General features: G+C 70.5%; 45 protein-coding genes (2 of these 45 cut by a window edge). 27 read left to right on the top strand and 18 right to left on the bottom strand.

The features are described from left to right. The 6 genes from BCL76_RS03765 to BCL76_RS38780 all read left to right on the top strand — a co-directional run. Positions 1-1,243: the 3' portion of an ABC transporter substrate-binding protein gene (locus BCL76_RS03765; RefSeq protein ID WP_109778062.1), read on the top strand. The gene continues 500 nt to the left of window position 1, outside the view; the window shows 1,243 of its 1,743 coding nt (coding positions 501-1,743); its start codon lies beyond the left edge, outside the window; the stop codon is at positions 1,241-1,243. Positions 1,244-1,266: 23 nt separating this feature from the next. Continuing rightward, a complete protein-coding gene (locus BCL76_RS03760) occupies positions 1,267-2,376 on the top strand; it encodes an ABC transporter permease (protein ID WP_258309276.1) in 1,110 nt (369 codons plus the stop codon). Next, the gene (locus BCL76_RS03755; protein ID WP_109778061.1) at positions 2,373-3,359 is read left to right on the top strand and encodes an ABC transporter permease; all 987 of its coding nucleotides are present in this window, start codon (positions 2,373-2,375) and stop codon (positions 3,357-3,359) included. The genes BCL76_RS03760 and BCL76_RS03755 overlap by 4 nt, the downstream gene beginning before the upstream one ends. Further along, positions 3,359-4,369, top strand: a complete 1,011-nt coding sequence (locus tag BCL76_RS03750) for an ABC transporter ATP-binding protein (RefSeq protein ID WP_109778060.1) — start codon at positions 3,359-3,361, stop codon at positions 4,367-4,369. The genes BCL76_RS03755 and BCL76_RS03750 overlap by 1 nt, the downstream gene beginning before the upstream one ends. Continuing rightward, positions 4,366-5,346, top strand: a complete 981-nt coding sequence (locus BCL76_RS03745) for an ABC transporter ATP-binding protein (protein WP_109778059.1) — start codon at positions 4,366-4,368, stop codon at positions 5,344-5,346. The genes BCL76_RS03750 and BCL76_RS03745 overlap by 4 nt, the downstream gene beginning before the upstream one ends. Positions 5,347-5,439: 93 nt before the next feature. Next, positions 5,440-5,589: a hypothetical protein gene (locus tag BCL76_RS38780; protein WP_181382419.1), complete on the top strand. Its 150-nt coding sequence runs from the start codon at positions 5,440-5,442 to the stop codon at positions 5,587-5,589. 39 nt (positions 5,590-5,628) lie between these two features. Here BCL76_RS38780 and BCL76_RS03740 read toward each other — a convergent pair whose 3' ends face one another. Next, on the bottom strand, positions 5,629-7,686 hold the full coding sequence (locus BCL76_RS03740; protein WP_109778058.1) for a S9 family peptidase: 2,058 nt from the start codon (positions 7,684-7,686) through the stop codon (positions 5,629-5,631). A gap of 83 nt (positions 7,687-7,769) precedes the next feature. Between BCL76_RS03740 and BCL76_RS03735 the strand changes: the two genes are divergently transcribed. Further along, the gene (locus BCL76_RS03735) at positions 7,770-9,323 is read left to right on the top strand and encodes an MFS transporter (RefSeq protein ID WP_109778057.1); all 1,554 of its coding nucleotides are present in this window, start codon (positions 7,770-7,772) and stop codon (positions 9,321-9,323) included. Positions 9,324-9,366: 43 nt separating this feature from the next. On the opposite strand, the gene BCL76_RS03730 is transcribed toward BCL76_RS03735, so the two are convergent. Together BCL76_RS03730 and BCL76_RS03725 are read right to left on the bottom strand one after the other, a co-directional pair. Further along, positions 9,367-9,876, bottom strand: coding sequence for an FBP domain-containing protein (locus tag BCL76_RS03730; protein ID WP_109778056.1), 510 nt, complete (start codon positions 9,874-9,876; stop codon positions 9,367-9,369). A gap of 64 nt (positions 9,877-9,940) precedes the next feature. Further along, on the bottom strand, positions 9,941-11,428 hold the full coding sequence (locus BCL76_RS03725) for a cytochrome P450 (protein ID WP_109778055.1): 1,488 nt from the start codon (positions 11,426-11,428) through the stop codon (positions 9,941-9,943). Positions 11,429-11,607: 179 nt separating this feature from the next. On the opposite strand from BCL76_RS03725, the gene BCL76_RS03720 reads away from it, so the two are divergent. After that, positions 11,608-12,444: a class II glutamine amidotransferase gene (locus tag BCL76_RS03720; protein WP_109778054.1), complete on the top strand. Its 837-nt coding sequence runs from the start codon at positions 11,608-11,610 to the stop codon at positions 12,442-12,444. 21 nt (positions 12,445-12,465) lie between these two features. Here the strand turns inward: BCL76_RS03720 and BCL76_RS03715 are convergent, their stop codons facing one another. Further along, positions 12,466-12,996 carry a hypothetical protein gene (locus BCL76_RS03715; protein ID WP_109778053.1) on the bottom strand — a complete coding sequence of 177 codons (531 nt, stop codon included), beginning with the start codon at positions 12,994-12,996 and terminating at the stop codon, positions 12,466-12,468. Positions 12,997-13,233: 237 nt separating this feature from the next. Between BCL76_RS03715 and hisS the strand changes: the two genes are divergently transcribed. Beyond that, positions 13,234-14,559: a histidine--tRNA ligase gene (gene hisS, locus BCL76_RS03710; protein WP_109778052.1), complete on the top strand. Its 1,326-nt coding sequence runs from the start codon at positions 13,234-13,236 to the stop codon at positions 14,557-14,559. A gap of 51 nt (positions 14,560-14,610) precedes the next feature. Here the strand turns inward: hisS and BCL76_RS03705 are convergent, their stop codons facing one another. Further along, complete coding sequence (locus BCL76_RS03705) at positions 14,611-14,907, bottom strand: DUF6087 family protein (RefSeq protein WP_109778051.1); 297 nt, start codon at positions 14,905-14,907, stop codon at positions 14,611-14,613. A 162-nt stretch (positions 14,908-15,069) separates the two neighbouring features. Here BCL76_RS03705 and BCL76_RS03700 point away from each other — a divergent pair, with 162 nt between their 5' ends. Further along, a complete protein-coding gene (locus BCL76_RS03700) occupies positions 15,070-15,279 on the top strand; it encodes a hypothetical protein (RefSeq protein ID WP_146228311.1) in 210 nt (69 codons plus the stop codon). A 464-nt stretch (positions 15,280-15,743) separates the two neighbouring features. Further along, positions 15,744-16,538: a hypothetical protein gene (locus BCL76_RS03695; RefSeq protein ID WP_146228310.1), complete on the top strand. Its 795-nt coding sequence runs from the start codon at positions 15,744-15,746 to the stop codon at positions 16,536-16,538. A 172-nt stretch (positions 16,539-16,710) separates the two neighbouring features. Here BCL76_RS03695 and BCL76_RS03690 read toward each other — a convergent pair whose 3' ends face one another. Together BCL76_RS03690 and BCL76_RS03685 are read right to left on the bottom strand one after the other, a co-directional pair. Then, a complete protein-coding gene (locus tag BCL76_RS03690; RefSeq protein WP_109778048.1) occupies positions 16,711-18,240 on the bottom strand; it encodes a helix-turn-helix domain-containing protein in 1,530 nt (509 codons plus the stop codon). Positions 18,241-18,310: 70 nt separating this feature from the next. Further along, a complete protein-coding gene (locus tag BCL76_RS03685; protein WP_109778047.1) occupies positions 18,311-18,796 on the bottom strand; it encodes a MarR family winged helix-turn-helix transcriptional regulator in 486 nt (161 codons plus the stop codon). A gap of 97 nt (positions 18,797-18,893) precedes the next feature. Here BCL76_RS03685 and BCL76_RS03680 point away from each other — a divergent pair, with 97 nt between their 5' ends. Then, entirely contained in the window at positions 18,894-19,790 is an 897-nt protein-coding gene (locus BCL76_RS03680) for a haloalkane dehalogenase (protein ID WP_109778046.1), read from the top strand. 300 nt (positions 19,791-20,090) lie between these two features. On the opposite strand, the gene BCL76_RS03675 is transcribed toward BCL76_RS03680, so the two are convergent. Beyond that, positions 20,091-22,022, bottom strand: a complete 1,932-nt coding sequence (locus BCL76_RS03675) for an amidohydrolase (RefSeq protein ID WP_258309274.1) — start codon at positions 22,020-22,022, stop codon at positions 20,091-20,093. Between the two features lie 92 nt (positions 22,023-22,114). On the opposite strand from BCL76_RS03675, the gene BCL76_RS03670 reads away from it, so the two are divergent. The 5 genes from BCL76_RS03670 to BCL76_RS03650 all read left to right on the top strand — a co-directional run bounded on the left by BCL76_RS03670 (position 22,115) and on the right by BCL76_RS03650 (position 29,713). Beyond that, entirely contained in the window at positions 22,115-23,203 is a 1,089-nt protein-coding gene (locus BCL76_RS03670; RefSeq protein ID WP_258309273.1) for a LacI family DNA-binding transcriptional regulator, read from the top strand. Positions 23,204-23,358: 155 nt separating this feature from the next. Next, the gene (gene acnA / locus BCL76_RS03665) at positions 23,359-26,073 is read left to right on the top strand and encodes an aconitate hydratase AcnA (RefSeq protein ID WP_109778045.1); all 2,715 of its coding nucleotides are present in this window, start codon (positions 23,359-23,361) and stop codon (positions 26,071-26,073) included. A 298-nt stretch (positions 26,074-26,371) separates the two neighbouring features. Next, positions 26,372-27,799, top strand: coding sequence for an N-acetylglucosamine/diacetylchitobiose ABC transporter substrate-binding protein (gene ngcE, locus BCL76_RS03660; protein WP_375137874.1), 1,428 nt, complete (start codon positions 26,372-26,374; stop codon positions 27,797-27,799). Between the two features lie 19 nt (positions 27,800-27,818). Beyond that, positions 27,819-28,763 carry a carbohydrate ABC transporter permease gene (locus BCL76_RS03655; RefSeq protein WP_109778043.1) on the top strand — a complete coding sequence of 315 codons (945 nt, stop codon included), beginning with the start codon at positions 27,819-27,821 and terminating at the stop codon, positions 28,761-28,763. 14 nt (positions 28,764-28,777) lie between these two features. After that, a complete protein-coding gene (locus BCL76_RS03650) occupies positions 28,778-29,713 on the top strand; it encodes a carbohydrate ABC transporter permease (protein ID WP_109778042.1) in 936 nt (311 codons plus the stop codon). On the opposite strand, the gene BCL76_RS03645 is transcribed toward BCL76_RS03650, so the two are convergent. Then, positions 29,700-30,557, bottom strand: coding sequence for a hypothetical protein (locus tag BCL76_RS03645; RefSeq protein WP_146228309.1), 858 nt, complete (start codon positions 30,555-30,557; stop codon positions 29,700-29,702). The two genes, BCL76_RS03650 and BCL76_RS03645, sit on opposite strands and share 14 nt — an antisense overlap. Before the next feature lie 134 nt (positions 30,558-30,691). Then, positions 30,692-33,412: a magnesium-translocating P-type ATPase gene (gene mgtA / locus BCL76_RS03640; RefSeq protein WP_109778040.1), complete on the bottom strand. Its 2,721-nt coding sequence runs from the start codon at positions 33,410-33,412 to the stop codon at positions 30,692-30,694. Positions 33,413-34,043: 631 nt separating this feature from the next. Here mgtA and BCL76_RS03635 point away from each other — a divergent pair. From BCL76_RS03635 to BCL76_RS03610, 6 genes are all read left to right on the top strand, one after another. Next, positions 34,044-35,258: an ROK family transcriptional regulator gene (locus BCL76_RS03635; RefSeq protein ID WP_030760717.1), complete on the top strand. Its 1,215-nt coding sequence runs from the start codon at positions 34,044-34,046 to the stop codon at positions 35,256-35,258. Positions 35,259-35,375: 117 nt separating this feature from the next. Then, entirely contained in the window at positions 35,376-36,485 is a 1,110-nt protein-coding gene (locus tag BCL76_RS03630; protein ID WP_181382417.1) for a sugar ABC transporter substrate-binding protein, read from the top strand. A gap of 162 nt (positions 36,486-36,647) precedes the next feature. Beyond that, a complete protein-coding gene (locus BCL76_RS03625) occupies positions 36,648-37,436 on the top strand; it encodes an ATP-binding cassette domain-containing protein (RefSeq protein ID WP_030760712.1) in 789 nt (262 codons plus the stop codon). A 26-nt stretch (positions 37,437-37,462) separates the two neighbouring features. Then, a complete protein-coding gene (locus tag BCL76_RS03620) occupies positions 37,463-38,752 on the top strand; it encodes a sugar ABC transporter permease (protein ID WP_109778330.1) in 1,290 nt (429 codons plus the stop codon). 263 nt (positions 38,753-39,015) lie between these two features. Next, positions 39,016-40,932, top strand: a complete 1,917-nt coding sequence (gene dxs / locus BCL76_RS03615) for a 1-deoxy-D-xylulose-5-phosphate synthase (protein WP_109778038.1) — start codon at positions 39,016-39,018, stop codon at positions 40,930-40,932. 124 nt (positions 40,933-41,056) lie between these two features. After that, positions 41,057-42,559 (top strand): amino acid permease, encoded by a 1,503-nt coding sequence (locus BCL76_RS03610; RefSeq protein ID WP_109778329.1) that lies wholly within the window; start codon positions 41,057-41,059, stop codon positions 42,557-42,559. Between the two features lie 109 nt (positions 42,560-42,668). On the opposite strand, the gene BCL76_RS03605 is transcribed toward BCL76_RS03610, so the two are convergent. The 6 genes from BCL76_RS03605 to BCL76_RS03580 form a co-directional block, all read right to left on the bottom strand. Beyond that, a complete protein-coding gene (locus BCL76_RS03605) occupies positions 42,669-43,706 on the bottom strand; it encodes an LCP family protein (RefSeq protein ID WP_109778037.1) in 1,038 nt (345 codons plus the stop codon). 91 nt (positions 43,707-43,797) lie between these two features. Further along, complete coding sequence (locus BCL76_RS03600; RefSeq protein ID WP_109778035.1) at positions 43,798-45,927, bottom strand: 3-hydroxyacyl-CoA dehydrogenase NAD-binding domain-containing protein; 2,130 nt, start codon at positions 45,925-45,927, stop codon at positions 43,798-43,800. Further along, positions 45,924-47,150, bottom strand: a complete 1,227-nt coding sequence (locus BCL76_RS03595; RefSeq protein ID WP_109778033.1) for a thiolase family protein — start codon at positions 47,148-47,150, stop codon at positions 45,924-45,926. Before BCL76_RS03595 ends, BCL76_RS03600 begins: the two co-directional genes overlap by 4 nt. Positions 47,151-47,543: 393 nt before the next feature. After that, positions 47,544-48,827: an HRDC domain-containing protein gene (locus BCL76_RS03590; protein ID WP_109778031.1), complete on the bottom strand. Its 1,284-nt coding sequence runs from the start codon at positions 48,825-48,827 to the stop codon at positions 47,544-47,546. Positions 48,828-48,988: 161 nt separating this feature from the next. Further along, positions 48,989-49,651 (bottom strand): helix-turn-helix transcriptional regulator, encoded by a 663-nt coding sequence (locus tag BCL76_RS03585; RefSeq protein ID WP_007267191.1) that lies wholly within the window; start codon positions 49,649-49,651, stop codon positions 48,989-48,991. A 273-nt stretch (positions 49,652-49,924) separates the two neighbouring features. Then, positions 49,925-50,581, bottom strand: coding sequence for a DUF3000 domain-containing protein (locus tag BCL76_RS03580; RefSeq protein WP_109778029.1), 657 nt, complete (start codon positions 50,579-50,581; stop codon positions 49,925-49,927). A gap of 91 nt (positions 50,582-50,672) precedes the next feature. Here BCL76_RS03580 and hemE point away from each other — a divergent pair, with 91 nt between their 5' ends. Together hemE and BCL76_RS03570 are read left to right on the top strand one after the other, a co-directional pair. Further along, positions 50,673-51,737 (top strand): uroporphyrinogen decarboxylase, encoded by a 1,065-nt coding sequence (gene hemE / locus BCL76_RS03575; protein WP_030719787.1) that lies wholly within the window; start codon positions 50,673-50,675, stop codon positions 51,735-51,737. 84 nt (positions 51,738-51,821) lie between these two features. Then, a complete protein-coding gene (locus BCL76_RS03570; protein WP_181382416.1) occupies positions 51,822-53,105 on the top strand; it encodes a GDSL-type esterase/lipase family protein in 1,284 nt (427 codons plus the stop codon). On the opposite strand, the gene BCL76_RS03565 is transcribed toward BCL76_RS03570, so the two are convergent. Further along, entirely contained in the window at positions 53,021-54,400 is a 1,380-nt protein-coding gene (locus tag BCL76_RS03565) for an FAD-dependent oxidoreductase (protein WP_109778023.1), read from the bottom strand. The genes BCL76_RS03570 and BCL76_RS03565 overlap by 85 nt on opposite strands. Before the next feature lie 59 nt (positions 54,401-54,459). Next, positions 54,460-55,455, bottom strand: a complete 996-nt coding sequence (locus tag BCL76_RS03560) for a DUF4349 domain-containing protein (RefSeq protein ID WP_109778021.1) — start codon at positions 55,453-55,455, stop codon at positions 54,460-54,462. A 139-nt stretch (positions 55,456-55,594) separates the two neighbouring features. On the opposite strand from BCL76_RS03560, the gene hemG reads away from it, so the two are divergent. Both hemG and hemQ read left to right on the top strand, forming a co-directional pair. Further along, positions 55,595-57,061 carry a protoporphyrinogen oxidase gene (gene hemG / locus BCL76_RS03555; RefSeq protein ID WP_109778019.1) on the top strand — a complete coding sequence of 489 codons (1,467 nt, stop codon included), beginning with the start codon at positions 55,595-55,597 and terminating at the stop codon, positions 57,059-57,061. A 4-nt stretch (positions 57,062-57,065) separates the two neighbouring features. Further along, positions 57,066-57,671: the 5' portion of a hydrogen peroxide-dependent heme synthase gene (gene hemQ / locus BCL76_RS03550; protein WP_030719802.1), read on the top strand. 108 nt of this gene lie beyond the right edge of the window; the window shows 606 of its 714 coding nt (coding positions 1-606); it begins with the start codon at positions 57,066-57,068; the stop codon falls past the right edge of the window.

Below are 57,671 nucleotides of genomic sequence, written 5' to 3'. Positions count from 1 at the left end.
GGCCGGGACCGAGGGCTACAAGGGCCCGCTCCAGGGGCAGCACCTGGACTCCGTCAAGACGCCCGACGACCGCACGATCGTCTTCGAACTGAAGCGCCCGGTCGCCGAGTTCTCCGCGACCGCCACCCTGCCGACCTTCGCCCCGGTGCCGCAGTCCCAGGAGAAGGGCACCCAGTACGACGCCCGCCCGTTCTCCTCCGGCCCGTACAAGATCGAGTCGTACGACCGCGACAAGAAGCTGGTCCTCGTCCGCAACGAGCACTGGGACCCGGGGACCGACACCGTCCGCAAGGCCTACCCGGACAAGTTCGTCGTCGTCATGGGCCTCAAGGGCGGCCAGATCGACGACCGGATCATCGCCGGCGAGGGGGCCGACGCCTCCACCGTCCAGTACGCCGACATGCGGCCCGAGAGCGCCCCCAAGGTGCTGCCCAAGCCGGAGGTCAAGGCCCGGCTGCTCGCCGAGTCCCAGGGCTGCACGGAGATGCTGCACCTGAACAACTCCCGCGCCCCCTTCGACGACCCGAAGGTCCGCGAGGCCATGCAGTACGCCGTCGACAAGGAGGCCGTCATCACCGCGGGCGGCGGCCCGGCCCTCAACGAGATCGCGACCGCCTACCTGCCCCCGGCCCTCTCCGGCGGCAAGCAGGCCGACGTCCTGAAGATCGCCCCGGCCGGGGACCCGGCCAAGGCCAAGGAACTCCTCAAGGCCGCCGGCAAGGAGACCCTCAAGGTGTCCCTCTCGGTCTCCACCGGCGACAAGGGCAAGGCGGAGGCCATCCAGCAGGGCCTGTCCCGCGCCGGCGTCGAGGTCGTCATCGACACCGTCGACCCGGGCGCCTACTACGACGTCATCGGCGACCTCTCCACCACCCCCGACATGACCCTCACCGGCTGGTGCCCCGATTACCCCTCCGGCTCCACCTGGATCCCGTTCGTCTTCGACGGACGCACCATCAAGGAGAAGGGCAACCAGGGCAACTACAGCCAGTTCCGCGACGAGGCGACCATGAAGCGGATCGACGAGATCAACGCCATGGCCGACGCCAAGGAGGCCAACCAGGCCTGGATCGACCTCGACGCCGCCCTGATGGCCAAGTCCCCGAACGTCCCGCTCCTCCTGGAGCGCAAGCCGCTCCTCGTCGGCACCAACATCGCCGGCGCCTTCGGCCACCCCGTGTGGACCGGCACCATCGACTACGGGACCGTCGGCCTCAAGGACCCCGCGAAGAGCCAGGGCTGAGGCCCCGAGGGATCACCACAGCCATGACCACCACCGCACCGGTCCCGGACGACCGGGCCCCCCTCGGCGACGCCGGCGCCCCGGACCCCGACACCGCACGGCCCCCGGACAGCGGCGCCCAGGCCCCGGGTTCGGCCCAGGCCCCGGGCGTGGCCCGAGCCCCCGGCTCGGTCCCGGCGCCCGGCTCGGCCCCGGACCCCGAAGCCGCCAAGAGGCGGTCGGCGGCGGCAGGGCCCGGCAGCAGTCCCTGGCAGCTCGCCCGGCGCGAGCTCCGCCGCCGCCCCGCCGTCCGCGTCAGTCTCGGCGTCGTCCTCCTCTTCGTCCTGATGGCCGTCACCGCCCCCTGGCTGGGCGCCCTCGGCGGCTGGTCCCCGAACGAGTTCGACAAGACCGCCATCGACCCCTACCTCGGCGGTCAACCGCTCGGCGCCCTCGGCGGGATCAGCCCCGAGCACTGGCTCGGGGTCGAACCCGTCACCGGCCGCGACCTGTTCGCCCGCGTCATCAACGGCGCGCAGGTCTCCCTCCTGATCGCCTTCGCCGCCACCGCCATCGTGGTGGTCGCCGGTACCGCCGCAGGGATCACCGCCGGCTACTTCGGCGGTCGCACCGACACGATCCTGTCCCGGCTCATGGACCTGACCATGTCCTTCCCCTCGCTGATCTTCATGATCGCGATGCTGTCCGTGGCCAAGGACGTCAACCGGATCGTCCTCATGACCACCGTCATCGGGGTCTTCGGCTGGCCCGGCGTCGCCCGCGTGGTCCGCGGCCAGACCCTCTCCCTCAAACACCGCGAGTACGTCGACGCCGCCCGCGTCGGCGGCTCCGGCCCCTGGCGGATCCTGACCCGCGACATCCTCCCGGGCGTCTCGGGCCCGGTCATCGCCTACACCACGCTGCTGATCCCCGGAATGATCAGCACCGAGGCCGCCCTCAGCTACCTCGGCGTCGGAGTCCGCCCGCCCACGCCCTCCTGGGGCCAGATGATCGCCGAGTCCGTGGCCTACTACGAGACCGACCCCATGTACTTCGTCATCCCCAGCGTCTTCCTCTTCCTCGCCGTGCTCGCCTTCACCCTGCTCGGCGACGCCCTGCGCGACATCCTCGACCCGAGGGGCGGCCGCAGTTGATCCTCTACTTCGCCCGCCGGCTGCTCGCCCTCGTCGGCGTGCTCCTCGCCATCGCCGCCGTCACCTTCCTCATCTTCTACGTGCTGCCCTCCGACCCGGCCGCGGCCGCCTGCGGCAAGACCTGCAGCGCCGAACGCCTGGCCGACGTACGCGCGTACCTCGGCCTCGACCAGCCCCTGTGGCGGCAGTTCACCGACTTCCTCACCGGCATCTTCACCGGCCGCACCCTGGGCACCGGCCAGTACGCCGTCGACTGCGACTTCCCGTGCCTGGGCTACAGCTACGAGAACTCGCTGCCCGTGTGGGACCTGCTGATGGACCGGCTCCCGGTCTCCGCCTCCCTCGCCGTCGGCGCCGCCGTGCTGTGGCTGCTCCTCGGCCTCGGAGCCGGGGTCACCGCCGCCCTGCGCAAGGACACCGCCACCGACAAGGCCCTGATGGTCGGCGCCGTCGCCGCCGCCTCCCTGCCCGTCTACTTCACCTCCGTGATGCTCATCTACGGCGTCATCCGCGTCGCCGGCCTCCTGCCCTACCCCACCTACCAGGCCTTCGGTGACAACCCGCTCGCCTGGGCCACCAACCTGACCCTGCCCTGGATCGCCCTCGCCCTGCTCTACGCCGCCATGTACGCGCGCCAGAGCCGCGGGTCGATGATCGAGGCGATGGCCGAGCCGTACATCCGTACCGCCCGCGCCAAGGGCATGCCCGAGCGCACGGTCGTCGTCAAACACGGGCTGCGTTCCGGGATGACCCCGATCCTCACCATCTTCGGCATGGACCTCGGCGGACTGCTCGCCGGAGCCGTCATCACCGAGTCCATCTTCGGACTCCCCGGTATCGGGCGGCTGTTCTACGGCGCCCTGGTCAACTCCGACCAGCCCGTGGTCCTCGGCGTCACCCTGCTCGCCGCCTTCTTCATCGTCGTCGCCAACCTCCTCGTCGACCTCCTGTACGCCGTCATCGACCCGAGAGTGAGGTACTGATGGCAGCCGACACCGCCGCTCCGCTCCTCGACGTACGCGATCTGCGCGTCACCTTCACCACCGAGCGCGGGACCGTACGGGCCGTCGACTCGATCGGCTTCACCGTCGAGGCCGGCCGCACCCTCGGCATCGTCGGCGAGTCCGGCTCGGGCAAGTCCGTCACCTCGCTCGCCGTCATGGGCCTGCACCGCGGCCCGGTCGAGGTCAGCGGCTCCGTCGCCCTCGCCGGACGGGAGCTGACCGGACTCCCGGAACGGGAACTGTCCAAGGTCCGCGGCCGCCGGATGGCCATGATCTTCCAGGACCCGCTCTCCAGCCTGCACCCCTACTACACGGTCGGCGAGCAGATCGCCGAGCACTTCCGGGTGCACTTCAAGGCCGGCCGGGCCGCAGCCCGCAAACGCGCCGTCGACATGCTCGGCGAGGTGGGCATCCCGGAACCGGCCCGCCGCGCCGGGGAGTACCCGCACCAGTTCTCCGGCGGCATGCGCCAGCGCGCCATGATCGCCATGGCCCTGGCCTGCGAACCCGACCTGCTGATCGCCGACGAGCCGACCACCGCCCTGGACGTCACCGTGCAGGCGCAGATCCTGGAACTGATCGCCCGGCTCCAGCAGGAGCGCGGCCTCGGCGTCGTGATGATCACCCACGACCTGGGCGTCGTCGCCCGGGTCGCCCACGAGGTGCTCGTCATGTACGGCGGGCGCGCCGCCGAACAGGCTCCGGCCGACGACCTGTTCGCCGACCCGGCCCACCCGTACACCCGGGGACTGCTCGACTCGCTGCCCCGCCTCGACACCGCCGACGACGTCCCCCTGCCCTTCATCCCCGGCTCGCCGCCCTCCCTGCTCGCGCCCGCCCCCGGCTGTGCCTTCGCCCCGCGCTGTCCGCGGGCCGCCGCGCGCTGCGTCGATGTACGGCCGGAGCCGGCGGCGTACGGGGACGGCCCCGCACGGACCGTGGCCTGCCACTTCGCCGGGGACCGCACCGCCCAGGAGGCCGCCCGATGACCGAGACCGCCCCGCCGCTGCTGTCCGTACAGGACCTCACCATGACCTTCCCCGGCCGGCGATCCGTGACCGGGCGCCGGGGGGCGCCCGTGCGCGCCGTCGACGGGGTCTCCTTCGACCTGGGCGCCGGGCAGACCCTGGGCCTGGTCGGGGAGTCGGGCTGCGGGAAGTCCACCACCGGCCGGATGCTGGTACGGCTGCTGGAGCCCACCGCGGGCCGGGTCGCCTTCGAGGGCAAGGACATCAGCCGCCTCTCGCCGTCCGCGATGCGTCCGCTGCGCAAGCACATCCAGATGGTCTTCCAGGACCCACACTCCTCCCTCAACCCGCGCCAGACCGTGGCCCGGATCATCTCCGACCCGCTGCTGGTGCAGGGTTGGAGCGCGGGGGACGCGCGCCGCCGGGCCGCCGAGCTGATGGAGCTCGTCGGACTGATCCCGGAACACATCGACCGCTACCCGCACGAGTTTTCCGGCGGTCAGGCCCAGCGCATCGGCATCGCGCGCTCGCTGTCCACCAGCCCCCGCCTGATCGTCGCCGACGAGCCGGTCTCCGCGCTGGACGTCTCCGTGCAGGCGCAGATCGTCAACCTGATGGAACGGCTACGGGCCGAACTCGGCCTCGCCTACGTGTTCATCGCCCACGACCTGTCGGTGGTCAAGCGGGTCAGCGACCGGGTCGCCGTCATGTACCTCGGCAGGATCGTCGAGATCGGGGACAAGAAGTCCCTCTACGAGAACCCGCAGCACCCGTACACCCGGGCGCTGCTGTCCGCCGTACCGCTGCCCGACCCGGCGGCGGAACGGCGGCGGGAGCGGATCGTGCTGCTCGGCGACCCGCCGAGCCCGGCCGCTCCACCCCCGGGCTGCACCTTCCATCCGCGCTGCCCCAAGGCACAGCAGCTCTGCCGCACGGAGCGCCCCGTCCTGCGCGAAGCCGCCGCCCGCGAGGTGGCCTGCCACTTCCCTGGTGACTGACGGGGATCCAAGGGAAGCGACGGTGCCCCGGGGACAAAGGCGTCCCCGGGGAACCGTCGTACCGTGTCGACCTCGCCGGCTATGGTCATGACCATGAACGCCGATCCGCAGTCCGCGCGCGCCGATCGGAGTCCGCTGCGCGCGTCGACGGTCGCAGCGACGGTCCTCCTGCCGGTGGTGCACGCCGTGGCGGCCCTGGTGGTCATCGCCCTGACGCGTATGGTCCTCGCCCCGCGGCCCTGACCGCCCCGCCGGTGGCCGGCCGGGCGGTCAGGGCGGCGCTCAGGCCAGTTCCCGGCGGAAGAACTCCAGCTCCAGTGCCATCAGCTTCTCCCGGGTGCCGCCCGGGGTCATGTGGGTGACTCCGGGGAGGGCCAGGAGCTGGTGCGGGCGGCCCGCGTCCGTCAGCGCCTGCGAGAGGCGCAGCGTGTGGGACGGGTGGACGTTGTCGTCGGCCAGGCCCGTGATCAGCAGCAGGGGCCGGGACAGCTTCGGGGCGTCGGGGATGAGGGAGTCCCGCTCGTACACCTCGGGGTGCTCCTGGGGGAGGCCCAGGTACCGCTCGGTGTACGCCGTGTCGTAGTGCCGGAAGTCGGTCGGCGCGGCCCCGGCGGCCGCCGCGTGGAAGACGTCCGGGCGGCGCAGCACGGCCATGGCCGAGAGGTAGCCGCCGTACGACCAGCCGCGCACCCCGACCCGGTCGAGGTCGAGGTCGGTGTGGCGGGCGGCGAGCGCGTGCAGCGCCGCGACCTGGTCGTCGAGGGTGACCTCGGAGAAGCCGCGGTACATGGCGTGCGTGTAGGCGGGGGAGACGTAGGGGGTCCCGCGGTTGTCGATGGTGACCACCGCGAAGCCCTGGTCGGCCCACCACTGGCGGTGCTGGCGGCGGCGCTGGTCGGCGGTGATGTCCTGCATGCCGGGGCCGCCGTAGCCGTCGACCAGGACGGGCAGCCGCCGGCCGGGGACGTGGTCGCGGGGCAGCACGAGGGCGGTGGGGATGCCGCGGTCGGTGACCCGTTCCAGGACCGCGTCCACCCGGTAGGGCAGCGGCTCGGACAGGTCGGCGGGGGTGAACTCCCGCCCGTCGGGGGTGCGTACGGTGCGCCGTACCCCGTCGGCGTCGGCGGTGGTCAGCAGCAGGGTGCCGGCCGACGCGGACACGGTGTGCACGCCGGGGCCGTCGGCCAGCGGGGTCAGCTCCCCGGTGTCCGGGTCCAGCAGCAGCACCTGCTGCTCGGACGGGTCGCGCAGGCCCGCCTCGATCAGCAGCCGGCCCTCGTGGATCCCGGCCACGCCGCGGACCTGGATCTCGTCCCCGGTGAGCGGTGCGCCGTCCACCGCGAGGGCGCGGGCGGCGCCGCCCGGGGTGTCGGCGCAGGTCAGCATCCGCCCGTCGGCGAGGCGGGCCGGGGTGCCGGGGACCAGCGGGTCCACCCACTGCGGGTGCGTGGTGCGGGACAGCTCCTCGGTGCGGCCGGTGGCCGGGTCGGCGCTGAGCAGCAGCACGTTCTGCTGGAGCCGGTCCTGGACGGTCAGCAGGATCTCGGTCTGCGACTCCCAGCCCGCGTCGGAGACGTACGGGTAGGTGTCGGCGTCCCAGTCGAGCCGTATCCGGGTCCCGCCCTCGCCGAGCACCCACAGCTGGACATCGGCGTTGGGCCCGCCCGCCTCGGGGTAGGCGAAGTCCTCGGCGGGCCGCTCCGGGTGGGCCGGGTCGGCGAACCAGCGTCGCTGGAGGGCGGATTCGTCGACCCGGGCGGCCAGCAGGGTGACGCCGTCGGGGGACCACCAGTGGCCCCGGGGGCGGCCCAGCTCCTCGGCGGCGGCGAATTCGGCCAGGCCCCAGCGGGCCCCGTCGGCGGGGCTGATCCGGCCGCCCGGGGCGACGTACAGGATGTCGTCGGCGACGTACGCGGTCCGCGAGCCGTCGGCGTTGGGCCGCGGGTCCAGCGCGGGTCCGGCGGCCGGGATCTCCTTGGGGGTGCCGGCGCCGCCCGCGGCGACCTCGAAGAGCCGCCCGTACAGCGCGAAGGCGGCGCGGCGGCCGTCGCCGGAGAGGGCGTACGAGCCGATCCCGGCGGCGACGAGCCGGGTCCGCTCGCGCAGCCGGCGCTCGGCCTCGGGGAGGGGGCCGGGCTCGGGACACAGTTCGCGAGGGTCGGCGAGCCGGGTCTCGGCGCCGGTGGTGGTGTCCAGTACCCACAGCGAGTCGAAGGCGTCGGTGGAGCCCGTCGACCGGAGGAACCAGAGCAGTCGGCCGTCGTCCCCGAAGGAGAAGGCGCGCGGGGCGCCGTGGGTGAAGCGGGCCGTGCTCGCGGAGAGCCTGAGGAAGTCATCCATGATCGTAGTGTGACATGTGAAATGTCACCATTACTAGGCTGTTCGAGTGGTGACCCCGCAGGCGCGGGCTTAGCGTCGAAAAGGTGGATCCGAACGCATCGCCGAGCAACAGCGGGACCGAAGGCAAGGTCCGGGGAAACGGCAGCGGACTCGCCCTGTTCGTCATCGCCTCCTGCCAACTCATGGTGGTTCTCGACATCACGATCGTGAACATCGCGCTGCCGCACATCCAGACCGCTCTCAACTTCTCGACCGAGAGCCTTTCCTGGGTCGTCAACGCCTACACCCTCGCCTTCGGCGGACTGCTGCTCCTCGGCGGCCGCACCGGCGACATCCTCGGCCGCAAACGCGTCTTCATCTTCGGCGTCCTGCTCTTCGGGCTCGCCTCGCTCCTCGGCGGACTCGCCCAGAACGAGGGCCAGCTGATGGCCGCACGCGCCCTCCAGGGCGTCGGCGGCGCCATCGCCTCGCCGACCGCCCTCGCCCTGATCACCACCACCTTCCGCGAAGGCCCGGCCCGCAACCGGGCGTTCGGCGTGTTCGCGGGAGTCTCGGCCGCAGGCGGCGCGATCGGCCTCCTCGCGGGCGGCATCCTCGTCGAGTGGCTCGACTGGCGATGGGTGCTGTTCGTCAACGTCCCCATCGCCATCGTGATCGCGGTGCTGGCCACCAAGGTCCTGCACGAGTCCGCACGCCACCCGGGGCACTTCGACTTCGCGGGCGCGCTGCTGTCCACCCTCGGCATGGTCTCGCTCGTCTACGGCTTCATCCGGGCGTCCCAGGAGGGCTGGCGCGACCCGATCACCCTCGGCTCCTTCGGCGCCGCCGTGGTCCTGCTGACCCTCTTCATCCTCAACGAACGGCGCTCGCCGCAACCGATCACCCCGCTGCACATGTTCGCCGACCGCAACCGGGCCGGGACCTACGGCATCATGCTCATGCTCGCCTGCGCGATCTTCGGCATGTTCTTCTTCCTGACCCTCTTCGTGCAGATCGTGCTGGGCTTCAGCCCGATCCAGGCCGGCCTCGCCTTCCTGCCGGTCAGTGCCGTGATCGCCGTGGCCGCCGCGATCACCGCGAAACTGCTGCCGAAGCTCGGCCCCAAACCCTTCATGGTCACCGGTGCGCTGTCCTCGGCGGCCGGCCTCGCCTGGCTGACGCAGATCGACGTCGACTCGACGTACCTCGGCAGCATCCTGGGGCCGATGCTGCTCTTCGCCCTCGGCATGGGCCTGCAGTTCGTCTCGCTGACGCTGATGGCCCTGTCCAACGTCACCGACCGGGAATCGGGCGCCGCGTCCGGCCTGCTGAACACGATGCAGCAGGTGGGCGGCTCGCTGGGCCTGTCGATCCTGGTGACCGTCTACGGCACGGCGAGCCGCAACGAGGCCAAGCAGCAGGTACCGGACTTCCTCAGCACCGCCGGCCCGGTGCAGAAGGCCTTGTTCCAGCGCACCGGGCAACTCCCCAAACCCTGGGGCGACCAGGTCCTCACCTCGGGCATCAGCACCGCCTTCGTCGTGGCGTCCATGTTCACCCTGGTCGGCGCGCTGATCGCACTGTTCGTCATCCAGGTCCGCCCCTCGGACCTCGCACGCCTGCAGGGCAACCACCAACCGACGGCGGACCGGACCTGAGGGCCGGGGCCCCGGGGCCGGGCCCGGCCCCGGGTGCGCCCCGCTACACCGCCGTGACGCGGGCCGCGAAGGCGTTCAGGTTGTCGGACATGCGGGAGAGCCGCTCGTCCAGCGTCAAGGACTCCTCGTACTGCCCGGCGCGCAGCTTCGCCTGGCGCTTGCCGCGTACGTACAGGGGACAGGCGAGGTCGGCGCAGATGTAGGTGCCGACCGTGTTGCCCTCACGCCCGCGGGCGCCCGCCAGCGGTGCGGCGAGCAGGGTGACCCCGGAGGAGGCGTGCCCCGTCAGGCAGATCTGGCACAGGCTGGACTTCACCACGCTGGTGCGGCCGACGGCCGGTACGCGCAGCGAGATCCCCAGCGGACCTGCGCCGTCCGCCCGGGGCAGCACGAGATGGGCCCGCAGCGGCGCTCCCGGGTCCACCCACCCCAGGAAGTCCAGGTCCTTCCAGGGCAGTTCGGCGAAGTCGAGTGGCAGGCGCAGCCGCGTCGCCTCGCCCTTGGTGCAGTTCACGAAGGACGAGCGGATCTGTTTCTCGGTGAGTGGTTCCACGGGAATCGACCCTATTACCTGCCCTGACCTGGCCGCATCCCGTATATCCGTGACACGGCGCGCCCTAGGGGGTGTCCGGGGTGTCCGGGGTGTCCGCACGACGGATCCGGCAGCGCGCCGGGCCGGTCGTCCGCAGGGTGATCCCGGCGCCGACCGGAACCTCGGTGTCCACGGCCTCGAACTCGTAGGCCCGCAGGATCATCGCCAGCGCGATCACCGACTCCAGCATGGAGAAGTGCTGCCCGATGCAGGCGCGCGGCCCCCCGCCGAACGGGAACCACGCGTAGCGCGGCCGCCCCGCCTCCGCCTCGGGCGTGAAGCGCTCGGGGTCGAAGCGGTCCGGGTCCGGCCAGTACGCGGGATGGCGGTGCGTCACCCAGGGCGCGATGATCACGTCCGCACCGGCGGGGACGGTGTGTTCCCCGATCCGGGTGGCGGCGACGGCCTTGCGCCCGATGACCGGCGCGGCCGGATACAACCGCATGGCCTCCTTGAGGACCTGGGTGAGGTACGGGAGCCGCTCCAGGTCGGCGGCCTCGGGCGTACGGTCGCCCAGCACGCGGGAGACCTCCGCGCGGGCCCGGTCCTGCTGCTCGGGGTGCAGGGACAGCAGGTGCAGGGCGAAACAGAGGGAGGTGGCGGTCGTCTCGTGCCCGGCGAGCAGGAAGATCAACACCTGGTCGCGCAGCTCGGAGGTGTCGAACTCCCCGTCGTCCGAGCTCTTGGCGGCGGCGAGCAGCGTCAGCAGGTCCTCGCCGGGAGCCCCGGCCCCGGCCTCGGACCCGGACCCCGCCCCGGCCTCGGACCCCGCCCCGGCCGCGGTCCCGGTGGGGCCGCGCCGGCGCTCGGCGATGATCCGATCGCACACCCCGTACAGCTCGTCCAACGCGGCGGCGGCCCGCCGGTTGCCGGGGGTGGGCCAGTGGCGCGGGATGGTGGCGGGGGAGTAGCCGCGGCGCAGCACGTAGTCGGTGATGACCGGAAAACATTCGGCCACGACATCGGCGGTGGCCTCGACATCGGTGCCGAAGAGGATGCGCGCGACGGCGCGCAGGGCGAGGTGCGCCATCTCGTCGGAGACGTCGACGACGCCGTCGAGGGCATCTCCCCAGGCCTCGATGACGGATCGGGTCTCGGCGGCGATCGCCTCGGCGTAACCGTCGACGCGCCGGCGGGTGAACAGCGGTTGCACGAGCCGGCGCTGGCGCAGGTAGTCCTCGTCCTGGCTGGTCAGCAGCCCGTTGCCGAAGGACTCCCGGACCTCCTGGTAGAAGCGGTTGTCCTTGCGGAAGCGCGCCGCGTCGGAGGCGAGCACCTGCTGCGCGCCCTCGGGGGAGAAGACGCAGTACAACTCGGCGCGCATCCCGGGCGGACCGGCCGTGATGCGCACCAGGTCGCCGTGCTGGTGCTGGGCGCGCAGATAGGTCCCGAGGGAGTCGGACCGCAGGTCGAGGAGCGAGCCGAGCAACGGCAGCCCCGCCGGCCCGGGGACCCCCGTACCCGCGCCCGTTTCCGTACCCGTGTCCCCGTTCGCGTTCGCTTCCACCGTCATGGCCCCCGCCCCTTCGTCCTACGGAAGCCCGATTCTGCCGCCCCCGTGCCCACCTGGCGAGGACAAGGGCCCATCAGGCCGCACAGTGGCCTGATCACGGCCCCGGCGTGGCGATCACCAGGAGGTGAAGCCACACTGGATAGGGCTACCGTGCGTGTTGTCCCCCGAGGTGATCGCTCATGTGCCGATGGCTCGCGTATTCGGGAACACCCCAGCTGCTCGAAACGATCCTCTACAAACCGGCCCACTCGCTCATCGACCAGAGCCTCCACTCCAGACTGGGTGTGGAGACGACGAACGGTGACGGCTTCGGTGTCGGCTGGTACACGGAGGAGAACACGGGTACCCCGGCGACCTTCCGGGACATCGGCCCCGCCTGGAACAACCGCAACCTGCGGGAACTCGCGGACCACGTCCGCTCCCCGCTGTTCTTCGCCCACATCCGGGCGTCGACCGGTACGGCGGTGCAGCAGACGAACTGTCACCCCTTCCGGCACGGACGCTGGATGTTCATGCACAACGGGTCCATCGCCGGATTCCACGAGATGCGGCGGGACCTCACCCTGCTCATCGACCCCGCGCTGTACCCCGATGTCGAGGGGACGACGGACTCCGAGGTGATGTTCCATCTGGCGCTCACCCTCGGTCTGGAAGGGGACCCGCCGGGAGCCGTGGCCAGGATGGCGGGCGTGGTGGAGCGCGTCGGCCATGAGCACGGGGTGGAGTACCCGCTCCAGATGACGCTCGCCATCAGCGACGGCGAACGCCTCTGGGCCTTCCGCTACTCCAGCCAGGGCGAGTCGAGGTCCCTCTTCTACAGCAGCCGGGTGGAGGCGCTGCGCAGGCTGCACCCCGACATGGAGTTCCTCCAGGAGGTCTCCGACGAGACCCGCCTGGTCGTGTCGGAACCCCTGGGTGACCTCCCCGGCGCCTGGAACAAGGTCCCGGAGAGCACCTTCGGCATCGTCGGCCCCGGCGGCGACGAACTCCACCCCTTCACCCCGCAGGCCGCGTAGGGCAGGGCGGCCGGTGGGAGGTCAGTAGCCCCAGCGCTGGCCCACGCTGTCGTCGTCACGGCAGTGGATGGCGCGCCCGTTGGCGTCCCGCCCGGTCGTGCCGACATCGGCCTTCCGGCATATCTGACCGGCCCTGTAGCAGTTGCCGGCGTTGGAGCGGGGATAGCAGTCGGTGCTCGCCTTGGTGGGCTCGGGCGCGGGTGCCTGCGTGCGGGTACGGGTGGGGGCCGGCGGGGCGGGGGCGGCCTTGGTGGGCGCCGGCGCCTTGCTGGTGGGCGGCGCGGCGACCGGGGCCGGAAGGGTAGGTGCCGCCGTGGTGGGGTCGGCGCTCGGGGTGGCACTGGCGCTCGGGCTCGGGTCGGCCGTCACCGCGGAAGGGCTGGGGCTCGGGCTCGGGCTCGCACTGACGGTGGCGGCGGCGCTGGTACCGGGGGTGGTGTCCGGCGTGGCCGGGTCGCACGCGGCGAGCGACAGAACGGCGGCGAGGACGACGAGGGCGCCTCTGTAACGCTTCTTCAGCACGTTCGTTCTGCGGCGGGACGGATTGTTCATCGGTAACTCCTGGGTCGTGAGTGCTCCTTGAGCGGCGCTCAAGATACCCAGAAGGTTGAATTCGATACCAGTGTTGACGAGGGGTGAGACGGAGGAGCGGTTTTAGGGGTGGGCGGCGGTGGCGCACATCAAGTCGGTTGATCAGGCACCGGCCTGTGCATGACGCTGATCACCGGCGTTCGAGCGGGTCCGCGACCGGACCGTCGAGCGGCTCACAGCGAAGAGAGAGTGCCACCGATGAACGAATCTCCACCGGTCCGACCTGTTCCCGTCAGCGGCTTTCCCGAGTGGCTCCCCGAAATCCGGATGGTCGAGCAGAGGTGGCTCGATCTCATTCGGTCGGGTTTCGAAAGATATGGGTTCTGCTCGATCGAGACGCCCTCGGTCGAGCCCCTTTCCGTACTCACCGCCAAGGGCGAAACCTCCAACGAGGTGTATGCGCTGCGCAGGCTCCAGGAAGACGCCGACGACACCGGTGACTCCCGGATCGGGCTCCACTTCGATCTGACGGTGCCGTTCGCGCGCTACACGGCCCAGCACTTCAACGAGCTCGTATTCCCGTTCAAGCGCTATCAGATGCAGCGAGTATGGCGGGGCGAGCGGGCGCAGGACGGGCGATTCCGAGAATTCACGCAGTGCGACATCGACGTGATCAATGTCGACCACCTGCCCCTGTCCTTCGACGCGGAGCTGCCGCGTGTGATCCACGAGATCCTGACCAGCCTGGATCTGCCCGCATGGACGATCGACATCAACAACCGCAAGGTCCTCCAGGGCTTTTACGAAGGGCTCGGCATCGACGATCCGTCGGCGGTCATCCGTGCCGTCGACAAGCTGGACAAGGTCGGCCCCGACGGCGTCGCGAAGATCCTGTCCGGTGAAATCGGCCTGCCCGCACGGACCGTGGATTCCTGCCTCGCGCTCGCCCGGACGCGGGGCACCGGCGCGGCCGTCGTGGAGGACGTCAAGAGCCTGGGCGTGACGTCCGAGCTCCTCACCGAAGGTCTCGGCGAGCTCAGCCACGTACTGGACTCCCTCGACGATCTGCCGGCCGGCAGTGTCGTCGCCGACCTCTCGATCGCCCGCGGGCTCGACTACTACACGGGGACGGTCTACGAAGGGAAGTTCGTCGACTGGCCGAACTACGGCAGCATCTGCTCCGGCGGACGCTACGAGAACCTGGCCGGATCCTTCATCCGGCGCGGTCTGCCGGGTGTGGGGATGTCGATCGGGCTGACGCGCATCTTCGCCAAACTCCTGGCGGAGGGGCTCCTGGACACCCCCGCGAAGTGCCCCAGCGACGTCCTCGTGGTCGTCCCGAGGGACGACCGCCGGTTCGAGGCCGAGGCCACGGCGGCGCGCCTGCGCCGGCGGGGGATGAATGTCGAGCTGTACCACCAGGCCGACAAGGTGGCCAAGCAGATCCGCTACGCGTCCCGCAAGGGCATCCCGTTCGTCTGGTTCCCGCCGTTCGAGGAGGGGGCGGCGCACGAGGTGAAGAACCTGGCGACGGGCGAGCAGTTGGCGTCCGACCCCACGACCTGGCTCCCGGCTCCGCGTTGACGGCGCACCGGTCGGCGCTGACGCCGGCCGGCTGCCGTCGCTCCGCGATCGTCAGGCCCGCGGTCTGCGGTGCCTGCCTCCCCGCTTCCGCGGCGCCGGCTGTTCCTGGGGCTGCGGTCGGGGCGCGGGGTTGAGCAGGCGGCAAGCCGCCGCGTAGTCGTCGACCACGGTCACCGCCACCCACTGGAACCCGTCCCACTCCAGGATCAGGCGCGGGGCCCCGGGGTCGAGGTGAGCGGCGCGTCGGGGGCCGGCGCCGAGGGTGAGGGCCTTGAGCTCGCCGGGCTTGCGCAGGCGCCCTTCGCGGCGGGCGGCCCAGCGGTCGAGCGGTTCGTCTTCGGGATTCATCAGCGTGCCTCCGTCGAGCGGTGCGGGCGCCCTACCGCTCTCCGGCAGGGCGGAGGATCCCGGCGGGGAAGCGGTCCGCAGGTCCGCCCACCCGCGGACGGCCCCGGGTGAATCAGCTCGTTCGGCGGCGAGGCCGTACCTACCTCCGCTTCAATGTCCGCCATGGAACTCCGCGAGAAGTACCTGTGGGCAGCCGCCCACCACGGCGTCAGCACGGCTTCCGCCCGGGGCGAGTGCACCTGGGGAGCTCCGTGCTCCCACCCCGCGGCGTGGAGCGTGCGGGTCGGCGACGCCGGCGGCGACAGCTGGTGGGCCGCCTGCCAGGAGCACGCCGCCGCATCCACGGTGCTTTCGCCCGGCACCACCGACTGAGCACCACCCGGAGCCCCGTCGAGGCTCACCACCGAGCCGGACCTCGGAGGCGTACGGCCACGGCCTGCGCGCAGCGAAGTACGAAGCGCACCGGAAGCCGGCCCGGCTTCCTTCGCCGAAGCGGTGGCTCGACGTCTGCACGGCTGAACGGTGACGATCGTCGGTATCGACGTCATCCACCCGATCCGGTACGGCCTAGAAAGGCCGCGGGCTTCAGGGACGACCTCACCCACCCCTACGAGCCCCACCTCCCGGCGGCCGCCATGCGAGTGGCTCAGGGGGTTCCGGACCGGGTCTTCACGCGCTTCTCGCCCTGCGGATCATCGGCGCCGTAGGCCGAACGGACGGGTCTGCTCCTCCGACATGCGGGTGGGCAGACGCACCTCTACCGTCGGGGCATGGCTGATTCGGCGGACTCCGGTGAGGGCCTGGCCGGCCGTGTACACGCGCTGACCCGACGCAACTTGGTCGTCGTGGTCGTCCTTTTCGTGTCCAGCGTCGTCACGGCCGTCAGCACACTCGTCACAGCCGTAGGTGTGGTGAGAAGGTCCACCATGGACTGGCGGCCGGCCGAGTACAGCAAGCTTCGGTCTCTCCGCGGCGGACATACCATCGAACGCTTCACCCAGGTCCTCGGCCATGCCTCGTACCGGGTTCCGATGCCCGAGTTCGTCTATATGCCCGACGAGGACAACTCCGGGCTGACGAAGCACGTGTTCCGACCGCACGAGGACTACCGCGTCGAGGTCATCACCGACCGTACCGGTGCGACGCTCGTATACGCGGTGACATCGTGCAGCCCCGCCTTCACACCGTCGTTCGAGGTGAACCGCAACAGCGAGAAGGGCCGGTTCACGATCACCCTGGGCTCACCTCTGGCCGACGTAGGCTCCGGTGCCACGACCGTGTACCAGTGGATGACGCGGACGGGTGCTCGTCAATCGGCCGTCTCCCAACGCGAGAGCACCGGAGACGAGGACGGCAAGCGCGAGTACGCCTGGGGCAGCACCGATGTCTGCCCCCTCACCTCCGAGGAGGCCAGGCGGGAGTCGGACAGCCTGTGGAGCGAGTGGGAAGCATGGCGCGCACCTCGGACGCCTGACGCCGACGACGTGTACACGGCTGAGCGCAGCGACCCACCGACGAGATCACTGATGGAGCGCTCGGCGGTGAATGTGTACGTCGAGACCGCACCGCAAGGTTCGATCCACCGGTACTACCCGGCCTTGCTCGGGGTCAACAGGAGCAATGCCGACTAGGACTCGCCCTCGACGGGCCCGACGTCCGCGACCCTCGATCCGGCGTGCGCACAGCGACAGTCCGGGTACGCGCGCGAAGGGCCGTCGGCGGGGTCTTCCGCGGGGGCGGAGACACCGACGACGGCCCAGAGGCGGCCCAGGAGGACAAAGGGCGTCCTGACCTGAGGCGAACTCAGATGTCGCGGAAGATCTCGATCTGGGCGCCCACGGAGTTGAGGCGCTCGGCCAGTTCCTCGTAGCCGCGGTTGATGACGTAGACGTTGCGCAGCACCGAGGTGCCCTCCGCCGCCATCATCGCCAGGAGGACGACCACCGCCGGGCGCAGGGCCGGCGGGCACATCATCTCCGCCGCGCGCCAGCGCGTGGGGCCCTCGACCAGGACGCGGTGGGGGTCGAGGAGTTGGAGGCGGCCGCCGAGGCGGTTCAGGTCCGTCAGGTAGATGGCCCGGTTGTCGTACACCCAGTCGTGGATCAGGGTCTGGCCCTGGGCCACGGCGGCGATGGCCGCGAAGAACGGGACGTTGTCGATGTTCAGCCCGGGGAACGGCATGGGGTGGATCTTGTCGATCGGGGCTTCGAGCTTCGAGGGGCGGACCGTGAGGTCGACCAGGCGGGTGCGGCCGTTGTCGGCCGTGTACTCCGCCGAGCGGTCGTGGTCCAGGCCCATCTCCTCCAGGACCGCGAGCTCGATCTCCATGAACTCGATCGGCACCCGGCGGATGGTCAGTTCGGACTCCGTGACGACCGCGGCGGCGAGCAGGCTCATCGCCTCGACCGGGTCCTCGGAGGGGGAGTAGTCCACGTCCACGTCGATGCTCGGGACGCCGTGGACGGTGAGCGTGGTGGTGCCGACGCCGTCGACCCGGACGCCCAGGGCCTCCAGGAAGAAGCACAGGTCCTGGACCATGTAGTTGGAGGAGGCGTTGCGGATGACGGTCACGCCGTCGTGCCGGGCCGCCGCCAGCAGCGCGTTCTCGGTGACCGTGTCCCCGCGCTCGGTCAACACGATCGGGCGGTCCGGGGAGATCCCGGGAACGACCTTCGCGTGGTAGATGCCCTCGGTCGCGGTGATGTCCAGGCCGAAGCGGCGCAGGGCGATCATGTGCGGCTCGATGGTGCGGGTGCCGAGGTCGCAGCCGCCCGCGTAGGGCAGGCGGAACGCATCCATCCGGTGCAGCAGCGGGCCCAGGAACATGATGATGCTCCGGGTCCTGCGGGCCGCGTCCGCGTCCATCGCCTCCATGTCGAGGCGGGCGGGCGGGATCAGCTCCAGGTCCACGCCGTCGTTGATCCAACGGGTGCGGACGCCGATGGAGTTGAGGACCTCCAGGAGGCGGTAGACCTCCTCGATGCGGGCCACCCGGCGCAGCACCGTACGCCCCTTGTTGAGCAACGCGGCGCAGAGCAGGGCGACACACGCGTTCTTGCTGGTCTTGACGTCGATGGCGCCGGACAGGCGGCGCCCGCCGACCACGCGCAGGTGCATCGGGCCGGCGTAGCCCAGGGAGACGATCTCGCTGTCGAGCGCTTCGCCGATTCGGGCGATCATCTCAAGGCTGATGTTCTGGTTGCCGCGCTCGATCCGGTTCACTGCGCTCTGGCTGGTGCCGAGGGCGTCGGCGAGCTGACTCTGTGTCCAGCCGCGATGTTGCCGCGCGTCACGGATGAGCTTGCCGATGCGTACGAGGTAGTCGTCTGCCATAGGGGCACGCTATCTCAGATATGAGATGACTCCCGCGTCGGGTGGGGCAAATGGGTGAATTGAGTGGTTGTTACCGACCATCGGATCCCATGGCGAGGTCCCCGTGCGCGTGATGGTCGACGATCCGGCCCAGCAGGTGGGTGAGCTGCTCCCGCTCCTGGGTGGACAGCGGGGCCAGTAGTTCCTCCTGGGCCGCGGTGAGGATCTGTTCCAGTTTGCGTAGTTGTCGCCGTCCGGGCGGGGTGAGGGTGACGACATTGCGCCGGCGGTCCTCGGGGTCGGGGGCCCGTTCCACCAGTTCGCGTGCGGCGAGTTCGTTGATGACGGCGACCAGGTCGCTGCGGTGGATCCCGGTGCGGGCGCTGAGGGTGGCCTGGCTCGCCGGGCCGGACTCCTCCAGGGCGACCAGGGCGGCGTAGTGCCACGTACGGGCATCCGCCCCGCTCAGTCCCTCGGTCACGAGTCGCTGCGCGTGGGTGTAGGCCTGCCCCAGCAGGCGGCTGGGCAGTTCACGCAGCCGTGCGGGGACGCGGGGGGCGTTCTCTTCCGTGGTCATGGGGTGATGCTACCGATTGCGTTGGTGACACTAACGATATAACTTCGTTCGTGTCACCAACGTTAGTCAGGCCAACGATTATCGGAAGGGGCCTTCCATGCCCACGATCGATGTACTCGACTCGACGATGTACTACGAGGACCGACCCGGCGACCACGGCGACGACCACGCGCGGTCCGGCGGTGTGCCCTTCGTGTTCCTGCACGGCAACCCGACCTCCTCCCACCTCTGGCGGGGCGTCCTGCCCCGGATCGAGGGCGGGGTCCGCGTCCTGGCCCCGGACCTGATCGGGATGGGCCGCTCCGGGAAGCCGGGCGGGGAGTACCGCTTCGAGGACCACGCCCGCCATCTGGACGCCTGGTTCGACGCCCTCGGGCTCGACGAGGTGGTGCTGGTCGGTCAGGACTGGGGCGGGGCGCTCGCCTTCGACCGGGCCGCCCGCCACCCCGGGCGGGTCCGGGGCATCGCCTTCATGGAGACGATCGTGCGGCCGCTGAGCTGGGCGCAGTACCCGTCCGCCGCGCGGGCCCGGTTCGAGGCGATCCGCACCCCGGGCGTGGGGGAGGAGATGGTCCTGGACCGGAACATCTTCATCGAGGACAGCATCCGGCAGACCGTGCTGAACCCGATGAGCGAGGCGGACCACGCCGTCTACGCCGCCCCCTACCCGACCCGCGAGAGCCGGCTGCCCCTGCTGCGGTGGGCACGCTCGCTGCCCATCGACGGAGATCCGGCCGATGTGCACGCCGTCGTCGAGCGGTACGACGCGTGGCTGGCGGACAGCCCGGAGGTGCCCAAGCTGCTGCTCACCTTCGACGGCTCGCCGGCCCTGATGGTCGGCCCCGAGACGGTCGCCTGGTGCGAGGAGAACGTCTCGGCGCTGGAGAGCGAATACTGCGGCCCGGCCGCCCACCTCTGCCCCGAGGACCGGCCCGAGGAGATCGCCGCCGCCCTCAACTCCTGGGCCGCCCGCCACGGCCTCACGACGACCTGAGCCCGGACCGCCGCCCGGCGTACCGGCCCCCGCCGCACCGGCCCGGCGTACCGGCCCCCGCGGCGCCGGCCCGGCGTACCGGCCCCTGCAGCGCCGGCCTGGCGTACCGGCTCCCGCCGCACCGGCCTGGCCTACCGGCCCGGCGCGTCGGCCCCGGCGTACCGACCCCCTCGGTGTCGGCCTGGCGTACCGACTCCCGCCGCACCGGCCCGGCCTACCGGCCCCCGCCGCACCGGCCCGGCGTACCGGCCCCCGCCGCACCGGCCCGGCGCATCGGCTCCGCCCGCCGGCGTGCCCCGCTCAGTGCTTGCAGGCGTGGTGTCGCCCTCCTGCGTGCACCGTCGCGTACGAGACCGGGCGCGGGCCCGAGGCCGCGCCCGCCACCCGCGCCGAGGCCGCCTTCCCCGACGCGGAATCCGCGTCGTGCACCACGCGGCCGCCGACCAGGGTCATGCGCACCCCCGTCCCGCTGATGTCGGCCACCGGGCAGCGCGTCACGTCCCGGTCCAGCACCACCAGGTCCGCCGCCCGTCCCGGCTCCACCGTGCCCGTCAGCTCCTCCTGGCGCAGCTGCCACGCCGTTCCGGAGGTGTGCATCCGCAGCACCGCCTCCCGGTCGAGGCCCTCCAGTTCGCGGTACAGCGGGCCCGCCCCGAAAGCGCCCTGGCGATCGATCGCGGTCCGCAGCTGGTTCCACACCTGAAGGGCGTCCACCGGCCAGTCGGAGCCGCCCGACAGCCGCGCACCCGCCTTCTCCAGGCTCCGCGCCGGGTACATCCACCGGTGCCGCTCCGGTCCGATGTAGGGCAGCAGCGCCTCCATCGTCCAGGTGTCCTTCGCCGCCCACTGGAGCTGCATGCACGCCGTGACACCCAGTTGGGCGAAACGTCGTAGGTCCGCCGGGTCCACGAGCTGCAGGTGCGCGACGGCGTTGCGGGCGTCCCGAAGGCCCGTCACCCGCTTGGCGTACGCGTATCCGTCCAAAGCGGTGCGTACCGCACGATCGCCGAGGCCGTGCGCGTGCATCTGCCAGCCCGCCCGGTTGAACGTGGCGGCGAGCCGCCCGTAGTCCGCCGCGGAGGTGTAGAGCTCGCCCCGGTTGTCGGTCGGCCCGCCGTTCCCGTCGAGGTAGGGCTTCAGCAGCGCGGCGGTCTGCGCCGGGTACTCGATGACCCCGTCCAGGAACACCTTGACCATCCCGAACCGCAGCCCCCGAACGCCAGCGAACTCCCGCCGCAGGCCGCGCGCGTACGCCAGCGAGCCCGCCGGATCCTTGGTCTGCTCCGCCTCCAGCCGGATCGCGGGCACGATCCGCTGCGGCAGCTTCCCGGCCGCCGACAGCGCCTGGTACAGCTCCAGTTCGTGCCGTCCCACCAGCGCGTCCATCATCGTCGTGACCCCGGAGGCGGCCGCCAGCCCCAGCACCTCGGCGCACGCCGCGACCAGGTCGGCCCGGGTGGGCTCCGGTATGTGCCGCCGGACCAGGCCCTGGGCGTCGTCCTTGAGGACGCCCGTCGGCCGGCCGTCCGCGCCCTTGACCACCTTGCCGCCGACCGGGTCGGGCGTGGTCGCCGTGATCCCGGCGATGTCCAGGGCCCGCCGGTTGGCCCACAGGTTGTGGCCGTCGCCGCCGACGAGGGCGATCGGCCGCCGCGTCGCAAGCGCGTCCAGCATCGTGTGGTGGGGGTTGGTTCCCACGGGGAGCAGCCCGACCGGGTTCCAGTCCTCGACCACCAGCCAGCGGTCCGGCTCCGCGCCCGCGCCGCCCGTGTCGGCGAGGAAGCCGGTCAGGATCTCCTGGAGCTCGGCCAGGGTGGTCTCCGCGCCCTCCAGGGAGGGGGACAGCGAGCGCTCGCCGGCGCCGAGCGGGTGGACATGGCCGTCGTGGATACCGCTCATGACCGTGTTGCCGCGGGCGTCGACGACCTCCGTGTCGCGGCCCATGTACCGGCGCAGCGCCGCGTTCGTGCCGGTGGCGCAGATCCTGCCGTCCCGGCCGACCGCGACGGCCTCGACGCGCGCCCGGCCGCCGGTCCCGGTGAACACCGAGGCGTTGTGGATCACCAGGGCCGCCGAACCGCGCCCGGTGGAAGAAGCGGCCGAGGCCGCGGGGGAGGTCGCGGGGGAGGCTGCGGCCGGGGCGGCACCCAGCAGGCCGGCCGCCCCGGCGACCCCGGTGATCCCGGCGGCCGCGAGGAGTCCTCGGCGGGAAAGGTGCGAAGAAGACGTCATGCCCACTCCAAAGGTTGGTGTGGCCAGGACACTGTTTGATTAACCGCTTAACCAGAAGCCGTCTCCACCGACGAAATCCGTACGATGGCCGCGTGCCAGAGCACCCACCCGCGCCGGGACCGACCCTCGCCGACATCGCGCGCGCCGCCGAGGTGTCCACCGCGACCGTCTCCCACGCGCTCAACGGCACCGGCCGCCTCGGTGCGTCCACCCGGCGCCGGGTCCGCGAGGTGGCGGGCGCGCTCGGCTACGGAGCCCGCCGCGGTCCGCGCACCCGCACCCTCGGCGTCGCGGTGACCACGTACGCGGGGGACGCCTGGGACTTCGTCGAGATCGCCTACTTCTCCCGCCTGCTCACCGCCGCGACCTCGGCGGCGCACGCGCACGGGTACGCCCTGACCACCCTGCCCGCCGACCGGGGCGCCGAGCCGCTGTGGCACACCCTCTCCGTGGACGGGATGCTGCTGCTCGACAGCCCGGCCGGCGATCCGGTGCTACGGGCCCTGCGGGCGCGGGGTCTGCCGGTGGTCTTCGACGGCCGGCCGCCCGACCCGTGGCCGGGGGACGTCTGGGTGGACAACGACCACACCGCGACCACCCGCGAGGTGCTCGACCACCTCGCGGCGTCCGGGGCCCGGCGGATCGCACTGCACTCGGGCTACGGCCGCGAGTTCTACACGGGGGCCGTCACCTCGGCCTACGAACAGTGGTGCGCCGAGCGAGGCCTGGCTCCGCTCCTGGTCCCCTTCGCCCCGGACGACACGGCGGGGCACGCCTTCGACTCCGCCTTCACCGGGCCGGACCGCCCCGACGCCGTGTACTGCGTGTACGACCCGGGGGGCCGCCAGGTACTGGCCGCCGCCGCGCGCCACGGTCTCCGCATACCCGGCAGTGCACCCGGCGTACCCGGCGTACCCGGCGTACCCGGCACGCCCGGCACGCCCGGTGGCTCCGGCCGGGACGGCGGGCTGCTGCTGGTCTGCGCGAGCGAGGATCCGGCGTACGCGGAGACCGAACCCGCCGTGACCACCGTCACCCTGGACCCGGAGCGGATCGCCGCTTCGGCGGTATCTGTCCTGGTCAACCTCATCGAATCCGGGCATGCGGAAACGCCTGGTCAGCGGACGGTCCCGGCAGGACTGCGGGTGCGCGCCTCGTCCCTCCCCCCGGACATGTACTAGAGTTATCTCGACATCGAGATATCTGCCGAAGGCGTACCGCAGCCGCCCCCGCTGGTAAGGGTTACCTAACTTAGCCCTACCTTAGCGGATTGGCCAAGGGGCGTGGCGGCAGGATTGCGGTAATACGCGCGAATTCATGCATGAAGGAGACTGTCGTGTCGGCGAACAGCTTCGACGCCCGCAGCACGCTGCAGGTGGGCGACGAGTCGTACGAGATCTTCAAGCTGGACAAGGTCGAGGGCTCCGCCCGCCTTCCCTACAGCCTGAAGGTCCTGCTGGAGAACCTGCTTCGCACCGAGGACGGCGCGAACATCACCGCCGACCACATCCGGTCGCTCGGTAACTGGGACTCGCAGGCCCAGCCCAGCGAGGAGATCCAGTTCACGCCGGCCCGCGTGATCATGCAGGACTTCACCGGCGTCCCCTGCGTGGTGGACCTCGCCACCATGCGTGAGGCCGTGAAGGCCCTCGGCGGCGACCCGGCGAAGATCAACCCGCTCTCGCCCGCCGAGATGGTCATCGACCACTCGGTCATCGCCGACAAGTTCGGCACGAAGGACGCCTTCGCGCAGAACGTCGAGCTGGAGTACGGCCGCAACAAGGAGCGCTACCAGTTCCTGCGCTGGGGCCAGACCGCCTTCGACGACTTCAAGGTCGTCCCCCCGGGCACCGGCATCGTCCACCAGGTCAACATCGAGCACCTGGCCCGCACGGTCATGGTCCGCAACGGCCAGGCGTACCCCGACACCCTCGTCGGCACCGACTCGCACACCACCATGGTCAACGGCCTGGGCGTGCTGGGCTGGGGCGTCGGCGGCATCGAGGCCGAGGCCGCGATGCTCGGCCAGCCGGTCTCCATGCTGATCCCGCGCGTCGTGGGCTTCAAGCTGACCGGCGAGCTGCCGACCGGCACCACCGCCACCGACCTGGTGCTGACGATCACCGAGATGCTGCGCAAGCACGGCGTCGTCGGGAAGTTCGTCGAGTTCTACGGTGAGGGCGTCGCCGCCACCTCGCTGGCGAACCGCGCCACCATCGGCAACATGTCGCCGGAGTTCGGCTCCACCGCCGCGATCTTCCCGATCGACGGCGAGACCCTGAAGTACCTGCGCCTGACCGGCCGCGACGCCCAGCAGGTCGCGCTCGTCGAGGCGTACGCCAAGGAGCAGGGCCTGTGGCTGGACCCGGCCGCCGAGCCGGACTTCTCCGAGAAGCTGGAGCTCGACCTCTCCACGGTCGTCCCCTCGATCGCCGGCCCGAAGCGCCCGCAGGACCGCATCGTCCTCGCGAACGCCGCCGAGCAGTTCGCCGTCGACGTACGCAACTACGTCTCCGACGACGAGGAGGCCGGCAAGGAGTCCTTCCCGGCGTCCGACGCCCCGGCGTCCTCCAACGGTGTGCCCACCAAGCCCACCCTGGTGACCCTGGCCGACGGCACCTCCTTCGAGATCGACCACGGCGCCGTCACCGTCGCCGCGATCACCTCCTGCACCAACACCTCGAACCCCTACGTCATGGTCGCCGCGGCGCTCGTGGCCAAGAAGGCGTCCGAGAAGGGCCTGACCCGCAAGCCCTGGGTCAAGACCACCCTGGCCCCGGGCTCGAAGGTCGTCACCGACTACTTCGACAAGGCCGGCCTGACCCCGTACCTCGACAAGATGGGCTTCAACCTCGTCGGGTACGGCTGCACCACCTGCATCGGCAACTCCGGTCCGCTGGACGAGGAGATCTCGAAGGCGATCAACGAGGCCGACCTCGCGGTCACCTCGGTGCTCTCGGGCAACCGCAACTTCGAGGGTCGCATCAACCCCGACGTCAAGATGAACTACCTGGCCTCCCCGCCGCTGGTCGTCGCGTACGCCATCGCGGGCTCCATGAAGGTGGACATCACCAAGGACGCCCTGGGCACCGACACCGACGGCAAGCCGGTCTTCCTCGCGGACATCTGGCCCTCCGAGGCCGAGGTCAACGACGTCGTGGCGAACGCCATCGGCGAGGACATGTTCAGCAAGTCCTACCAGGACGTCTTCGCGGGCGACGCCCAGTGGCAGGCGCTGTCGATCCCGACGGGCAACACCTTCGAGTGGGACCCGCAGTCGACCTACGTCCGCAAGCCCCCTTACTTCGAGGGCATGACGATGGAGACCACCCCGGTCTCCGACATCGCCGGCGCCCGCGTGCTGGCGAAGCTGGGCGACTCGGTCACCACCGACCACATCTCCCCGGCCGGTGCGATCAAGGCCGACACCCCGGCCGGCAAGTACCTCACCGAGCACGGTGTCGAGCGTCGCGACTTCAACTCGTACGGTTCCCGTCGTGGTAACCACGAGGTCATGATCCGCGGCACCTTCGCCAACATCCGCCTGCGCAACCAGATCGCGCCGGGCACCGAGGGCGGCTTCACCCGCGACTTCACGGTCGACGGCGCGCCGGTCTCCTTCATCTACGACGCCTCGCAGAACTACCAGGCCGCCGGCATCCCGCTGGTCATCCTGGCGGGCAAGGAGTACGGCTCGGGCTCGTCCCGTGACTGGGCGGCCAAGGGCACCGCGCTGCTCGGCGTCAAGGCCGTCATCGCCGAGTCCTACGAGCGCATCCACCGCTCCAACCTGATCGGCATGGGCGTCCTCCCGCTGCAGTTCCCGGAGGGTGCCACCGCGGCCTCCCTGGGTCTGACCGGCGAGGAGACCTTCTCCTTCACCGGTGTGGAGGAGCTGAACAACGGCACCACCCCGCGCACGGTCAAGGTGACCACCGACACCGGTGTGGAGTTCGACGCGGTCGTCCGCATCGACACGCCGGGTGAGGCGGACTACTACCGCAACGGCGGCATCATGCAGTTCGTGCTCCGGAACCTCATCCGCGGCTGAACCACGCAGTAGACGCCGAAGGGCCGTACCCCCGTCGAGGGGGTACGGCCCTTCCGTTCTTCCGGCGGCGTGTCCATGTGACGGACAGGTCTCAACTCGGAAAAACTGGTGGCCATAAATGTGCATGATCTTGCTCACACGAGCGCAAGTGGACTATACCTGTGCCCGTCCGGATCACCGCGAGACGAGCGGCTCCGGACCGGGGGTGGGCGGGGACCTGTGGTGATGTCCGCATGCACGGTCACCACCGTGAATCCCCGGTCTCCTTCACACTTCTGACGAAGGCGAGGACATGAGCATGGGATCCACTGGTGAGGGCCTCGGACGCCGCGACCTGATCAAGCGCTCCGCAGCACTCGGACTGATCACGGTGCCGACGATGAGCTTCCTGTCCGCCTGCGCCTCCGGCGGTGAGGAGAACTCCACGAAGGGCCCGGCCAAGGCGCCGGTCACCAAGGAGAACCCCTTCGGCGTCGCGAAGGGCGGCAAGCTGGACGTCGTCGTCTTCAAGGGCGGGTTCGGCGACGACTACGCGAAGGCCTGGGAGGCCGCCTTCGACAAGAAGTGGGGCACCACCAGCTCCCACCTGGGCACCCAGGAGATCACCGCCAAGCTGCAGCCCCGCTTCAACGCCGGGAACCCGCCGGACGTCGTCGACGACTCCGGCGCCCAGCAGATCAAGCTGGACGTGCTCGCCAAGGGCGACCAGCTCGCCGACCTCACCGCCGTCCTCGACTCGCCCTCGCTCGACGACCCGACCAAGAAGGTGCGCGACACCCTGGTCGAAGGTGCCTACGAACAGGGCCTGCAGGGCGGCAAGTTCGTCGTGCTGAAGTACGTCTACGCCGTGTTCGGCTTCTGGTACTCCGGCAAGCTCTTCAAGGAGAAGGGCTGGACGCCGCCGAAGACCTGGGACGAGTTCCTGGCCGTCTGCGCCAAGGCCAAGGAGGCCGGCATCGGCGGCCTCGCCCACCAGGGCAAGTTCCCGTACTACATCAATGTCGTCATCATGGACCTGATCGCCAAGAAGGGCGGTCTGGACGCCATGAAGGCGATCGACAACCTGGAGCCGAACGCCTTCGAGGGCAACCCCGCCGCCCTCGCCGCGGTCGAGGCGGTCTACGAGGTGGTGGAGAAGGGCCTGCTGATGCCGGGCACCAACGGCCTCACCCACACGGAGTCACAGACCGCCTGGAACCAATACAAGGCCGCCTTCATCCCCTCCGGCTCCTGGCTGGAGAACGAGCAGCTGAAGCAGACCCCGGAGGACTTCGACATGAAGTTCCTGCCGATGCCGCTGCTCGCCGACAGCAAGCTGCCCTTCGAGGCCATCCGGGCCGGTGTCGACGAGCCCTTCATCGTCCCGGAGAAGGCCGCCAACAAGGCCGCGGGCTTCGAGTTCCTCCGCTCCATGCTGTCCCGTGAATGGTCGACGATCTTCGCCCAGCAGGCGAACTCGCTCACGGTCGTCAAGAACGGGGTGGACCCCGCCGTCAAGCTGCGGCCGGGCACCCAGTCGGCGGTCGAGGCGCTCAAGGCCGCGGGCAGCAACACGTTCAGCTACCGCTACCCCGACTGGTACAGCGAAATGGACAGCGAGATCCAGAACGCGTCCAATGAGCTCATGGCGCAGCGGATTCAGCCGAAGGAGTGGATCAAGCGGGCCCAGGCTGCGGTAGACAAGGCGGCCAAGGACCCGAACGCCAAGAACAACAAGCGCGCCTGACACCGCGGGGACGGACACCATGAGCCAAGTAGCCCAGAGGAAGGGGCGGGCCGGTTTCATCACCGGCTTCCTCTTCGCACCCCTAGCGCTGTACCTGACCTTCGTCATCTGGCCGTACGTGCAGACGTTCGGTTACTCCTTCACCAACTGGAGCGGCCAGTCCCCGACGTTCGACTTCGTCGGACTGGACAACTACGCGACGTTGCTGACGGACGAGGTCTTCCGCGGCGCGCTCTGGCACAACCTGCTGCTCCTGGTGTTCGTCCCGCTCGTCACCATCCTGCTCGCCCTCTTCTTCGCCTTCATGGTGAACGCGGGCGGGCGCGGCGGGGCCGGCGGAGTCCAGGGAGTGGGCGGATCGCGCTTCTACAAGGTCGTCTACTTCTTCCCCCAGGTCCTCTCCCTCGCCATCCTCTCCGTGCTCTTCGGCGCGATCTACCGCAGCGACGAGGGCGGCCTGCTCAACGGCTTCCTGACCAAGGTCGGTCTGATCGACGCCACCCACCCGGTCGAATGGCTCAACGAGCCGAACCTCGTCCTGTGGTGCCTGCTCCTCGTCGTCGTCTGGCACGGCGTCGGCTTCTACCTCGTGCTGTTCTCCGCGGCCATGCAGTCCGTCCCCAAGGACATCTACGAGGCGGCGCTGCTCGACGGCGCCGGGCGCGCCCAGACCTTCTTCAAGGTCACGCTGCCCTTGCTGTGGGACTCTGTGCAGACCTCGGCGGTCTATCTGGGCATCGCCGCCATGGACATGTTCGTGCTGGTGTCGACCATGACCTCGGGCCAGTTCGGAGGCGGTCCCGACCACCACAGCGAGGTCATGTCGACGGTGCTGATGCGCAACTTCCTCTACTTCGGCAAGAGCGGGTACGCCTGCGCCATGGGCGTGGTCATGCTCGCCCTGACCATGATCCTCTCCGTCATCACGCTGCGCGCCACCCGCCGCGAGCGCATCGAGTTCTGAGCGGAGTTTCCACGATGACTGCACAGTCCACAGTGATCAAGGCTCCCGGCGAGAAGGCCGCGGAGCGGGCCGGCGGCACCGGGCGGCCGGGGAAGCGGGAGGGGCGCCGCTCCGAGGGCATGGCCCTCAACGTCTTCTCGCACGGCTTCCTGGTCGTCTGGGCGATAATGATCGTGCTGCCCCTGCTCTGGCTGGCGCTCGGTGCCTTCAAGACCGACGCGCAGATCGGCGGCTCGGCCCTGAGCTGGCCCGCCAACTGGCACTTCGACGCCTTCGGGCGGGCCTGGACGAAGGGCATCGGAGGCTACTTCGCCAACACCCTCATCGTGCTGGTGTTCTCGGTCCCGCTGACCATGCTGTTCGGCTCCATGGCCGCCTACGTGCTGGCCCGCTACCCCTTCACGGGGAACCGGCTCATCTACTACTTCTTCGTCAGCGGGGCGATGTTCCCCGTGTTCCTGGCGCTGGTACCGCTCTTCTTCATGGTCAAGCGCTTCGACATGCTGAACACCTACCAGGGCCTGATCCTGGTCTACGTCGCCTACTCGATGCCCTTCACGGTCTTCTTCATGCACTCCTTCTTCCGGACGCTGCCGACGGCGATCCACGAGGCGGCGGTCATCGACGGAGCCTCCGACACCCGGATCTTCTTCCAGGTGATGCTGCCGATGGCCAAGCCCGGCCTGATCAGCGTCGGGATCTTCAACATCCTGGGCCAGTGGAACCAGTACATCCTGCCCGCCGTGCTGATGCAGCCACAGACCAGCGCCGACCCCGAGCGGTACATGCTCACCCAGGGGCTCATCCAACTCCAGTACCAGATGGGCTACGAGACGGACCTGCCGGTGCTGTTCGCCGGTGCCACCATCGCCATGGTCCCGATGCTGGTGGTCTACCTCTCCTTCCAGCGCCAGATCCAGTCGGGTCTCACCTCGGCTACCTTGAAGTAGAGCCCCGGGGCCAGGAGCCGTCGGGGGACTTGTCCAGTCTGAAGAGCGTTCCGGAATCCGGATCGCCGATGCGCTGGAGGATCCGGGGCTCCTCGGCGGTGCCGCCGACGTCCCACACGGGCAAGGTGCACCCGGGGATGTCGACGCGGACCTTCTGCGTCCAGACGTCCCGGCCGCCCTCGTAGACCCAGGTCCCGGAGCCCGAGCAGCCCGGGAACGTGCCGGTGACCTGGCCGTCCGAGGTGAAGACCAGGTCGTGGCCCATGCGGTCGTTCCAGAGGCCGATCATGGTCTGAGGTCCGATCGCGGGCGGCTCGTACGCGGGCAGCAGACCTACGGCCAGTCCGAGCGCGCCGAACAGCCCCGTCCCCACCACCACACCCGTGCCCCACCGTGCCACCCGTCCCAGCAGCCGGTCGTCCCGGGGCAGGGCGATCAGCGCGCCCGCCGAGAGCGAGGCCGTGGCCGAGACCCAGAAGAGCAGCGTGGCCCGCGTCTGCGTGTCGTTGTACGCCGCGTAGCCGAAGACGGGCGGCGTCAGCAGGGCCGCCACGATCAGCGGCGCCGACCACCAGGCCGCGTGCCTGCCGAGCCATCGGCCGAGGAGGTCGGCCAGCGCGACCGCCGGCAGGACGAAGACCAGCGACAGCAGGAACGAGATGAACCCGATGAGGGGCACGGTGCCGACCAGGGCCGCCCCGATCTCGACCCAGTCCGGGTCCCTGTCCGGCGGCGGCTGCGTCTGTACGTACAGCACGACCACCACGACGGTGAGCGCGACCTCCAGGAGCCCCACCAGCGTCGAGACCACCAGCACGACTGCGTACGACCGTTTCTGATGCACGATCAACCCCCCTCGTGGCACGGCGGACCCATGGGTCCGCCCGGCCGGCGACGTCCTGGCTCCATGGTGCCGGCCGGGCTGAACGTGTTCAATTCATCTTTCGCGCCGTTCCCCTCGGCGGACTCTCCCCGCTCCTACAGCCAGGTGCCGAAGCGGCGGATGTACCAGGTCTTCACCAGCTGGGTGAGCGTGCAGTACGCGAGCAGCACGCCGATCAGCCACGGGAAGTAGCTCGCCGGCAGGGCGACGAAGCCCAGCGAGGGAGCCAGCGGCGAGAAGGGCAGCCAGAGCCCGGTCAGCACCGCGAGGACGGTCGTCACCATCACCGGCCAGGAGGCGCGGGACTGGATGAAGGGGATCTTCCGGGTACGGATCATGTGCACGACCAGGGTCTGCGAGAGCAGGCCCTCGACGAACCAGCCGGACTGGAAGAGGGACTGGCTCGCCTCACTGTTCGCCGCGAACACGTGCCACATGATCAGGAACATCGAGATGTCGAAGATCGAGCTGATGGGTCCGACGGTGACCATGAACCGGCCGATGCCCTTCGCGTCCCAGTTGCGGGGCTCCCGCAGGTACTCCTCGTCCATCCGGTCCCACGGGGTCGCCAGCTGCGCGATGTCGTAGACCAGGTTCTGGACCAGCAGCATGATCGCGAGCATCGGCTGGAAGGGGATGAAGGCGCTCGCCACCAGGACCGAGAAGACGTTGCCGAAGTTCGACGACGCGGTCATCTTGATGTATTTGATCGTGTTGCCGAAGGTGGTCCGGCCCTGGACGACGCCCTGCTCCAGGACGGTCAGGTCCTTCTCCAGCAGGATGATGTCGGCCGACTCCTTCGCGATGTCCACGGCGGTGTCCACCGAGATGCCGACATCGGCGTCGCGCAGCGCGGCCGCGTCGTTGATGCCGTCGCCGAGGAATCCGACGGTGTGGCCGTCGGCCTGCAGGGCCCGGACGATGCGGGCCTTCTGGACCGGGTTGACCTTGGCGAAGACGGTCGTACGGGCGGCCAGCGCGCGCAGTTCGGCTTCGTCGAGGGCGTCGGTCGCGGGGCCGAGCACCACATGACCGACGTCGATGCCGACGTCGGCGCAGACCCGGGCGGCGACGAGGTCGTTGTCGCCGGTGACCACCTTGACCGCGATGCCCTTGTCGGCCAGGGCCTTCAGGGCTCGGGCGGCGTCCGCCTTCGGCGGGTCGAGGAAGGCGAGGAAGCCGACCAGCGTGAGGCCGTCCTCGTCCGCGACCGTGTAGGTCTCACGCGGTGTGTCCATCGTGCGGGTGGCGACGGCGAGGACGCGCAGGCCCTGCCGGTTGTTGTCCTCGGCGATCCGGGTGACGTGCCACCGCAGCTGCTCGGTCAGCTCCACCGTCCGACCGTGGTCGGTCATGTGCGTGCAGAGGTTCAGCACCTCTTCGACGGCACCCTTGGTGATCATGACGTGCTCGGGCTGTCCGAACTCGCCGACCAGGGAGTTGCGGGACAGGACCACGGACATCCGGCGTCGGGCGAAGTCGAAGGGGATCTCGTCGACCATCGAGAACCGTGCGTCGACGACAACCTCCTCGGCCTCGTCCACGCGGTCGATGACGGCTTGGTCCATCAGGTTCTTCAGGCCGGTCTGGAAGCGTGCGTTGAGGTAGCCGTACTCCAGTACCTCGCCGTCCTCTTCGCCGTGCACGTCGAGGTAGCGGTCCAGAACGATCCGGTCCTCGGTGAGGGTGCCGGTCTTGTCCGTGCAGAGCACGTCCATCGCGCCCAGGTTCTGGATCGCGCCCAGCCGCTTGACGACCACCTTCCGCTTGGACATGGCGACCGCCCCGCGCGCCAGGTTGGCGGAGACGACCATCGGCAGCATCTCGGGGGTCAGACCGACGGCGACGGCGACGCCGAAGAGGAAGGCCTCCTCCCAGTCGCCCTTGGTGAAGCCGTTGATCATGAAGACGACCGGGACCATCACCAGCATGAAGCGGATCAGCAGGAAGCTGACCTTGCGCACGCCGGTGTCGAAGCTGGTCTGCGGGCGCTCGCCGACGAGTGAGCCGGCCATCGAACCGAAGTAGGTGTCGGCGCCGGTGGCGACGACCACCCCGGTGGCGGTACCGGAGGTGACCGAGGTGCCCATCAGGGCCAGGTTGTCGGCCTCCACCGGGTCGGTGCTCCCTTGCCGGCCGAGGTCCTGGTCGCGGGTGTCGGCCTTGGCCACCGGCAGGGATTCGCCGGACAGCGCCGCCTGGCTGACGTTGAGGTCCTTGGCGGTGACGAGCCGCAGGTCGGCCGGGATCAGGTCGCCGGCCGCCAGCTTGACCATGTCGCCCGGGACCACCTGGTCCATGGGCACCTCGAACGTGGTCGGTGCGGAGCCGCTGTCGGCCCGGCGCTGCACCGCGCAGGTGGTGGTGACGAGCCTCTTGAGAGCGTCGGCGGCGCGGCCCGAGCGGTACTCCTGCCAGAAGCGCAGCAGCCCGCTGATCCCCACCATCACGGAGAGGATGACCACGCCCGGGTCCTTGGGGTCCTGCCAGTACATGACCGCCGCGAGGAAGACCAGTACGGCGATGAAGGGGTTCCCGTAGGCCTTCGCCAGCTGGAGGTACCAGCGGGGGGCGCGCTCGTGGGCGACGGTGTTGGAGCCGTGCCGCTCCAGGCGCAGCGCGGCCTCGGCGTGGGTGAGGCCGGCCGGGGAGGTGTCCACCTCCTGCAGGACCTGAACGCCCGAGCGGGCGCTGAGGTCGGCGAGGCGCTCGCCGACGAGGCGGGTACGGGCCTGCAGCTCGGCGGCCTTGCGCTCACGGCGGGAGGGGCCCGGCGGTGCGAGCGTGGTCGGGGTACGGGGGGTGAGCATGGTCATGACGAATACCTCCCTCCACGGTGTCCGGGCAGCGCGAAGCCGAGCGGTCACGTGGAGTGATCATGGGTCGGCGCGCGGCGGCCCCGATGGGCCGTCGGCACGCCGGTGGGCATGGATGACGCACGCCCGGCGGAGTTGGCAGGGCATGCGGAAGGAAGGGAATGTGGAAGGGAAGGAACCGCGGGAACGCGCGGGAACACGAAGTGAACGCGAGCGCGCACGGGAACAGCGGTCCACCGCTGAGGTGCGTCCCCGGAGAGAGGGGTCAGCCGATCACATGGTCAGTCGGTCAAGGTCAGCCGACGAGAGCGCTGCAAGGACTTCGATCGGGACTCATCCCGAACACCTCCTTGCGTAGCGCGGTCATTGCACGACGCCAGGTCCGGCCGAAAGGGCCGCAGAGGACCAGCGTCTCAGCGACCGTAGCACGATCCAACAGCCGCTTCTCTCCCTCTTTGGTCCAGTACCAGCCGTTTCATGCCGTGTCAGCCTCTTGACGTGTGGATGCGTTAAGGCTCGACTTAAGGTTCACAAGTTGGAGAGATGCCGGGGTCTCGGAGCGTGCAGCCGTGACATGCCCCGGCCGGGGGGCGACGGCTGGCCGTCGCTAATGGGCAGGAGTGGATGAGTCGTGCAGACTCCCGGATCGCAGTCGTCACTGCACCGCGCGAATCTCGAACGGGTCGTGCGGGCGGTGCGGCTCGCGGGATCGCTGACCCAGGCGGAGATCGCCCGCGCCACCGGACTGTCGGCGGCCACGGTCTCCAACATCGTCCGGGAGCTGAAGGACGGCGGGACGGTCGAGGTCACCGACACCTCGGCCGGCGGCCGCCGGGCGCGCAGCGTCTCGCTGAGCGGGGACGCGGGGATCGTCATCGGGGTCGACTTCGGCCACACCCACCTGCGGGTGGCGGTGGGGAACCTGGCCCATCAGGTACTGGCGGAGGAGTCCGAGCCGCTGGACGTCGACGCGTCCTGGACGGACGGCTTCGACCGGGCGGAAGCCCTGGTCGGAAGGCTGATCGCGGACATCGGCGTGGGGCTGGAGAAGGTCATCGGCGTCGGGCTCGGCGTGCCGGGTCCGATCGACGTGGAGTCCGGGACCCTGGGCTCGACCGCGATCCTGCCGGGCTGGGCGGGCATCAATCCCCGCCAGGAGCTCTCGCAGCGCCTCGGTGTGCCCGTGTACGTGGACAACGACGCGAACCTCGGAGCCCTCGGCGAACTCGTTTGGGGGAGCGGGCGGGGAGTGAAGGACCTGGCCTACATCAAGGTGGCCAGCGGCGTCGGCGCCGGACTGGTCATCAACGGTCAGATCTACCGCGGACCGGGCGGCACGGCGGGCGAGATCGGGCACATCACCCTGGACGAATCGGGTCCGGTCTGCCGCTGCGGCAACCGCGGCTGCCTGGAGACCTTCACGGCGGCCCGGTACGTACTCCCGCTGCTCCAAGGCACGCACGGACCGGAGTTGACGATGGAGCGGGTGGTCGAACTGGCCCGCGACGGGGACCCGGGCTGCCGCCGGGTGATCACGGACGTGGGCCGACACATCGGCAGCGGCGTGGCCAGCCTGTGCAACCTCCTGAACCCCAGCCGGGTGGTGCTCGGCGGCTCGCTGGCGGAGGCCGGTGAACTCGTCCTCGCCCCCATCCGTGAATCGGTGGGGAGGTACGCGATCCCCAGCGCGGCCCGGCAGTTGTCGGTGCTGACGGGGAACCTGGGCGGGCGGGCCGAGGTGCTGGGCGCACTGGCGCTCGTACTCAGCGAGATGGGCGATTCGACACTTTTGTCAGATCATGGAAGTGGAGTGCGAGCTCCAGCCGTCTTGTCTTCAGGTAGATAACGAATGGCACCGTTGTCATCTCGTTAAGAATTCACTCCTTGACGGCAAAACGCGGCCGGGGTTGACTCACATCCACCTCGGCCGCGCCGCTGCGGCCTCGTCAGGGAGGTTCAAGTAATGAACACGCGTATGCGCAGAGCCGCCGTAGCTGTCGCCGCTGGTGCCATGGCCGTTTCGCTCGCCGCTTGTGGCAGTGCGAAGGAGGCGGGCGACACCACCAAGGAGTCCTCCGGCGCTGCCAAGGGCGATGCGATCAAGGTCGGTCTGCTCCTGCCGGAGAACCAGACCGCGCGTTACGAGAAGTTCGACAAGCCGCTGATCGAGAAGAAGATCGCGGAACTCACCGGCGGCAAGGGCGAGGTCGTCTACGCCAACGCCAAGCAGGACGCGACCACGCAGAACTCCCAGGTCGACACGATGATCACCAACAAGGTGGACGTCCTGATCATCGACGCGGTGGACTCCAAGGCCATCGCCGGCTCGGTCAAGAAGGCCAAGGACGCCGGTATCCCGGTCGTCGCCTACGACCGCCTGGCCGAGGGCCCGATCGACGCCTACACCTCCTTCGACAACGAAGAGGTCGGCAAGGTCCAGGGCAAGGCGCTGCTGGAGGCGCTGGGCGACAAGGCCAAGGACGGCCAGATCGTCATGATGAACGGTTCGGTCACCGACCCGAACGCCAAGCTCTTCAAGTCCGGTGCGCACTCCGAGCTCGACGGCAAGGTGAACGTCGGCAAGGAGTACGACACGGTCGAGTGGAAGCCGGAGAACGCCAACACCAACATGGCGGCCGCGCTCTCCGCGCTCGGCAAGGACAAGGTCATCGGCGTCTACTCCGCCAACGACGGCATGGCCGGCGGCATCATCACCGCCCTCAAGGCCGCCGGCGTCAACCCCCTGCCGCCGGTCACCGGCCAGGACGCCGAGCTCGCCGGTGTGCAGCGGATCGTCGCGGGTGAGCAGTTCATGAGCGTCTACAAGCCGTACGCCCCCGAGGCCGAGGCCGCCGCGAAGATGGCCGTCGCCCTCGCCAAGGGTGGCAAGCCCGAGTCCACGTCCACGGTCGACAGCCCGACCGCCAAGGGCGTCGCCTCCGTGCTGATCCCGGTCGTCTCGCTGACCAAGGCCAACATCAAGGACACCGTCGTCAAGGACGGCGTCTACTCGGTCGACGAGATCTGCACCGACAAGTACGCGGCGGCCTGCGCCGCGGCCGGCCTGAAGTAGCGGCCCCCGCCGTCTCCCCACGAGACGGCCCCCGTGCCTGACCGGCGCCCCTCCCTCTCATCCCCGCCACCGGGCGGGGCGCCGGGCAGAAACGTTCCTCCGTCATCAGTCCCCGCTCCTGCTCTTTTGCACGACATCCCCGCCGGTCAGGCGGCGAAGGAGATGGTTCATGTGTCCGCTGCGCCCGTGCTGGCGTTGCGAGGGGTCTCGAAGCGGTTCGGCGCCGTTCAGGCCCTCACCGACGTAGAACTCGAGATCCACTCCGGTGAAGTGGTCGCCCTCGTCGGCGACAACGGTGCCGGAAAGTCCACGCTGGTCAAGACGATCGCCGGCGTGCACCCCATCGATGAAGGTGTCATCGAGTGGGAGGGGCGCCCGGTCGCCATCGGCAAGCCGCACGACGCCCAGAACCTGGGCATCGCGACGGTCTACCAGGACCTGGCGCTGTGCGACAACATCGACGTCGTCGGCAACCTCTTCCTCGGCCGAGAGCTCAAGAGCTTCGGCATCCTCGACGAGGTGGAGATGGAGCGGCGCGCCCGCGAGCTCCTGACCACCCTGTCCATCCGGATCCCCAGTGTCCGGATCCCGATCGCCTCGCTCTCCGGCGGTCAGCGCCAGACCGTGGCGATCGCCCGTTCCATGCTGGGCGAGCCCAAGCTCGTCATCCTCGACGAGCCCACCGCCGCCCTCGGCGTCGAGCAGACCGCACAGGTCCTCGACCTGGTGGAGCGGCTGCGCGAACGCGGCCACGCCGTCATCCTCATCAGCCACAACATGGCCGATGTGAAGGCCGTCGCCGACAAGGTGGCGGTCCTGCGGCTGGGCCGCAACAACGGTGTCTTCAACGTCGCCGACACCTCGCAGGAAGAGATCATCTCCGCCATCACCGGTGCCACGGACAACGCCGTGACCCGCCGGGCGGCCCGCACCTCGGAGGCCGGCAAGTGAGCACCCAGAACCCCGCCACCGGTCCACTGGACAAGGGCCCCGTCGATCAGCAGGAGCACATCGACCCGGTCAACCCCGCGGCCGCGCACGACGCGATCCCGGCCGTGGACCCCCGCCTGCTCGTCCGCGAGGAGGGCCTCGCCGGGTACGTGGGCGAGTTCAAGCGGAAGATGAAGGCGGGCGACCTGGGTTCCCTCCCGGTCGTCATCGGTCTGATCGTCATCTGGTCGATCTTCCAGGGGTTGAACTCGAACTTCCTCTCCCCGGAGAACCTGACCAACATCGCGATCACGATGACCGGCACCGGCATGATCGCCATCGGCATCATCTTCGTGCTGCTGCTCGGCGAGATCGACCTCTCGGTCGGTTCGGTGAGCGGTGTCTCGGGCGCGATCGTCGCCGTCATGGCCGTCACGCACGGTGTGAACGAATGGCTGGCCATCCTGGCGGCCGTCGTGGGAGGCGCCCTGATCGGCTCCATCCACGGCTTCTTCTTCGCCAAGGTCGGCGCCCCGGCCTTCGCCGTCACCCTGTCGGGCCTGCTCTTCTGGCTCGGCGCGATGCTGCAGATCCTCGGCAGCAACGGCACGATCAACATCGACTCCGACGGCGTGGTCGGCCAGCTGACCACGTACTTCTTCTCGGACGTGGCCGTCGCCTACGGGCTGGCCGCGCTCGCGGTCGCCGGCTACTTCCTCGCGGCCTTCCTCGACGCGAGGCGCCGCGAGGCGGCCGGGATGCCCTCCCGCCCGCTCGCCGAGATCCTGCTGCGCACCGGCCTGCTCGCGCTGTGCACCTTCGGCCCCGCCGTGCTGTTCAACCAGTACAAGGGCCTGCCGCTCGCGGTGGTGCTCTTCCTGCTGGCCCTGGTCGTCACGGACTTCCTGCTGCGCCGCACGACCTTCGGGCGAAACGTTTTCGCACTGGGTGGCAGCGTCGAGGCCTCCCGCCGTGCGGGCATCAACGTGACCCGCGTCCGGATCACGGTCTTCGCGATCTCCAGCACCTTCGCCGCCATCGGCGGCCTGTTCTGGGCCTCCAAGATCGCGGCGGCCAACCAGAGCGCCGGCGCCGGCGACCTGCTGATGAACGTGATCGCGGCGGCCGTCATCGGCGGCACCAGCCTCTTCGGTGGCCGGGGCCGGACCTGGAACGCCCTCCTCGGCGTCATGGTCATCGTCTCGATCCAGTACGGTCTGGCCCTGGAAGGCATCGCCACGCCGATCCAGTACATGATCACCGGCGCGGTGCTGCTGGCGACCGTGGTGATCGACTCGGTGACGCGCAAGACCCAGAAGACGGCCGGCCGCGCCTGATCGCGCGTCCGACTGCCCGCCGGAGTGACATCCGGCGGTAAGACCGGTCACAGTGCCCGGCGCCACTTCTCGTGGCGCCGGGCATCCGTGCGTGCCTGAACGGGGTACTCATGTACGGGTATACGCCCGTATGTGATGTGTGGCCGACTGGCCGTGCGTACATGTATGACAAAGGTGTGACTCCCTCGGGACGGCCCGATGACCGTGGCCGGGGGCGGAACATTAGACTCGACAGACCAGCAAGCAACTGCAAGGAGGCACGGGTGCTGCTGACCCGCATCAAGGGACCGCGCGATCTGGACCGGCTCAGCCAGGAGGAGCTCGACCAGCTCGCGGCCGAGATCAGGTCCTTCCTCGTCGACGCCGTCTCCAAGACCGGCGGGCACCTCGGCCCCAACCTCGGGGTGGTCGAACTGACGATCGCCCTGCACCGGGTCTTCGACTCGCCCAAGGACAAGGTCCTCTTCGACACCGGCCACCAGGCCTACGTCCACAAGCTGCTCACGGGCCGCCAGGACTTCGCCGGTCTGCGCACCAAGAACGGCCTGTCCGGCTACCCCTCGCGCGCCGAGTCCGACCACGACGTGATCGAGAACTCGCACGCCTCCACCGTGCTCGGCTGGGCCGACGGCCTCGCCAAGGCCAACGAGGTGCTGGGCCGCGAGGACCACCACGTCGCCGCCGTCATCGGCGACGGCGCGCTGACCGGTGGCATGGCCTGGGAGGCGCTGAACAACATCGCCGCCGCCAAGGACCGCCCGCTGGTCATCGTCGTCAACGACAACGAGCGCTCGTACGGCCCCACCATCGGCGGCCTCGCGAACCACCTGGCGACCCTGCGCACCACGGACGGCTACGAGCGCTTCCTGGCCCGCGGCAAGGAGATCCTGGAGCGCACCCCGGTCGTCGGGAAGCCGCTCTTCGAGACCCTGCACGGCGCCAAGAAGGGCCTCAAGGACTTCATCGCCCCGCAGGGCATGTTCGAGGACCTCGGGCTCAAGTACATCGGGCCCATCGACGGCCACGACATCGAGGCCCTGGAGTCCGCCCTGCAGCGCGCCAAGCGCTTCAGCGGCCCGGTCATCGTGCACTGCCTCACCCAGAAGGGCCGGGGCTACACCCCCGCCCTGGAACACGAGGCGGACCGCTTCCACGCGGTCGGCGTGATCCACCCGGACACCGGCCTGCCGGTGAAGACCGCCGCCGCCAGCTGGACCTCCGTCTTCGCCGACGAGATGGTCAAGCTCGGCCACGAGCGCGAGGACATCGTCGGCATCACCGCCGCCATGCTCCACCCGGTCGGCCTCAACAAGTTCGCCGAGGCCTTCCCGAACCGGATCTACGACGTGGGCATCGCCGAGCAGCACGGCGCCACCTCGGCGGCGGGACTTGCCACCGGCGGGGTCCACCCGGTCTTCGCGGTGTACGCCACCTTCCTCAACCGCGCCTTCGACCAGGTCCTGATGGACGTGGCCCTGCACAAATGCGGGGTCACCTTCGTCCTGGACCGCGCCGGTGTCACCGGCGACGACGGCGCCTCCCACAACGGCATGTGGGACATGTCCATCCTCCAGGTCGTGCCCGGCCTGCGCCTCGCCGCCCCGCGCGACGCCGAGCAGCTGCGCGCCCAGCTCCGCGAGGCCGTCGAGGTCAAGGACGCCCCGACCGTCGTGCGCTACTCCAAGGGCGTCGTCGGCCCGGCCGTCCCGGCCGTCGGCCGGATCGGCGGCATGGACGTGCTGCGCCGTCCGGCGGACGAGGTCACCCGTCCGGACGTACTGCTCGTCTCGGTCGGCGCACTCGCCCCGATGTGCCTGGAGATCGCCGATCTGCTGGACAAGCAGGGCATCTCCACGACCGTGGTCGACCCCCGCTGGGTCAAGCCCGTGGACGAGGCCCTGGCCCCGCTCGCGGACCGGCACCGGGTGGTCGTCACCGTCGAGGACAACGGCCGCACCGGCGGTGTGGGCGCCGCCGTCTCGCAGGCCCTGCGGGACGCGGGTGTCGACGTACCGCTGCGCGACTTCGGTATCCCGCAGCGCTTCCTCGACCACGCCCTGCGCAAGGAGATCATGGCCGAGATCGGCCTGACCGCGCCGGACATCGCCCGGCAGGTCACCGGCCTCGTCGCCAAGCTGGACGGCCGCTACGACAGCGAGCCGGCCGCCGCCGTCGACTAGTCCGGAACTCGCCGCGCGCGCGGTTCGTAGATCGACGCGCGGTTGCACGTCACGGGCCGGGAGATCACTCTTGAGGAGTGGGCCTCCCGGCCCGTTCGTGCGTCGTCACCTCTCGGAGGCGTCGGTGAGCAAGGATCTGAACAGCCCATTCCGTACCAAGACGGTGGAGCAGTCCATCCGCGACACGGAGGAGCCGGAACACGCGCTCCGGAAGTCGCTTTCCGCGTGGGACCTCACGGTCTTCGGTGTGGGCGTCATCATCGGCACCGGCATCTTCGTCCTCACGGGCATCGCCGCCCGGAACAATGCCGGTCCCGCCACCGCCCTGGCCTTCGTGGCCGCGGGCATCGTCTGCGCCCTCGCGGCGCTCTGCTACGCCGAGTTCGCGTCCACCGTCCCGGTGGCCGGGTCGGCGTACACGTTCTCGTACGCCTCGATCGGCGAGCTGCCCGCCTGGATCATCGGCTGGGACCTGGTGCTGGAATTCGCACTCGGTACGGCCGTCGTCGCGGTCGGCTGGTCCGGGTACGTACGCCACCTCATGGACACCAACCTGGGCTGGACGCTTCCGTCGTCCCTGTCCGGCCCCGATGTCCCCGGCGGACACTTCGACCTGCTGGCGTTCCTGCTGGTCCTGGTGCTGACGTGGATCCTGGTCGTCGGGACGAAGCTCTCCGCCCGCATCACCGCGGTCGTCGTCGCCATCAAGGTCACGGTCGTGCTGCTGGTCATCGTCGCGGGCCTGTTCTTCATCAAGGCCGACAACTACTCGCCGTTCATCCCGCCGGCCCAGCCACGGGCCGAGGGCGTCAGCGGTTGGCACTCGCCGCTGGTCCAGTTGATGTTCGGCTACGAGCCCACGAACTTCGGCGTCATGGGCATCTTCACGGCGGCCTCGCTCATCTTCTTCGCCTTCATCGGCTTCGACGTGGTGGCGACGGCGGCCGAGGAGACCAAGAACCCCCAGCGGGACATGCCGCGCGGCATCCTCGGCTCGCTGCTGGTCTGCACCGTGCTCTACGTCGCCGTGACCCTGGTGGTCACCGGCATGCAGAAGTACTCGGAGATGTCCCCGACCGCGCCGCTCGCCGAAGCCTTCAAATCGGTGAACCAGCCGTTCTTCTCGGGTGCCATCAGCCTCGGCGCGGCCGTCGGCCTGATCACCGTGTGCATGATCCTGCTGCTCGGCCAGACCCGCGTGTTCTTCGCGATGAGCCGTGACGGACTGCTGCCGCGCGTCTTCTCCGTCACCCACCCGAAGTACCGCACCCCGTACCGGGCGACCATGCTGCTCGGCGGCATCATCGCCGTCGTCGCGGGCTTCACCAGCCTGGAGACCCTTGCGGAACTGGTGAACATCGGCACGCTGTTCGCCTTCGTGGTGGTCGCCCTCGGCGTGATCGTCCTGCGCAAGACCCGCCCCGACCTGCACCGGTCCTTCCGCACCCCGTGGGTGCCCTTCGTCCCGATCGTGTCGATCGCGGCCTCGCTCTGGCTGATGCTCAACCTGCCGGCCGAGACCTGGCTGCGGTTCGGCATCTGGATGGTCATCGGCGTCATCGTCTACTTCGCCTACGGCTACCGGAACAGCCGTCTGCACAAGGTCGGCCAGAACGCGGAGTTCTGAGCGCCGGCCGTACCCCGCACATGACGCGGCGGGCCCGTACGGGAGATTCCCGTACGGGCCCGCCGCGGCGTGCGGTGGCCGAAGGCTCGGCGGCTCGGGGATCGGCCGCTCAGCCCTTGGCGGGGGAGTTCTTCGCCGAGGCCGGGACCTTCTGGTCGGTGCGCAGGGCCTCCCACAGCTGGCTCGCCTGCGGCTCCGCCACGATCACGCGGTTCGGGTCCACCTTGTCGTAGGCGACCGGGAGCATGATGGTCTCCATCGTGTCCGGGTCGACGCCCTTCATGCTCTGCGCGAAGTCGGACAGCGCGGTGAGCGAGGCGAGGTCGGAGTCGGTGGTCAGGGACTTGGTCCCGGCGTCCGCGAGCTTGTACAGCCGCGCCGGGTTGCCGAGGGCGTCCTGCTTCTTGATCTCGGACAGCATGGCCATCATGAACTGCTGCTGCAGGCCGATGCGGCCGAGGTCGCTGCCGTCGCCGTAGCCGTAGCGGGTACGGACGAACTTCAGCGAGTCGGTGCCGTTCAGCTGGTGCGAGCCGGCGTCCAGCTTGAGGCCGCCCTTGGCGCCGCTCATCGGCTTGTCCAGGGTGACGGTGACCCCGCCCAGCGCGTCGACCAGGCCCTTGAAGCCGGCGAAGTCGACCTCGACGAAGTGGTCCACGCGGACGCCGGATATCTGCTCCACCGTGTTGACCACACAGGCCGGGCCGGCGAGCGAGTAGACGGAGTTGAACATGACCCGCTTGGCGGACGGCAGGGTCTTGCCCTTGCCGTCCTTGCACTCGGGCCGGGTGATCAGGGTGTCGCGGGGGATGCTCACCGCGGTCGCCTTGGCCCGGCCCTCGGGTATGTGCACCAGCATCGCGGTGTCCGAGCGGGCACCGCTGACATCGCCGTGGTCGAGATCGGCATTGGCCCCGGCGCGCGAGTCGGAGCCGAGCACCAGGATGTTCTGGGCGTTCGCGACGACCTTCTTGGGCCGGTTGTCGCCGATCGCCTGGTCCAGGTCGACGCTGTCGATGTTGGAGTTCAGGTGGCTGTAGGCCCACCAGCCGGCCCCGGCCGTGCCCAGGATCAGCACGGCGACCAGCAGCAGGGTGATCCGCAGAACGCGGCGGCGGCGCTTGGGCCGCGCGTGCTTTTCCGTCATGGGGGTGAATCTTAGACAGGTATTCGAACGGCTGTGGCCCGCCCCCCGGGAGGGGCGGGCCGAGCCGTGGAACAGCCCTCGCAGACCCGGACTAGGCCGGGATGCTCGCGAGGCCGGGGGCGAGGAACTTCTTGCCGTTCACGCGCTCCGAGACGCCTTCACGGTCCAGGTACGGCGTGATGCCGCCCAGGTGGAAGGGCCAGCCAGCGCCCGTGATGAGGCAGAGGTCGATGTCCTGGGCCTCGGCCACGACACCCTCCTCCAGCATCAGGCCGATCTCCTGCGCGACCGCGTCCAGGACGCGGTCACGGACCTGCTCCTCGGTCAGCACGACATCGCCCTGGACCAGGAGCGCGGCGACCTCGGGGTCCAGCTCCGGCTTGCCGGAATCGTAGACGTAGAAGCCACGCTTGCCGGCCTTGACGACGGCGGCGAGGTTCGGGGAGACGGTGAAGCGCTCCGGGAAGGAGCGGTTCAGGGTCTCGGAGACGTGCAGACCGATCGCCGGGCCCACGAGCTCCAGCAGCACCAGCGGGGACATCGGCAGGCCGAGCGGCTCGATGGCCTTCTCCGCCGTGACGACCGGGGTGCCCTCGTCGATGACGTTCTGGATCTCGCCCATGAAGCGGGTCAGGATGCGGTTCACGACGAACGCCGGGGCGTCCTTGGTGAGGACCGCGGTCTTCTTCAGCTTCTTGGCGACACCGAAGGCCGTGGCCAGCGAGGCGTCGTCGGTCTGCTCACCGCGGACGATCTCCAGCAGCGGGAGGATCGCGACCGGGTTGAAGAAGTGGAAACCGACCACGCGCTCCGGGTGCTGGAGCTTCGAGGCCATCTCGGAGACCGACAGCGAGGAGGTGTTGGTGGCGAGGATCGCGTGCGCCGGGGCGACCGCCTCGACCTCCGCGAACACCTTCTGCTTGACGGACATCTCCTCGAACACGGCCTCGATGATGAAGTCCGCGTCCGCGAAGCCCTCGGCCTTGTCCAGGACACCCGTCACCAGGGCGGTCAGGCGGTTGGCCTTGTCCTGGTTGATGCGGCCCTTGCCGAGCAGCTTCTGGATCTCGGCGTGGACGTAGCCCACACCCTTGTCCACGCGCTCCTGGTCGATGTCGGTGAGGACCACCGGCACCTCCAGGCGGCGCAGGAAGAGCAGCGCCAGCTGCGAGGCCATCAGGCCCGCGCCGACGACGCCGACCTTGGTGACCGGACGGGCCAGGGACTTGTCCGGGGCACCGGCCGGGCGCTTGGCGCGCTTCTGCACCAGGTTGAAGGCGTAGATGCCCGAGCGCAGCTCGCCGCCCATGATGAGGTCGGCCAGGGCCGTGTCCTCGGCGTCGAAACCGGCCTGCAGGTCGCCCGACTTGGCGGCGGCGATGATGTCCAGCGCGCGGTAGGCGGCGGGAGCGGCGCCGTGCACCTTGGAGTCCGCGATGAAGCGGCCCTTGGCGACGGCCGCGTCCCAGGCCTCACCACGGTCGATCTCGTCGCGGACGACCTCGGTGGTGCCGTTCAGGACGTTCGCGGTCCACAGGAGCGACTGCTCCAGGAAGTCCGCGCCCTCGAACAGCGCGTCCGCGATGCCCAGGTCGAAGACCTGCTTGCCGCGCAGCTGCTTGTTCTGGTTGAGCGAGTTCTCGATGATCACCGAGACCGCGCGCTCGGCGCCGATCAGGTTCGGCAGGATGGCGCAGCCGCCCCAGCCGGGAACCAGGCCGAGGAAGACCTCGGGCAGCGAGAAGGCCGGGATGGCCTTCGAGACGGTGCGGTAGGAGCAGTGCAGACCGACCTCGACGCCGCCGCCCATGGCCGCGCCGTTGTAGTACGCGAAGGTCGGGACCGCCAGCGCCGAGAGGCGCTTGAAGACGTCGTGGCCGCCCTTGCCGATGGCGAGCGCCTCGTCGTGCTTCTTCAGCAGCTCGACGCCCTTGAGGTCGGCGCCGACCGCGAAGATGAACGGCTTGCCGGTGATGCCCGCGCCGACGATGGAGCCCGCGAGGGCCTCCTGCTCGACCTGGTCGATCGCCGCGTTCAGGTTGGCGAGGGACTGCGGGCCGAAGGTGGTCGGCTTGGTGTGGTCGAAGCCGTTGTCCAGCGTGATGAGCGCGAAGCGCCCGGCGCCGAACGGCAGGTCCAGGTGACGGACGTGCGCGGACGTGACGACCTCGTCCGGGAACAGCTCGGCCGCGCCCTTCAGGAGCTCAGCGGTGGTGCTCACTTGGAGTCTCCCTCGGCGTTGAAGTTCGGGTTCTCCCAGATGACCGTGGCGCCCATGCCGAAGCCGACGCACATGGTGGTCAGGCCGTAGCGGACGTGCGGCTGCTCCTCGAACTGACGGGCCAGCTGCGTCATCAGGCGCACGCCGGAGGAGGCGAGCGGGTGACCGAAGGCGATGGCACCGCCGTACTGGTTCACGCGGGCGTCGTCGTCGGCGATGCCGTAGTGCTCCAGGAACGCGAGGACCTGGACCGCGAAGGCCTCGTTGACCTCGAAGAGGCCGATGTCCTCGATCGTCAGGCCGGCCTGGGCCAAGGCCTTCTCGGTGGCCGGGATCGGGCCGTAGCCCATGACCTCGGGCTCGACACCCGCGAAGGAGTACGAGACCAGGCGCATCTTGACCGGGAGGTTGTTCTCCCGGGCGAAGTCCTCGGACGCGATGATCGCGGCGGTGGCACCGTCGTTGAGACCGGCGGCGTTGCCCGCGGTCACGTTGCCGTGCACACGGAACGGCGTCTTCAGGCCGGCCAGGTTCTCCAGGGCGGTGCCCGGGCGCATCGGCTCGTCGGTGGTGACCAGGCCCCAGCCCGTCTCACCGGCCGCCTCGTTGGTGTTGCGCACCGAGATCGGGACCAGGTCCGCCTGGATCTTGCCGTCGGCGTACGCCTTGGCGGCCTTCTCCTGCGAGCGCACGGCGTACTCGTCGGCGCGGAGCTTGGTGATCGTCGGGTACCGGTCGTGCAGGTTCTCGGCGGTCATGCCCATGAACAGGGCGGACTCGTCGACCAGCTTCTCGGAGACGAAGCGCGGGTTCGGGTCCACGCCCTCACCCATGGGGTGACGGCCCATGTGCTCGACACCGCCGGCGAGGGCGACGTCGTAGGCACCGAAGGCCACACCGCCCGCGACGGCGGTCACGGCGGTCAGCGCGCCGGCGCACATGCGGTCGATGGAGTAGCCCGGTACGGACTGCGGGAGGCCCGCGAGAATGCCGGCGGTACGGCCCAGCGTCAGGCCCTGGTCACCGATCTGCGTGGTCGCGGCGATGGCGACCTCGTCGATCTTCTTGGGGTCCAGGTCCGGGTTGCGGCGCAGCAGCTCCCGGATCGCCTTCACGACGAGGTCGTCGGCGCGGGTCTCGTGGTAGATGCCCTTCGGGCCCGCCTTGCCGAACGGGGTGCGGACGCCGTCGACGAAGACGACGTCCCTGACGGTACGAGGCACGTTGGCTCTCCTCCAGGTGCGGGGGTGCACTGCTGCGCGCGGGGGCGGCTCGGCGTAGGTCGCTGAGCGCCCGCTCACCCGACCCATGCTACTTGCGGGTAACCAATGTGCACACCCCCTCCCGGAGGAGCGGCGAAGGTCACACTCCGCACCCCTCACCGAGGCCCCGATCTCGGGAGCCCCCAGGGGCTCGACCGTATCCGCAATGCGTTCTGGTGGGGCTGGAGCAAGACGTCCGAGCATCGGCCGAGGCACGGCGAGGTCGAGGGGGCGATCCCGGTAGCGGCTACCGGGACGACGAAGGGGTCCTCGGCCCCGTCGAGGACCGAGAACCCCATGGGTGGGCCCGGGTGGCCCGGCTGGGCCCGGCGGACCTCCGCCGGGCCTACCGGGTCAGGCCGTGGCCGACAGGGCCGTGACCAGGACGGGGGTCACCAGTTCGATCTGCCAGGGGCGGGCACCGTAGCCCGCCAGGACCTCCGTCACGGCGTCCGGCTGCAGCCGCTGCGGCGGCTCCCAGCAGAGCCGGCGGACCGTGTCCGGGGTGATCAGGTTCTCCTGGGGCAGGTTCAGTTCCTCCGCCAGCGCGGAGACGGCCGCACGGGCCGCCGAGAGCCGGGCCGCGGCCGCCGGGTCCTTGTCCACCCAGGAGCGCGGCGGCGGGGGACCGGCCGGGGTCGCCCCGGGCTGCGGCAGCTCGTTCTCGGGCAGGGCCTTCGCCCGGTCCACGGCGGCCATCCACTGGTCCAGCTGCCGCCGGCCCATCCGCTGCCCGTAGCCGGGCAGGGCGGACAGGGTGTGCACGTTGGCCGGCAGGGCGAGCGCGGCCTCGACGATCGCGGCGTCGCCCAGTACCTTGCCCGGCGACACGTCACGCCGCTGCGCGATCCGGTCGCGGGACTCCCACAGCTCCCGTACGACCGCCATCTGCCGGCGGCGGCGCACCTTGTGCATGCCGGACGTACGGCGCCACGGGTCCTTGCGCGGCGGGGCGGGCGGGGCGGAGGCGATGGCGTCGAACTCCTGGTGGGCCCATTCCAGCTTGCCCTGGCGGTCCAGTTCCTTCTCCAGCGCGTCCCGCAGGTCCACCAGCAGCTCCACGTCCAGGGCGGCGTAGCGCAGCCACGGCTCGGGGAGCGGGCGGGTGGACCAGTCGACGGCCGAGTGGCCCTTCTCCAGCGCGTAGCCGAGCACGCTCTCGACCATCGCGCCGAGTCCGACCCGGGGGAAACCGGCGAGGCGGCCGGCCAGCTCGGTGTCGAACAGGGAGGTGGGCACCATGCCTATTTCGCGCAGGCAGGGCAGGTCCTGGGTGGCGGCGTGCAGGATCCATTCGGTGCCGGACAGGGCTTCGCCCAGTGCGGACAGGTCGGGGCAGCCGACCGGGTCGATCAACGCGGACCCCGCACCCTCACGGCGCAGCTGCACCAGGTAGGCGCGCTGGCCGTAGCGGTACCCGGAGGCCCGTTCGGCGTCGACGGCGACGGGGCCGGTGCCCGCGGCGAAGGCCGCGACCACTTCGGCGAGGGCGTCCGCGTCGGCGACCACCGGAGGAATCCCCTCACGGGGCTCCAACAAGGGGGTCGGCAGCCCACCGGGCGGAACAACGACGTCGTCCGAGGGGCCGCCCCCGGTGGTGGTGCGCAGGTCTGCTGCGGGATCTTGGGCGTCGGTCACCGGTCAAGGGTATCCGTGTATACGACGCGCCCGTCGCCGGAACGTTCCGTCGACGGGCGCGGGCGGTATGCGGGGCGTTTTCCCGGGGTATTCCGGGGGTCTCCCGGCAGGTTTCCCGGCAGCGGCTCCCGGGGCGGATATCCGGGGGCCGGGGCCCGCGGTCAGTGGATGATCCCGGTGCGCAGCGCCACGGCGACCATTCCGGCGCGGTCACCGGTGCCCAGCTTGCGGGCGATGCGGGCGAGGTGGGACTTGACGGTCAGGGCGGACAGGCCCATCGAGACGCCGATGGCCTTGTTGGACTGGCCCTCCGCGACGAGGCGCAGGACCTCGACCTCGCGGCCGGAGAGCTCTCGGTAGCCGCCCGGGTGGCTCGGGGCACCCGGGGGGCGGCGGTGCATACGGGCGGCGGCAGCGCCGATGGGGGCGGCGCCGGGCCGGGTGGGGAGCCCGATGTTGGTCCGCGTACCGGTGACGACGTAGCCCTTGACGCCGCCCGCGAGGGCGTTGCGCACGGCGCCGATGTCGTCGGCGGCGGACAGGGCCAGGCCGTTGGGCCAACCGGCGGCCCGGGTCTCGGAGAGCAGGGTGAGACCGGAGCCGTCGGGCAGGTGTACGTCGGCCACGCAGATGTCGCGCGGGCTGCCGACGCGGGGGCGGGCCTCCGCGATGGACGACGCCTCGATCACGTCACGTACTCCGAGGGCCCACAGATGACGGGTCACGGTGGAGCGGACGCGCGGGTCGGCCACGACGACCATGGCCGTCGGCTTGTTCGGGCGGTAGGCGACCAGGCTTGCGGGCTGCTCGAGAAGAACGGACACCTAGGCCTCCTGGGGGAGTGGCGGGACGGCCGGCTCGGGGAAGGAAGCCGGTGCGAACCGTGCGGATGGTCACCCACTCCTTCGGCACGTCACCCGCCCGGCTTTAGGGAATGATCACGATTTGGTGAGTAACAATTCGGGCAATTCGGACGCACGATCGATCATCGGTTGATCAGAAGCCCGCAAGGGACGCCGTCTTTCGACCGTCCGCCCAGTTCTTCGATCAGTCGTTCTGCGGCGTACGCCGAACCCGACGGCCGTCCGGCCCCACGGCTACGGGTGGTGCGGGCCGCGACGCTGTGGCAGGGAGACCACACCCGTCGCCGTGTCCGTCGGACCCACCGGCGGCAGCCCCGCGACCTGGCACAACAGTTCGCACCACGCCAGGAGGTGCGCCGAGGTGTCCGGCACCCCGCCCACGCCCTCGCGCGGCGTCCACGAGGCCCTGATCTCGATCTGCGTGGCCGGCCGCCGCTCCGCGAGCCCGCCGAAGTAGTGCGAGCCCGCCATGGTCACGGTGCCGCTCGCCTCCCCGTACGCCAGCCCGCGCGCCTCCAGCGCCCCGGTCAGCCAGGACCAGCACACCTCGGGCAGCAGCGGGTCCGCGGCCATCTCCGGCTCCAGCTCCGCGCGCACCAGCGTCACCAGCCGGAAGGTCCCCTGCCAGGCGTCGTGCCCGGACGGATCGTGCAGCAGGATGAGCCGGCCGTCGGCCAGGTCCTCCTCGCCGTCCACCACCGCGGCCTCCAGGGCATAGGCGTGCGGCGCCAGTCTCTGGGGCGGTTTCGTGGGGTCGATCTCGATGCCCGGACGCAGCCGGGCCTTCTTCAAGCCCTCGACCGCCCGCCGGAACGGGAGCGGGACGGAGCTCTCCTTCGCGCTGTCCGTACCCTCGGCGCCATCTGAAAATCGTCCCTGAGCCGCAGCCATGCGGGGAAGACTAGGCGGAACGAGCGCCCGTGCGGCGCAGGGACACCCTCGCCGGGTCGGACACTTCTTCGTACGTGCGAAGATTTGGGTCGTGAGCGCCAACACCCGCCCCACGGGCCAGCCGAGTCAGACGTACGATTCCGCCTTCCTGAAGGCGTGCCGGCGGGAGCCGGTGCCGCACACCCCGGTGTGGTTCATGCGGCAGGCGGGACGCTCACTCCCGGAGTACCGCAAGCTGCGCGAGGGCACGCAGATGCTGGAGTCCTGCATGCGGCCCGACCTGGTCACCGAGATCACGCTGCAGCCGGTGCGCCGCCACAAGGTGGACGCGGCGATCTTCTTCTCGGACATCGTGGTCCCGCTGAAGGCCATCGGCGTCGACCTGGACATCAAGCCGGGCATCGGCCCGGTCGTCGCCCAGCCGATCCGCCGCCGCGAGGACCTCGCACAGCTGCGCGACCTCACCCCTGAGGACGTCTCGTACGTCACCGAGGCGATCGGCATGCTCACGGGTGAACTGGGTGCCACGCCGTTGATCGGATTCGCGGGCGCGCCTTTCACCCTCGCGAGCTACCTGGTCGAGGGCGGCCCGTCCAAGAACCACGAGCACACCAAGGCCCTCATGTACGGGGACCCGCAGCTGTGGGCCGACCTCCTGGACCGCCTCGCGGAGATCACCTCCGCCTTCCTGAAGGTCCAGATCGAGGCCGGCGCCTCCGCGATCCAGCTCTTCGACTCCTGGGTCGGCGCCCTCGCGCCGGCGGACTACCGCCGCTCGGTGATGCCCGCGTCCGCGAAGGTCCTGGAGTCCGTCGCCTCCTACGGAGTCCCGCGGATCCACTTCGGCGTGGGCACGGGCGAGCTCCTCGGCCTCATGGGCGAGGCCGGCGCGGACGTCATGGGCGTCGACTACCGGGTCTCGCTCGACGAGGCCGTGCGCCGGGTCGGCCCCGGCAAGGCGCTCCAGGGCAACCTGGACCCGGCGGTGCTCTTCTCCACCCCCGAGGCGGTCGAGGCCAAGACGGACGAGGTCCTCGCGGCCGCCGCCGGCCTGGAGGGCCACGTCTTCAACCTGGGCCACGGCGTCCTCCCGACGACCGACCCGGACGCGCTGACCCGCCTGGTGGACTACGTCCACACCCGCACCGCGCGCTGAACCGGGCGCCCTGTTCCGGGAACCGGAACAGGGCGCCCGGTAATGCCGTGGCGTACGGGGGCACCCGGCGGGCAGGGTGTGTGTATGAGCCATGAATCTGACCGGATCGCCACGCCCGTCGACACCCCCATCACCGCGGACCTCGTGCGCGGCGCCCTGGACCTGGAGCGCACCGAGCACGGGCTGCTGCCGCACCGGCTGCCCGCCCGGGCCCGGGCCCAGTTCACCGACGGCGATCTGGCCACGGTCGAGACCCAGCCCTCCGGCGTACGGCTGGTGTTCCGCACCCGGGCCACCGTCATCGAGCTGGACGCCCTGCGTACGAAGATGGCCTACGACGGCGCACCGCCCCGCCCCGACGGCCTGTACGACCTGCTGATCGACGGGCTGCCGGCCGGGCAGGCCACGGTCGGCGGCGGCAACGTCCTCCAGGTGGACATGGCCACCGGCGCCACCGAGACCCGGCCCGGCCCACCCGGGACCGTACGGTTCTGCGGCCTTCCCGGCCGCGCCAAGGACGTCGAGATCTGGCTGCCGTACAACGAGATCACCCAGCTGGTCGCCCTGCGCACCGACGCCCCCGTCGAGCCCCGGTCGGACGCGGGCCGCCGCCGGTGGCTGCACCACGGCAGCTCGATCAGCCACGGCTCCGACGCGGCGAGCCCCAGCACCACCTGGCCCGCGACGGCCGCCGGTCTCGCCGGGGTGGAGCTGACCAATCTGGGCCTGAGCGGCAACGCGCTGCTCGACCCGTTCGTCGCCCGGGTCCTGCGGGACACCCCGGCCGACCTGATCAGCGTCAAGATCGGCATCAACCTCGTCAACCGCGACCTGATGCGCCTACGGGCCTTCGGCCCCGCCCTGCACGGGTTCCTCGACACCGTGCGCGAGGGGCACCCCGTCACCCCGCTCCTGGTCCTCTCGCCGATCCTGTGTCCCATCCACGAGGACACCCCCGGTCCCAGCGCGCCGGACTTCGGCGAACTCGCCGAAGGGCGGCTGCGGTTCCGGGCCGCCGGCGACCCCGCCGAACGGGCCTTCGGCAAGCTGACCCTGGGCGTCATCCGGGAGGAACTGGCCCGGATCGTGCGGCAGCGCGCGGCCGACGACCCGAACCTGCACCTCCTCGACGGCCGCGCCCTCTACGGCGAGCGCGACACGGCCGAGCTGCCGCTGCCCGACGCCCTCCACCCGGACGCGGCCACGCACCGCCGCATGGGCGAACGCTTCGCGGCCCTCGCCTTCGCCTCCGACGGCCCCTTCGCGGCAGGGACCGACTCCCCTCAGACCGCCGCGTGGACCGCGGCGACCGCCTTGCGGGCCGCCACCAGGATCGGGTCCCAGACCGGGGAGAACGGCGGGGCGTAGCCCAGGTCCAGGGACACCATCCGGTCCACCGTCATGCCCGCCGTGAGAGCGACCGCCGCGATGTCCACCCGCTTCGCGGCGCCCGCGCCACCGACGATCTGGACCCCGAGGAGGCGGCCCGTGCGGCGTTCCGCCAGCATCTTCACCGTCATCTCCGCCGCGCCCGGGTAGTAGCCCGCCGTGTTGGTGGAGGTGATGGTGGCCGTCACGAACCGCAGGCCCGCCTCCAGCGCGTCCCGCTCGCGCAGCCCCGTACGGGCGATCTCCAGGTCGCAGACCTTGCTGACCGCCGTTCCGACCACCCCGGGGAAGGTCGCGTAGCCGCCGCCCACGCCCGAGCCGATGACCTGGCCGTGCTTGTTGGCGTGCGTGCCCAGCGGGATGTGCCGGGTGCGGCCCGCGACCAGGTCCAGGACCTCCACGCAGTCGCCGCCCGCCCAGATGTTCTCGTGGCCCCGGACCCGCATCGAGAGGTCCGTGAGGATGCCGGCCGACGGGCCGAGCGGGAGGCCGGCCGCGCGGGCGAGAGCCGTACGGGGCTCCACGCCGATGCCGAGCACGACCACGTCCGCCTCGTACTCCTCGCCCGTCGAGGTGGCCACCGCCCGGGCCCGGCCCTCCTCGTCGGTGAGGATCTTCGTCACCTCGGCGCGGGAGACCGTACGGATCCCCATCCGGTTCATCGCGCTGTGCACCAGCCCGCCCATGTCCGGGTCCAGCGTGGCCATCGGCTGCTCGCCCCGGTGCAGGACGGTGACCTCGTACCCGCGCGCGACCAGGGCCTCCGCCATCTCCACGCCGATGTAGCCCGCGCCGACCACGACCGCCCGACGGCCTTCGGTCCGCGCCAGGGTGTCCATCAGGCGCCGGCCGTCGTCCAGGCTCTGGATGCCGTGGACCCCGTGCGCGCCGATGCCGGGGAGCCGGGGGCGGACCGGTCGGGCGCCCGTCGCCAGGACCAGCTTGTCGTACTCCGTCCAGGATTCGGACCCGGTGTCCAGATCGCGGGCGCGGACCCGGGACCCGGGGAGGTCGAGCTCCACGACCTCCGTGCGCATGCGCAGATCGATGTCCCGGGCCCGGTGCTCCTCGGGGGTACGGGCGATCAGGTCGTCGCGTTCGGCGACCTGACCGCCGACCCAGTACGGGATCCCGCACGCCGAGTAGGAGGTGAAGTGCCCGCGCTCGAAGGCCACGATCTCCAGCTCCGCCGGGCCCTTCAACCTGCGGGCCTGTGACGCGGCGGACATCCCCGCCGCGTCACCGCCCACCACCACCAGTCGTTCCGTCGTCATCGTCCGTACCGCCCCTTCACCACTGTCGGATGGTGAACACGCTACGGCCGAACGCGCGTTCAGTCCTGTACGTCGGCCTCGGCCTCCGGAGCCGTCCGGGCCGCCGGCACCGTCGCCCGCCACGGCACGGGGGCCGGCTTCGGCCGAGCCGGACGCCGCCGCCGGTAGGCCCGGAACAGCAGCAGCCCCACCACGGCCGTCAGCGCGAACGGCAGCACCGCGCCCACCGCGACCGTCAGATAGCGCACCACCTTGGTGAAGACGTCCCAGCCCCCGCCCAGGGCCCCCAGGAACGTGGGCTCCTTCTCCTTCTCCTTCTTCTCCGGCTCCGGCTTCGCGGCCGGCTCCGAGACCTCCAGCGTGATCGTGCCCAGCGAGGTCTGGTCCTTCAGCGCCGTCTGCTGCGCCAGCAGCGACTCCAGGTCGGACTGGCGGCGCGACAGCTCGCTCTCCAGCATCACCACCTCGCTCAACGCCGAGGCCTTGCCCATCATCTCCCGCACCCGCGCCACGCTGGCCTGCTGCGAGGCGACGCGGCTGCCGATGTCGGCGACCTTCTCCGTGACGTCCTGCGCGTCGACCTTGCGGTGCAGGAGCTTGCCGCTGCCCTCCATGGCGCCCAGCACGGCGTCGTAGCGCTCGCCCGGGACCCGCAGGGTCACCGTCGAGGTCATCCGGCCGTCCTCGCCGCGCTTGGTGGACTCGTTGCCGACGTAGCCGCCCGCGTCATCGGCGGCCGTGCGGGCCGAGGCGAGCGTCTTCTGGACGTCCGCCGTCTCGATGCCGAGCGTCGCCGTCCGGATGACGTTCGGGCGGACCGTGGCCGGCGGCGCGGCGTTCTTGTTCGTGGAGGAGCCCGCGGCTCCCGCGGATCCGGCCGGCGCCGGGGCCGCCGCGGCGCCCTCCGGGGCCTTGCCGTCGGCCGCGGGCGCCACCGCCGCCTTGTCGCTCGCGGAGCCCTGGCCGCTCGCGCCGCAGCCGGTGAGCGCGAGCGCCCCGGCCAGCGCGAGGGCGGCCAGGGCCGCCGCGGAACGGTGTCTGTCGAAACTGCGCATCGCTGTGAACCCCCGAGGATCGGCTGGTGTTGCCGGTTCGACGTCCAGAGTCCCGTCGTGGGTTTCGAATCCACGGTCCCGGGGTGATCCCGATGCGGTCACGGTCCGGCCTCGGAGATCGGTCTGAGACGATGTGTCCATGCACGAAGCGGACATGCGTACGGATCAGGGCCACGCCGTCGTCGTCGGCGGCGGTATCGCGGGCCTCGCGGCCGCTCACCGGCTGCTCGCCGACGGCGTCCGCGTCACCCTGGTGGAAGCCGGACCGCGGCTCGGCGGCAAGCTGCACTCCGGCGAACTCGCCGGCGCCCGCGTGGACCTCGGCGCCGAATCCATGCTCGCCCGCCGCCCCGAGGCCGTGACCCTCGCCGAGGCCGTGGGCCTGGCCGAGGCCGTACAGGCGCCCGCCACCGCCACCGCCCACCTGTGGACCCGCGGCGCGCTGCGGCCGATGCCGCGCGGCCACGTCATGGGCGTCCCCGGCGACCTGGGACCGCTCGCCGCCTCCGGAGTGCTCTCCGCCGAGGGACTGGCCCGCATCGAGGCCGAACGGACTCTGCCACCCACCGAGATCGGCGAGGACGTCGCCGTCGGCGAGTACGTCGCGGCCCGCCTCGGCCACGAGGTCGTCGACCGGCTGGTGGAACCGCTGCTCGGCGGGGTCTACGCGGGCGACGCCTACCGCATCTCCATGCGCGCCGCCGTGCCCCAACTCTTCGAGGCCGCCCGTACGCACGCCCTCCTGGGCGACGGCGTACGCGAACTGCAGCGCCGGGCGCAGGCCGCGCCCCAGCCTGCCGGCCCGGTCTTCGCCGGCATCGACGGCGGCATCGGACGCCTCCCGATCGCCGTGGCCGAGGCCTGCCGGGCGGCGGGGGCCCGGATCCTCACCGACACCCCCGTCAGCGAGGTCGTCCGCACGGCCGAGGGCTGGCGGGTGGTGGCCGGAGCCGAGGTCCTCGACGCCGACGCCGTGATCCTGGCCACCCCGGCCGGGGCCGCCGCACGACTGCTGGACGCGCTCGCCCCGGCCGCCGCCGCCGAGCTGCGCGGCGTCGAGTACGCCTCGATGGCCCTCATCACGATGGCCTTCCGCCGCTCCGACCTGCCGCAGGCCGTCTCCGGCGGCGGCGCCAGCGGATTCCTCGTACCGCCCGTCGACGGGCGGACCATCAAGGCCTCCACCTTCTCCAGCAACAAGTGGGCCTGGGCCGGGACGGATCCCGACCTCTTCCTGCTGCGCACCTCGGTCGGCCGCCACGCCGACGAGAAGGACCTGGCACGCGAGGACGGTGAACTCGTCGACATCTCCCTCGCCGACCTCGGCGAGGCCGTGGGCCTGGCGGCCCGGCCCGTCGCCTCCACCGTCACCCGCTGGGACGGCGGGCTGCCCCAGTACCCTGTCGGCCACCTCGACCGGGTCGCCCGGATCCGCACCGCGGTCGCGGCCCTGCCGGGCCTCGCGGTGTGCGGCGCGGTCTACGACGGCGTGGGCATCCCGGCCTGCATCGCGAGCGCCGGCAAGGCCGCGGACGCGGTGATCGCCGGGCTCGGCGCGCGTACGGCACCCCTGGCACAGACCACTGATCAGCGCACGGGACAATAGGCACATGACTGCACCAGAGAAGATTCCCAACGCGGGGAAGAAGGCGAAGGACCTCAACGAGGTCATCCGCTACACCCTGTGGTCCGTCTTCAAGCTGAAGGACGTTCTTCCCGAGGACCGCACCGGCTACGCCGACGAGGTCCAGGAGCTCTTCGACCAGCTTGCCGCCAAGGACATCACCGTCCGCGGCAGCTACGACGTCTCCGGCCTGCGCGCCGACGCCGACGTCATGATCTGGTGGCACGCCGAGACGGCGGACGAGCTGCAGACCGCCTACAACCTGTTCCGCCGGACCAAGCTGGGCCGCGCCCTGGAGCCGGTGTGGTCGAACATGGCCCTGCACCGCCCGGCCGAGTTCAACAAGTCGCACATCCCGGCCTTCCTGGCCGACGAGGTCGCCCGCGAGTACGTCAGCGTGTACCCCTTCGTGCGCAGTTACGACTGGTACCTGCTGCCCGACGAGGACCGTCGCCGTATGCTCGCCGACCACGGCAAGATGGCCCGTGGCTACCCGGACGTGCGCGCCAACACCGTCGCCTCCTTCTCCCTGGGCGACTACGAGTGGCTGCTGGCCTTCGAGGCGGACGAGCTGTACCGCATCGTCGACCTC

This window comes from Streptomyces sp. CG 926 (genome assembly GCF_003148825.1).
Taxonomy (GTDB): domain Bacteria; phylum Actinomycetota; class Actinomycetes; order Streptomycetales; family Streptomycetaceae; genus Streptomyces.
Note: the sequence above shows the minus strand (reverse complement) of the source record. Positions and strands in the feature narration are given on the sequence as shown.

What these genes read in the sequence shown, in the direction of transcription:
- BCL76_RS03625 (WP_030760712.1), top strand. Translation starts at nt 36,648, where the DNA reads ATGGTTCATGTGTCCGCTGCGCCCGTGCTGGCGTTGCGAGGGGTCTCG.
- BCL76_RS03680 (WP_109778046.1), top strand. Translation starts at nt 18,894, where the DNA reads ATGCCCACGATCGATGTACTCGACTCGACGATGTACTACGAGGACCGA.
- BCL76_RS38780 (WP_181382419.1), top strand. Translation starts at nt 5,440, where the DNA reads ATGAACGCCGATCCGCAGTCCGCGCGCGCCGATCGGAGTCCGCTGCGC.
- BCL76_RS03655 (WP_109778043.1), top strand. Translation starts at nt 27,819, where the DNA reads ATGAGCCAAGTAGCCCAGAGGAAGGGGCGGGCCGGTTTCATCACCGGC.
- BCL76_RS03720 (WP_109778054.1), top strand. Translation starts at nt 11,608, where the DNA reads ATGTGCCGATGGCTCGCGTATTCGGGAACACCCCAGCTGCTCGAAACG.
- BCL76_RS03605 (WP_109778037.1), bottom strand. Translation starts at nt 43,706, where the DNA reads ATGACGGAAAAGCACGCGCGGCCCAAGCGCCGCCGCCGCGTTCTGCGG.
- BCL76_RS03650 (WP_109778042.1), top strand. Translation starts at nt 28,778, where the DNA reads ATGACTGCACAGTCCACAGTGATCAAGGCTCCCGGCGAGAAGGCCGCG.
- BCL76_RS03675 (WP_258309274.1), bottom strand. Translation starts at nt 22,022, where the DNA reads ATGACGTCTTCTTCGCACCTTTCCCGCCGAGGACTCCTCGCGGCCGCC.
- ngcE (WP_375137874.1), top strand. Translation starts at nt 26,372, where the DNA reads ATGGGATCCACTGGTGAGGGCCTCGGACGCCGCGACCTGATCAAGCGC.
- mgtA (WP_109778040.1), bottom strand. Translation starts at nt 33,412, where the DNA reads ATGACCATGCTCACCCCCCGTACCCCGACCACGCTCGCACCGCCGGGC.
- BCL76_RS03580 (WP_109778029.1), bottom strand. Translation starts at nt 50,581, where the DNA reads ATGGCTGCGGCTCAGGGACGATTTTCAGATGGCGCCGAGGGTACGGAC.
- BCL76_RS03685 (WP_109778047.1), bottom strand. Translation starts at nt 18,796, where the DNA reads ATGACCACGGAAGAGAACGCCCCCCGCGTCCCCGCACGGCTGCGTGAA.
- BCL76_RS03630 (WP_181382417.1), top strand. Translation starts at nt 35,376, where the DNA reads ATGAACACGCGTATGCGCAGAGCCGCCGTAGCTGTCGCCGCTGGTGCC.
- BCL76_RS03570 (WP_181382416.1), top strand. Translation starts at nt 51,822, where the DNA reads ATGAGCCATGAATCTGACCGGATCGCCACGCCCGTCGACACCCCCATC.
- BCL76_RS03760 (WP_258309276.1), top strand. Translation starts at nt 1,267, where the DNA reads ATGACCACCACCGCACCGGTCCCGGACGACCGGGCCCCCCTCGGCGAC.
- hisS (WP_109778052.1), top strand. Translation starts at nt 13,234, where the DNA reads ATGAACGAATCTCCACCGGTCCGACCTGTTCCCGTCAGCGGCTTTCCC.
- hemG (WP_109778019.1), top strand. Translation starts at nt 55,595, where the DNA reads ATGCACGAAGCGGACATGCGTACGGATCAGGGCCACGCCGTCGTCGTC.
- BCL76_RS03705 (WP_109778051.1), bottom strand. Translation starts at nt 14,907, where the DNA reads ATGAATCCCGAAGACGAACCGCTCGACCGCTGGGCCGCCCGCCGCGAA.
- BCL76_RS03700 (WP_146228311.1), top strand. Translation starts at nt 15,070, where the DNA reads ATGGAACTCCGCGAGAAGTACCTGTGGGCAGCCGCCCACCACGGCGTC.
- BCL76_RS03725 (WP_109778055.1), bottom strand. Translation starts at nt 11,428, where the DNA reads ATGACGGTGGAAGCGAACGCGAACGGGGACACGGGTACGGAAACGGGC.
- BCL76_RS03690 (WP_109778048.1), bottom strand. Translation starts at nt 18,240, where the DNA reads ATGGCAGACGACTACCTCGTACGCATCGGCAAGCTCATCCGTGACGCG.
- BCL76_RS03740 (WP_109778058.1), bottom strand. Translation starts at nt 7,686, where the DNA reads ATGGATGACTTCCTCAGGCTCTCCGCGAGCACGGCCCGCTTCACCCAC.
- BCL76_RS03565 (WP_109778023.1), bottom strand. Translation starts at nt 54,400, where the DNA reads ATGACGACGGAACGACTGGTGGTGGTGGGCGGTGACGCGGCGGGGATG.
- BCL76_RS03715 (WP_109778053.1), bottom strand. Translation starts at nt 12,996, where the DNA reads ATGAACAATCCGTCCCGCCGCAGAACGAACGTGCTGAAGAAGCGTTAC.
- BCL76_RS03745 (WP_109778059.1), top strand. Translation starts at nt 4,366, where the DNA reads ATGACCGAGACCGCCCCGCCGCTGCTGTCCGTACAGGACCTCACCATG.
- BCL76_RS03750 (WP_109778060.1), top strand. Translation starts at nt 3,359, where the DNA reads ATGGCAGCCGACACCGCCGCTCCGCTCCTCGACGTACGCGATCTGCGC.
- BCL76_RS03560 (WP_109778021.1), bottom strand. Translation starts at nt 55,455, where the DNA reads ATGCGCAGTTTCGACAGACACCGTTCCGCGGCGGCCCTGGCCGCCCTC.